General features: G+C 63.8%; 49 protein-coding genes and 1 pseudogene (1 of these 50 cut by a window edge). 30 read left to right on the top strand and 20 right to left on the bottom strand.

Going from position 1 to position 55,198, the window contains the following annotated elements:
• Positions 1-27: 27 nt before the first annotated feature.
• Positions 28-678, bottom strand: coding sequence for a Vgb family protein (locus tag AC3G2C_RS13180; protein WP_488385071.1), 651 nt, complete (start codon positions 676-678; stop codon positions 28-30).
• A 10-nt stretch (positions 679-688) separates the two neighbouring features.
• Positions 689-1,909: a helix-turn-helix domain-containing protein gene (locus tag AC3G2C_RS13175; protein WP_488385070.1), complete on the bottom strand. Its 1,221-nt coding sequence runs from the start codon at positions 1,907-1,909 to the stop codon at positions 689-691.
• 114 nt (positions 1,910-2,023) lie between these two features.
• Between AC3G2C_RS13175 and AC3G2C_RS13170 the strand changes: the two genes are divergently transcribed.
• The 6 genes from AC3G2C_RS13170 to AC3G2C_RS13145 all read left to right on the top strand — a co-directional run bounded on the left by AC3G2C_RS13170 (position 2,024) and on the right by AC3G2C_RS13145 (position 7,635).
• Positions 2,024-2,785, top strand: a complete 762-nt coding sequence (locus AC3G2C_RS13170; protein ID WP_488385069.1) for a DUF899 domain-containing protein — start codon at positions 2,024-2,026, stop codon at positions 2,783-2,785.
• Positions 2,766-3,581 (top strand): DUF2182 domain-containing protein, encoded by an 816-nt coding sequence (locus tag AC3G2C_RS13165; protein ID WP_488385068.1) that lies wholly within the window; start codon positions 2,766-2,768, stop codon positions 3,579-3,581. The genes AC3G2C_RS13170 and AC3G2C_RS13165 overlap by 20 nt, the downstream gene beginning before the upstream one ends.
• Positions 3,582-3,861: 280 nt before the next feature.
• Complete coding sequence (locus AC3G2C_RS13160) at positions 3,862-5,028, top strand: M23 family metallopeptidase (protein WP_488385067.1); 1,167 nt, start codon at positions 3,862-3,864, stop codon at positions 5,026-5,028.
• A gap of 447 nt (positions 5,029-5,475) precedes the next feature.
• The gene (locus AC3G2C_RS13155) at positions 5,476-6,558 is read left to right on the top strand and encodes a GGDEF domain-containing protein (RefSeq protein WP_488385066.1); all 1,083 of its coding nucleotides are present in this window, start codon (positions 5,476-5,478) and stop codon (positions 6,556-6,558) included.
• Positions 6,559-6,845: 287 nt separating this feature from the next.
• The gene (locus AC3G2C_RS13150) at positions 6,846-7,178 is read left to right on the top strand and encodes a hypothetical protein (RefSeq protein WP_488385065.1); all 333 of its coding nucleotides are present in this window, start codon (positions 6,846-6,848) and stop codon (positions 7,176-7,178) included.
• A 154-nt stretch (positions 7,179-7,332) separates the two neighbouring features.
• Positions 7,333-7,635, top strand: a complete 303-nt coding sequence (locus tag AC3G2C_RS13145) for a helix-turn-helix transcriptional regulator (protein WP_488385064.1) — start codon at positions 7,333-7,335, stop codon at positions 7,633-7,635.
• Between the two features lie 390 nt (positions 7,636-8,025).
• Here the strand turns inward: AC3G2C_RS13145 and AC3G2C_RS13140 are convergent, their stop codons facing one another.
• The 4 genes from AC3G2C_RS13140 to AC3G2C_RS13125 form a co-directional block, all read right to left on the bottom strand.
• Positions 8,026-8,898, bottom strand: coding sequence for a GNAT family N-acetyltransferase (locus AC3G2C_RS13140; RefSeq protein WP_488385063.1), 873 nt, complete (start codon positions 8,896-8,898; stop codon positions 8,026-8,028).
• Positions 8,899-9,657: 759 nt separating this feature from the next.
• Positions 9,658-12,243 (bottom strand): glycoside hydrolase family 3 C-terminal domain-containing protein, encoded by a 2,586-nt coding sequence (locus tag AC3G2C_RS13135; protein WP_488385062.1) that lies wholly within the window; start codon positions 12,241-12,243, stop codon positions 9,658-9,660.
• Positions 12,244-12,433: 190 nt separating this feature from the next.
• Entirely contained in the window at positions 12,434-13,462 is a 1,029-nt protein-coding gene (locus tag AC3G2C_RS13130; protein WP_488385061.1) for a polysaccharide deacetylase family protein, read from the bottom strand.
• An 11-nt stretch (positions 13,463-13,473) separates the two neighbouring features.
• Positions 13,474-14,043 (bottom strand): ester cyclase, encoded by a 570-nt coding sequence (locus AC3G2C_RS13125; protein WP_488385060.1) that lies wholly within the window; start codon positions 14,041-14,043, stop codon positions 13,474-13,476.
• A gap of 130 nt (positions 14,044-14,173) precedes the next feature.
• Here AC3G2C_RS13125 and AC3G2C_RS13120 point away from each other — a divergent pair, with 130 nt between their 5' ends.
• From AC3G2C_RS13120 to AC3G2C_RS13110, 3 genes are read left to right on the top strand one after another with little or no spacing between them, the layout of a single operon-like run.
• Positions 14,174-15,082: a LysR family transcriptional regulator gene (locus AC3G2C_RS13120; protein ID WP_488385059.1), complete on the top strand. Its 909-nt coding sequence runs from the start codon at positions 14,174-14,176 to the stop codon at positions 15,080-15,082.
• Between the two features lie 21 nt (positions 15,083-15,103).
• The gene (locus tag AC3G2C_RS13115; protein WP_488385058.1) at positions 15,104-15,745 is read left to right on the top strand and encodes a TetR/AcrR family transcriptional regulator; all 642 of its coding nucleotides are present in this window, start codon (positions 15,104-15,106) and stop codon (positions 15,743-15,745) included.
• Positions 15,729-17,141, top strand: coding sequence for a nitrilase-related carbon-nitrogen hydrolase (locus AC3G2C_RS13110; protein WP_488385057.1), 1,413 nt, complete (start codon positions 15,729-15,731; stop codon positions 17,139-17,141). The genes AC3G2C_RS13115 and AC3G2C_RS13110 overlap by 17 nt, the downstream gene beginning before the upstream one ends.
• 293 nt (positions 17,142-17,434) lie before the next feature.
• Here the strand turns inward: AC3G2C_RS13110 and AC3G2C_RS13105 are convergent, their stop codons facing one another.
• The gene (locus AC3G2C_RS13105) at positions 17,435-17,656 is read right to left on the bottom strand and encodes a hypothetical protein (RefSeq protein WP_488385056.1); all 222 of its coding nucleotides are present in this window, start codon (positions 17,654-17,656) and stop codon (positions 17,435-17,437) included.
• Positions 17,657-18,243: 587 nt separating this feature from the next.
• Between AC3G2C_RS13105 and AC3G2C_RS13100 the strand changes: the two genes are divergently transcribed.
• The 7 genes from AC3G2C_RS13100 to AC3G2C_RS13070 all read left to right on the top strand — a co-directional run bounded on the left by AC3G2C_RS13100 (position 18,244) and on the right by AC3G2C_RS13070 (position 23,287).
• A complete protein-coding gene (locus AC3G2C_RS13100) occupies positions 18,244-18,432 on the top strand; it encodes a hypothetical protein (RefSeq protein WP_488385055.1) in 189 nt (62 codons plus the stop codon).
• Between the two features lie 213 nt (positions 18,433-18,645).
• The gene (locus AC3G2C_RS13095) at positions 18,646-19,317 is read left to right on the top strand and encodes a class I SAM-dependent methyltransferase (RefSeq protein WP_488385054.1); all 672 of its coding nucleotides are present in this window, start codon (positions 18,646-18,648) and stop codon (positions 19,315-19,317) included.
• Positions 19,314-19,640: a YkgJ family cysteine cluster protein gene (locus tag AC3G2C_RS13090; RefSeq protein ID WP_488385053.1), complete on the top strand. Its 327-nt coding sequence runs from the start codon at positions 19,314-19,316 to the stop codon at positions 19,638-19,640. Before AC3G2C_RS13095 ends, AC3G2C_RS13090 begins: the two co-directional genes overlap by 4 nt.
• A gap of 556 nt (positions 19,641-20,196) precedes the next feature.
• Entirely contained in the window at positions 20,197-21,135 is a 939-nt protein-coding gene (locus AC3G2C_RS13085; RefSeq protein ID WP_488385052.1) for an acyl-CoA thioester hydrolase/BAAT C-terminal domain-containing protein, read from the top strand.
• 217 nt (positions 21,136-21,352) lie between these two features.
• Complete coding sequence (locus AC3G2C_RS13080) at positions 21,353-21,712, top strand: PadR family transcriptional regulator (RefSeq protein WP_488385051.1); 360 nt, start codon at positions 21,353-21,355, stop codon at positions 21,710-21,712.
• On the top strand, positions 21,712-22,632 hold the full coding sequence (locus AC3G2C_RS13075) for a sensor domain-containing protein (protein WP_488385050.1): 921 nt from the start codon (positions 21,712-21,714) through the stop codon (positions 22,630-22,632). Before AC3G2C_RS13080 ends, AC3G2C_RS13075 begins: the two co-directional genes overlap by 1 nt.
• A 214-nt stretch (positions 22,633-22,846) precedes the next feature.
• Positions 22,847-23,287 (top strand): DUF1579 family protein, encoded by a 441-nt coding sequence (locus AC3G2C_RS13070; protein ID WP_488385049.1) that lies wholly within the window; start codon positions 22,847-22,849, stop codon positions 23,285-23,287.
• 15 nt (positions 23,288-23,302) lie between these two features.
• Here AC3G2C_RS13070 and AC3G2C_RS13065 read toward each other — a convergent pair whose 3' ends face one another.
• The 3 genes from AC3G2C_RS13065 to AC3G2C_RS13055 form a co-directional block, all read right to left on the bottom strand.
• The gene (locus AC3G2C_RS13065; RefSeq protein ID WP_488385048.1) at positions 23,303-24,505 is read right to left on the bottom strand and encodes a DUF1501 domain-containing protein; all 1,203 of its coding nucleotides are present in this window, start codon (positions 24,503-24,505) and stop codon (positions 23,303-23,305) included.
• A 12-nt stretch (positions 24,506-24,517) separates the two neighbouring features.
• Positions 24,518-26,074: a DUF1800 domain-containing protein gene (locus AC3G2C_RS13060; protein ID WP_488385047.1), complete on the bottom strand. Its 1,557-nt coding sequence runs from the start codon at positions 26,072-26,074 to the stop codon at positions 24,518-24,520.
• A 244-nt stretch (positions 26,075-26,318) separates the two neighbouring features.
• Positions 26,319-26,606 (bottom strand): hypothetical protein, encoded by a 288-nt coding sequence (locus AC3G2C_RS13055; RefSeq protein WP_488385046.1) that lies wholly within the window; start codon positions 26,604-26,606, stop codon positions 26,319-26,321.
• Positions 26,607-26,712: 106 nt separating this feature from the next.
• Between AC3G2C_RS13055 and AC3G2C_RS13050 the strand changes: the two genes are divergently transcribed.
• Positions 26,713-27,330: a class I SAM-dependent DNA methyltransferase gene (locus AC3G2C_RS13050; protein WP_488385045.1), complete on the top strand. Its 618-nt coding sequence runs from the start codon at positions 26,713-26,715 to the stop codon at positions 27,328-27,330.
• A 4-nt stretch (positions 27,331-27,334) separates the two neighbouring features.
• On the opposite strand, the gene AC3G2C_RS13045 is transcribed toward AC3G2C_RS13050, so the two are convergent.
• The 3 genes from AC3G2C_RS13045 to AC3G2C_RS13035 all read right to left on the bottom strand — a co-directional run bounded on the left by AC3G2C_RS13045 (position 27,335) and on the right by AC3G2C_RS13035 (position 32,299).
• Positions 27,335-28,660, bottom strand: coding sequence for a carbohydrate porin (locus tag AC3G2C_RS13045; RefSeq protein WP_488385044.1), 1,326 nt, complete (start codon positions 28,658-28,660; stop codon positions 27,335-27,337).
• A 107-nt stretch (positions 28,661-28,767) separates the two neighbouring features.
• The gene (gene typA / locus AC3G2C_RS13040) at positions 28,768-30,600 is read right to left on the bottom strand and encodes a translational GTPase TypA (protein WP_488385043.1); all 1,833 of its coding nucleotides are present in this window, start codon (positions 30,598-30,600) and stop codon (positions 28,768-28,770) included.
• A gap of 301 nt (positions 30,601-30,901) precedes the next feature.
• A complete protein-coding gene (locus AC3G2C_RS13035; RefSeq protein WP_488385042.1) occupies positions 30,902-32,299 on the bottom strand; it encodes a GntP family permease in 1,398 nt (465 codons plus the stop codon).
• Between the two features lie 175 nt (positions 32,300-32,474).
• Between AC3G2C_RS13035 and AC3G2C_RS13030 the strand changes: the two genes are divergently transcribed.
• Genes AC3G2C_RS13030 through AC3G2C_RS13020 form a run of 3 tightly spaced genes read left to right on the top strand, consistent with a single transcriptional unit; the run spans position 32,475 to position 39,081 of the window.
• A complete protein-coding gene (locus AC3G2C_RS13030; RefSeq protein WP_488385041.1) occupies positions 32,475-34,694 on the top strand; it encodes a TonB-dependent receptor in 2,220 nt (739 codons plus the stop codon).
• 21 nt (positions 34,695-34,715) lie between these two features.
• Complete coding sequence (locus AC3G2C_RS13025; RefSeq protein WP_488385040.1) at positions 34,716-35,735, top strand: extracellular catalytic domain type 2 short-chain-length polyhydroxyalkanoate depolymerase; 1,020 nt, start codon at positions 34,716-34,718, stop codon at positions 35,733-35,735.
• A gap of 43 nt (positions 35,736-35,778) precedes the next feature.
• Positions 35,779-39,081 (top strand): hybrid sensor histidine kinase/response regulator, encoded by a 3,303-nt coding sequence (locus AC3G2C_RS13020; RefSeq protein WP_488385039.1) that lies wholly within the window; start codon positions 35,779-35,781, stop codon positions 39,079-39,081.
• Positions 39,082-39,175: 94 nt separating this feature from the next.
• Here AC3G2C_RS13020 and AC3G2C_RS13015 read toward each other — a convergent pair whose 3' ends face one another.
• On the bottom strand, positions 39,176-39,832 hold the full coding sequence (locus AC3G2C_RS13015; protein ID WP_488385038.1) for a response regulator: 657 nt from the start codon (positions 39,830-39,832) through the stop codon (positions 39,176-39,178).
• Between the two features lie 150 nt (positions 39,833-39,982).
• Here AC3G2C_RS13015 and AC3G2C_RS13010 point away from each other — a divergent pair, with 150 nt between their 5' ends.
• From AC3G2C_RS13010 to AC3G2C_RS13000, 3 genes and pseudogenes are all read left to right on the top strand, one after another.
• Positions 39,983-41,830, top strand: coding sequence for a 3-hydroxybutyrate oligomer hydrolase family protein (locus AC3G2C_RS13010; protein WP_488385037.1), 1,848 nt, complete (start codon positions 39,983-39,985; stop codon positions 41,828-41,830).
• Positions 41,831-41,988: 158 nt separating this feature from the next.
• Positions 41,989-42,498, top strand: coding sequence for a peptidylprolyl isomerase (locus AC3G2C_RS13005; RefSeq protein ID WP_488385036.1), 510 nt, complete (start codon positions 41,989-41,991; stop codon positions 42,496-42,498).
• A gap of 146 nt (positions 42,499-42,644) precedes the next feature.
• A pseudogene (locus AC3G2C_RS13000) lies at positions 42,645-43,091 on the top strand (YidB family protein); the annotation flags it as partial.
• 54 nt (positions 43,092-43,145) lie between these two features.
• On the opposite strand, the gene AC3G2C_RS12995 reads toward AC3G2C_RS13000, so the two are convergent.
• Complete coding sequence (locus AC3G2C_RS12995) at positions 43,146-43,403, bottom strand: GlsB/YeaQ/YmgE family stress response membrane protein (protein WP_488385035.1); 258 nt, start codon at positions 43,401-43,403, stop codon at positions 43,146-43,148.
• Between the two features lie 375 nt (positions 43,404-43,778).
• On the opposite strand from AC3G2C_RS12995, the gene AC3G2C_RS12990 reads away from it, so the two are divergent.
• The 3 genes from AC3G2C_RS12990 to AC3G2C_RS12980 all read left to right on the top strand — a co-directional run bounded on the left by AC3G2C_RS12990 (position 43,779) and on the right by AC3G2C_RS12980 (position 46,735).
• Positions 43,779-44,978 carry a pyridoxal phosphate-dependent aminotransferase gene (locus AC3G2C_RS12990; protein ID WP_488385034.1) on the top strand — a complete coding sequence of 400 codons (1,200 nt, stop codon included), beginning with the start codon at positions 43,779-43,781 and terminating at the stop codon, positions 44,976-44,978.
• Positions 44,979-45,052: 74 nt separating this feature from the next.
• Positions 45,053-46,039: a malate dehydrogenase gene (locus tag AC3G2C_RS12985; RefSeq protein WP_488385033.1), complete on the top strand. Its 987-nt coding sequence runs from the start codon at positions 45,053-45,055 to the stop codon at positions 46,037-46,039.
• 48 nt (positions 46,040-46,087) lie between these two features.
• Entirely contained in the window at positions 46,088-46,735 is a 648-nt protein-coding gene (locus AC3G2C_RS12980; RefSeq protein ID WP_488385032.1) for a response regulator transcription factor, read from the top strand.
• 63 nt (positions 46,736-46,798) lie between these two features.
• On the opposite strand, the gene AC3G2C_RS12975 is transcribed toward AC3G2C_RS12980, so the two are convergent.
• The 4 genes from AC3G2C_RS12975 to AC3G2C_RS12960 form a co-directional block, all read right to left on the bottom strand.
• Complete coding sequence (locus AC3G2C_RS12975) at positions 46,799-47,962, bottom strand: OprO/OprP family phosphate-selective porin (RefSeq protein ID WP_488385031.1); 1,164 nt, start codon at positions 47,960-47,962, stop codon at positions 46,799-46,801.
• A gap of 25 nt (positions 47,963-47,987) precedes the next feature.
• Positions 47,988-49,259 (bottom strand): dicarboxylate/amino acid:cation symporter, encoded by a 1,272-nt coding sequence (locus AC3G2C_RS12970; RefSeq protein WP_488385030.1) that lies wholly within the window; start codon positions 49,257-49,259, stop codon positions 47,988-47,990.
• 277 nt (positions 49,260-49,536) lie between these two features.
• Positions 49,537-49,824 carry a helix-turn-helix transcriptional regulator gene (locus tag AC3G2C_RS12965; RefSeq protein WP_488385029.1) on the bottom strand — a complete coding sequence of 96 codons (288 nt, stop codon included), beginning with the start codon at positions 49,822-49,824 and terminating at the stop codon, positions 49,537-49,539.
• 154 nt (positions 49,825-49,978) lie between these two features.
• The gene (locus tag AC3G2C_RS12960) at positions 49,979-50,311 is read right to left on the bottom strand and encodes a hypothetical protein (RefSeq protein WP_488385028.1); all 333 of its coding nucleotides are present in this window, start codon (positions 50,309-50,311) and stop codon (positions 49,979-49,981) included.
• A gap of 446 nt (positions 50,312-50,757) precedes the next feature.
• On the opposite strand from AC3G2C_RS12960, the gene AC3G2C_RS12955 reads away from it, so the two are divergent.
• From AC3G2C_RS12955 to prpE, 4 genes are all read left to right on the top strand, one after another.
• On the top strand, positions 50,758-51,024 hold the full coding sequence (locus tag AC3G2C_RS12955) for a hypothetical protein (protein ID WP_488385027.1): 267 nt from the start codon (positions 50,758-50,760) through the stop codon (positions 51,022-51,024).
• A 215-nt stretch (positions 51,025-51,239) separates the two neighbouring features.
• On the top strand, positions 51,240-51,512 hold the full coding sequence (locus AC3G2C_RS12950) for a hypothetical protein (protein ID WP_488385026.1): 273 nt from the start codon (positions 51,240-51,242) through the stop codon (positions 51,510-51,512).
• Between the two features lie 20 nt (positions 51,513-51,532).
• The gene (locus tag AC3G2C_RS12945) at positions 51,533-51,874 is read left to right on the top strand and encodes a hypothetical protein (RefSeq protein ID WP_488385025.1); all 342 of its coding nucleotides are present in this window, start codon (positions 51,533-51,535) and stop codon (positions 51,872-51,874) included.
• A 238-nt stretch (positions 51,875-52,112) separates the two neighbouring features.
• Positions 52,113-54,002 (top strand): propionate--CoA ligase, encoded by a 1,890-nt coding sequence (gene prpE / locus AC3G2C_RS12940; RefSeq protein WP_488385024.1) that lies wholly within the window; start codon positions 52,113-52,115, stop codon positions 54,000-54,002.
• Between the two features lie 9 nt (positions 54,003-54,011).
• Here prpE and AC3G2C_RS12935 read toward each other — a convergent pair whose 3' ends face one another.
• Positions 54,012-55,198: the 3' portion of a citrate synthase family protein gene (locus AC3G2C_RS12935; RefSeq protein WP_488385023.1), read on the bottom strand. Its footprint extends 28 nt past the window's final position; 1,187 of the gene's 1,215 nt are visible here — the last part of the coding sequence; the start codon falls outside the window, past its right edge — the gene reads right to left on this strand; it ends in the stop codon at positions 54,012-54,014.

Raw genomic sequence — 55,198 nt, 5'->3', positions numbered from 1 at the left:
GCAGCTAACTCGATAAAGTGCCCCTCGTTAGCGCCGTTTGACGCTTCCCCCAGGCCGTTGCACGACCCGCAGCTTTCCGCTGTTGCCGCCGCCGCAGAAGAAACGGTCGTTGCCGTCGGCTTCCAGGCCGGATACCACCAGGCCCGCCGGCATCTGCACGCTCTCCTGCACCTCGCCGGTGTTGGCATCCACGCGGCGAAGCTCGCTTTCGTCGTTCTCCCAGGTGCCGTGCCATAGCTCGCCATCGAGCCAGGTCACGCCGGTGACAAAGCGATTGGATTCGATGGTGCGCACAATGGCACCGGTCTCCGGGTCGATCTGATGAATCTTGCGCTCGCGGTATTGGCCTACCCACAGCGAACCTTCCGCCCATGCCATGCCCGAATCGCCACCACCACCCGGCGCGGGCAGCGTGTGCAGTACTTGCCCGCTCTGCGGATCGATCTTCTGGATGCGATCCTCCGCGATTTGATACAGGTAACGCCCGTCGAACGCCGTGCCGGCATGTGCCTGGGCGTGAATGGTGTGCGCGATGGCGCCGGTGTCCGGGTCTACGGCATGCAGCGTATCGCCCGTGGCGATCCAAACCGAGTGGCCGTCGTAGGACACGCCATGCACTTGGGATACGCCCGGAAAGGGCCCGTGTTCGCGAAGAATGTGAGCGGCTGATCGTTTCATGGCCTGCATGCTAGTGCGCGGTGGAAAAGCCGGGGAGTAACAAGGTTGTCGGGAATCCCACCGCCGGCGGCACCATCCATCGCCGCGCGCGCCCCTGGCCCACCGGCTGCACTTTGCCGGTGTCCGCCAGGGCATCGAGTGCGCGTTGCACGCTGCGCTGACTGGTTTCCAGGGCAAGCGCGAGTGCGGCGCTGGACCAGGCCTCGCCATCGGCCAGTAGCGCCAGCACAGGCGCATGCTTCTCCTCCACGGGCGGCGCCAGCACGGCCACGTCGCGATGCGCATGCGGCGCAAGCGCGAACCCATGCGCGGTCGCGTGCAAGCCCGCGACAGGGCGCAGCGCTTGGCGCAGCCGCCCCATTTCCACGCGCAGGCGTGCCCGGTGCGATTCGTCGGCGTGCCTGGCGCGAAACACCTGGAGTACCAGTTCATCTCGCGTGACATCGCCTGGCCACGCTTGTGCCAGCGCGCGCGCAATCGCAAACAGAACAGGGCGCCGTTCCAATGAAATGATCGCACCATCGACACGCACTGCATGGCGGCAAGCGTCCACCACCAAGGTTGGCGATGCCAAGAGCGCCTCCACCTCGGCAAGCTGCATCCATTGCTCCGTTGTGCCGCGCCACAGGCGCGCTACCGGTCGCTCCATATCGCGCGCGGCGGTGTCGATCTCCGCGATGAGGGCAGGTATGCCTGCTTGTCGTGCCGCATAGGCGGCGCGAGCGAGCGCGCTGCGGGCCTGCCTGGCGCGAATGCGTCGCGCGGCGACACCGGCAACCACCAGCTCGAACGCCGCGCGCGACGCCAGCGGCAAAGGCGCCGCGTCGAGTGCGGGCAACTCGTGCTCGGCCTCTTCAAGGCGTCCCACCAACAGCAGGTGTCGCACCTGCAAGTAATGGGCGTGTGCTGCGTTGGGTAGGTCGCCCTGTCGCTCCAGCACGGCGCGAGCGTCGCGAAGGGCCTTTGCGGGCCAAACGAGGTCACGCGATACAAGGGCGATTTCAGCCGCCGCTATCGCGCATCGCGCGCGGGCCACTTCCTCCCGTGGACCAAAACGGCGTGCGGCGCGGCGAAGAAGCGTGTTGGCCCGCTCAAGGTCACCCAACTGCGCCATGGCAATGCCGCGAAGCGCCAGGGCAGGGGCATCGTCACGCAACGCCACCCGATTCAGTGCGCCCAGCGGGTCGCCGGCCGCGAGCGAGAGAGCGGCGGCGGTGATCAGCGAATCCATCGAAAGCTCGTCACACTTGTTACTCCCACCCTTGCCGTGGCGTTCCTAATCTACCCCCTGCACGTCGAATCGAGAACGACTCGAACGTCGTTCATCGCATGGGAGGAACATCGAATGAACACGCACACCGTGGGTACCCGTGAGGAATGGCTAGCCGCAAGGCTACGCTTGCTGGAGGCCGAAAAGGCGCTCACCCGGCGCAGCGACGAACTGGTGCGCGAGCGCCAGGCGCTGCCCTGGGTGCGTATCGAAAAGCCGTACCGGTTTGATACCGACCAAGGCGAGGCCACCTTGGCCGAGCTGTTCCAGGGGCGCTCGCAACTCCTGGTGTATCACTTCATGTTTGGGCCGGACTACACAGCAGGTTGCCCCTCGTGCTCGGCCGTGGCCGATGGTTTCGATGGCTTCGCCGTGCACCTGGCGCATCACGATGTCACTTTGATGGCGGCGTCGCGAGCACCCCTGGCCAAACTCCGCGCATACAAAGAGCGCATGGGCTGGTCGTTTCCCTGGGTGTCATCGCAAAGCGGCGATTTCAATGCCGACTTCAACGTGTCCTTCACGGAAGAGCAGCAACGCGCAGGGCAGGTGGAATACAACTACCAACGCGGCGCCCACGCCATGGATGCCACACCCGCGCCCCAACCCGTGGTGGAGTTCGCCACCAGTTGCGGCGTGAATGCGCCCACGTATGCGCGCGATCGACCCGGCATGAGCGCCTTCGTGCGTGAAAACGGCGTGATCTATCACACGTACTCCACCTACGCCCGTGGGTTGGATGGCTTGTGGGGCATGTACCAATGGCTGGATCGCGCACCCAAGGGGCGCAACGAAACCGGCGTGTGGTGGCGACGCCATGACGAGTACGCCGGTTAACCCGGCGCGAGCCGGCCGGCGCGGCCAGCGCGTATTCGCGCTGGCCCTGGCGGCGCTTTTTGCCGCGAGCGCGGTGGTAACCATCGTGCAATCCAAGGCAATGGCCGATATGGGCGGCCTGCCCATGCGCGGTGGCTGGGCTATCGCCGCGCTCTGGCTCGACATGTGCGGGCAAACATGGCGACAAGGCCTGTGCATGTTCATGACCATGTGGGCCGCCATGATGACAGCGATGATGCTGCCCTCGTTCGCACCCGTGCTCTGGCGCTTGCGCAAGGCGTGCGTGACGAGCGGCGCGCCTCGCCCCACGTGGCTCAGCGTGTGTGCGGCAACGGGTTACTTGGGCGTGTGGATGGCCGTGGGCGTGCTCATCTATCCGCTTGGGCGCGCGCTGGCCTGGCTAGTGATCCAATGGCCGCTGGCGGCACGCATGGTGCCGGCCTGTACCGGTGTAGTGGTGCTGCTGGCGGCAATTTGGCAATTCTCGGCGGCCAAGGCGCGTTGGCTCATGTGCTGCCGGTGCCTGCTATTGAGCAGCCTGGCATCGCCCGCCACCGGCCGCGTGGCCTGGCGCTGCGGTACGCGGTGGGGTGTTCACTGCGTGCGTTGTAGTGCAGGTATGACCACGATGTTGTTGATCGCGGGTGCCATGGATCTGCGTGTCATGAGCTGCATTACCGCTGCCATGACCCTGGAGCGCATCGCGCCCACGGCGTGGCGCGTGTCCATGGTCATTGGCATGGTCGGCGTTGTGGCTGGCCTGGCGCTGACGGCCAGAAGCTTGGGCGCTCCGTGAGCGGGCGCAACGGCGCTTAAAGATAGTGCCGTACCGAGCGCGGATGGAATCGAAGGTAGCGCCAACAGCGAGATCATGGGTGTTAGCCAGCGCGCGCTGAGCGTCCGGCGTCATCTGCTCAACCGCCGAAGGTTTTTCCAAGTGCGAGAGAGCGGCAAGGTGCAATTGCGCACCGGCTTTCCTTACGGCAAGCTGGGGCGGCCGTGTCCGGCCCAGCTCGGTTTGAGCGTATCGAACGATGACGCCCCCGCATCTATGCGTCTGCCAGGGAAGCTTTCGAATGAACCACAAAGTGGCAGTGATTTTCCTGCTGGTGCTGATATCGAGCCTCACATCCCTACGAGCCGAAGAGAACTTCGCACCGGTGGAGGCTCGTGTGCCGTTCGCACCCAGCCCATTTGTCGGCACCGATGGCCTGAAGCATCTCGCCTACGAACTGCATGTCACCAACTTTTACGGAGATACCGGCTCGTTGACGCCACGTGGTCTCAGTGTGTTCGCCGATGCTTCCGATGCACCTTTGCTTGTGCTTACAGCGAAGGACTTGTCGAACACGGTCAAGCCGGCGGCACCCGAGGGCAAGATGGCATCGATAGCGTCGGGCAAACGCGCCGTTATCTTTGTCTGGATCACGTTGCCGCCAAGCGCGGCAGTGCCGCGCGTGCTGCGTCATCACATCGAGTTCGCCACTGAGAAGGGGGCGGTGTCCGTGCTTGACGGTGCCATCGTGCCGATCCGTGACGAGCCGGCCATCGTAATTGGGCCTCCGCTGCTTGGTGGCCGCTGGCTGGCGCACGAAGGGCCCGGCGCGGCTCAATCTCATCATTGGGGAAGCCTGGTGGCCGTCAACGGGCAGCTCACCATTCCACAACGTTATGCGCTGGATCTGGTGGGGGTCGATACCGCGGGCCACGTCATGCGTGATGGCGTGCACGACATCCAGAAGTCCACCTATGCCGACTGGGTCGGCTATGGAGCCGACGTCCTCGCTGTGGCTGGCGGAGTCGTGCGCAGCACGCGCGACCACGAGGCGGAACATCGGCCACTCAGTGCCCAGCCTGAGCCAACATCGCTGACGGCGAACGGACTCTTCGGGAACTACGTCGTGTTGGAGATCGCTCCCGGCGTGTTTGCGAGCTACGCGCACCTGCAGCGCGGCAGTATCAGGGTCAAACCCGGTGACCGGGTTCGTCGCGGACAAGTCCTTGCACGTCTTGGTCAGTCCGGAAACTCTGCGGCCCCGCACCTGCATTTTCAGCTATCCAATGCACCGACGTTCGAGGGATCGGAAGGCATTCCTTATGTTTTTGACCACTTCGCCTTTCTTGGACCCGAATCCGAGGCGCAGCTATTTGGTCAAGGCGAGCCATGGACACATCCCCCTGCCGATACACGGCATGCCGAGATGCCGCTTAACGATGTGGTGATTGAGTTTCCTGATCGGTGACAGCCTAGATCCTCAGTCTTTACGGGTGCGGCATATCGCGAACCCGACGCAGATAGATGGCTGGCCTCATGGCAAAGGTGCAGCAGGATGGCTCGTATCCGCTCTTTTTAACTGCGGATTCGGCCGGTCGGCGCAACCCACTGATGACTATGCGAGCAGCAGGAGCCTTGCACCGAACGACTGAATCCGCGACCCATGGTGGATATCGCTGGGGAGCGGGGTTCCCGGAGGGCGCTCGACGGTTGCGGCCCAGCGGCCAATTTCCCATTTCCACCCCCGGCAAACACTGCCGCCTGACGTCGCTGGCTGCCCTTTTGCGTAAGCCCTGAGCCAGCTTCTATGTGGGGGTAAAACCCGTGATCGGCATCAGGGCTCGCCCTGCCGGGCATGGCACCTCTTTTGCTAAGAAGTGGGTGTCCGGTTGAATTTCGCGCCCCTGGGGCCCGCATGCATAAGCCGTTACCCAAATCGCAGCGAGCCCTCGACCCGGGTGATCGGCGGGAATACACCCAGTACTTGGCACAGCGCATGGCGCCGGCCATCCAGGCGATTACGCTGCTGGCCGTGCTGGCGTATGTCGTTGCATCGTGTGGCCGTGCGCTGGTGGGTGCCTCGCCGGTGCCGTTGGCGTTGCGCTTGTTGCCGGTGATACCGCTGGCCGTGCTGGCCCTTGCCACGCGGCGCGAAAAGCGCGCCGTGCCGCTCAGCCTGTTGGCGCTGGGCTGCGTGATGGTGCTGGAGGTGGGCATTAACCTCAACGGCATTGGGCAAACGCCGGGGCAGCGGTTGGTGTTGCCTGGACTGCTGTTGCCCGTGGCGTCGTCGGTTATTTGGATAGCGCGGTGGGATTTCATCACCGCCATGGTGCTGTGCGCGTTTGGTCCATTGCCCATGCTGGCGATTGGCGCCGTGAACCGGGTGCCGCTGTTTCAGTATGCCGTGTACATGATGATCGCCTTGTCGGTGGCCACGGTGTTGCGCGCTTTTATGACGCGCACGTTGTTCGAGCAGTTTCGATTGGAAAAGCAGTTGCGCGAGCAGGCGCATACCGATGGCCTCACCGGCTTGCTGCGTCGCAACCGCTTTCTGGAGTTGGCGCGCTTTACCTTGAGCGATATCTACCAGCGGCGCCTGCCCGCCGCCGTGTTCTATCTGGATGTGGATCACTTCAAGCTGATCAACGATGACTACGGCCACGCGGCCGGCGACGAGGTGCTGGTGAAACTGGCCCAGGCATTGCGCACGCAAATGCGAGAAGCCGACCTTATCGGGCGTGTGGGTGGCGAGGAATTCGTTGCGTTGTTGCCGGGTGTATCGCTTCAACATGCGCAGGCGCGGGCGGAGCAGTTGCGCGAGGCCATGCGTTTTGTGCACCACCCCGATCGCGTGCTTACCATCAGCATTGGCATTGCCCAGTGCGATCGCCCTGGCGAGGCGATTGAAAGCCTGATTTCGCGCGCCGATATGGCCATGCGCCAAGCCAAGCTCAACGGTCGCAATCAAGTGGTGATCGATCACTCAGCGGCTTAGCCCAGGTCGCCAGCGTAGGTGGCCGGCGTGTGGCTGCCTGTGAATTGCGGTGGCGTCGTGGCGCGCTGACAGCGCATGCCGCCGTGCTTGCGCGCCAGGGCCGTATGGGTTGGCGGGCTATCGCCTGACAATGCGCGCGGTGGGCCTCTGCTACTTTGCCTCTCGTTGCGCGTGGAGTGTCTGAATCCACTTGGCGTGCAACCGTGACCCCCGGGTCATGAGGCGCGGGCCGTGAGTGGTGACACACTCACGACCCGCTAACCATCACCAACTATCTGGAGTTGATCATGGCTACCCACGATCATACGGCACGCGCACGCCCGTCTTTCCCACCAGAGGCTACGCACGCGACCTCCGCCGACACGCTGGCTCCCCCAGCTGAGGTTGGGGACGCAGAGCAGCGGTTGTTAACGCTGATCGGTATTGCCCGCTCCGCAGACGCCTTGTTGGGTCTGCTGATGGATAGCGAGGAGGCTTTCCTCGCCCCGCCGCGCCGAGGTTACCGCCCGTTACGCAAGCTTGCCCTAACCCCGTTGGAATCCGCGGGGTTATCGGCGGCTGTGCATTACCTGCACACCTACGCGCGCTTGTTGGGCCAAAAACCCGCCGCCAGCACCTGACCCGTCCGTTGATCGCCCCCGCGGCGCACCGGGCGTGTTGCCGGTGTGCCGCACCTTGGTGATCACTTACGACCAAGCCGGGCATTTGCCTACATCTATCGCTGCGCTCGCGCCGGCGTGTTTAAGCGTGCGCGCACATCAACTAAGGACAGTGATGAGTCGGATTCCCCTCTCACCGCGCATGTACGTCAGCCGTGTGCTGGCCGTGCGCTCACCCGCGCAGGTGCTGCTGCACGATTACATGCTGCCGGATGACCTCACCTTTGCGCAGACGGCGCGGCGCATTGGCATCACCAGCGCGCAGCTAAAGGATTGGATGATGAACGGCAAGCCGATGACACTCGACTTGGCGAAGATGTTTGCGCGCGCGTTCAATACCACGGCGTTGTACTGGATGGTGTTGCAGGCGCGCCTGGAGTTGGAAGAGGGGGACGAGGGCGCAGGCATGCTGCGGTGATTTAAGGAAGGTCTGATTAAACGACATCTTGCTCGTCCTTCCTGCGAACCCCCAAAAGGGGGCGAGAGCAGGAGGGGCTTTTCAACAGCCGAAGGCTGGTCATCCAGTGCCTTTACGCTCAGGTGCCTGCAGGCGCTGGATGACCAGCCCTTCGGCTGTTGAAAGGCGCTTCCAGCATTCGCTGGGATGACGATCGAGATCGGAGGATCCCAATGGAAGGTGCGATTAAGCGACATTTTGCTCGTCATTCCTGCGAACCCCAAAAAGGGGGCGAGAGCGGGAGGGGCTTTTCAACAGCCGAAGGCTGGTCATCCAGTGTCTTGACGCTCAGGTGCTTGCAGGCGCTGGATCCCAGCATTCGCTGGGATGACGACAAAAATCAGAGCATGCTTAAAGGGCTTTTTCGAAAAAGCTGTCCGCGTAGGGGTCGTCGTTGAAGCGCTCGATCTCTTTCCAGCCGGTTTTCAAGTAAAGCTGCTTCGCCTCGTTCAACGCGCGATGGGTATCCAGCCGCAGAACCGTGATGGATAGCTCGCGCGCCAAGCGTTCCGCCTCGGCCATCAGGCGGCGCGACAGGCCAAGCCCGCGCGCGCACGGGGCCACCCAAAGCCGCTTGATTTCGGCAACGCTGCCTGCGCCACCTTTTACACCGACGCAGCCAACGGGCAGCGTGTCGGACATGGCAACGAGAAACACGCCACGCGGTCGGGTCATTTGTTCGGCCGAGGGGTCGCGTGAGCGTGATACTTCAAAGCCTTGTTCAAAGCGTTGCGCAAGCTCGGCGTAGTACGTATTCAGACAGTGTCTGGCGGCGTCGCTACGTGGGTCGGTTTCCTCGATGTGGATGCGCTCGCGCCCCAGCGCAGATGCCACCATGTCCATGGCAGCGAGCAATTGGTCGGGCTGTGCGTGATGGGCCAGCATGCCCTTCGCTTGGGCGTTGGAGAGCCGCTCGTACGCGCGAAATTCGGCCTTGCCGGTTGAGGTAAGCCGCACCACGCGCCGACGTGCGTCGAGCGTGCTTGGCACGGTTTCCACCAAGCCTTCGTCTTCCAGGCCGCGCAGCAAGCGGCTCATCAGGCTGGTTTCCACGCCCAGGTATTCCCTGAGTGCGGCGACGTCTGTTAGGCCTTGCCCAATGGCGTTGATCACCCGAGCGGAACCCAAGGGTCTGCCGCGACCGAGAAAGGATTCGTCCAGCGCACCTACCGCTGCGGTAACGGCGCGGTTGAAGCGGCGAACACGTTGGATGGCGGTTTCCATAATTACCTAACTTAAGTTAGGTAATTGGGGGCGTCAAGCGTGCGGTGTTCAAGGGGGGGCTTGGGGCAGTATGCGGGCTGGCGGCGGGGCGGTATTGATTGGCGCGGTGTGTTGGCGTTGATGGCTGCGAGCCCCAAAAAGAGGGTAAGAGCTGGCGGAGGTTTTCGGTGGTCGACGATTGGCTAAGGAAGGTCTGATTAAGCGACATTTTGCTCGTCATTCCTGCGAACCCCAAAGAAGGGGGCGAAAGCAGGAGGGGCTTTTCAACAGCCGAAGGCTGGTCATCCAGTGCCTTTACGCTCAGGTGGTTGCAGGCGCTGGATCCCAGCGTTCGCTGGGATGACGAGCAGAGCCGGAGCTTTGTTAGGGAGGTTTGATCAAGCGACATGGTGCTCGTCATTCCTGCGAAAGCAGGAATCCAGTGCCTTTACGCTCAGGTGGTTGCAGTCGCTGGATCCCAGCGTTCGCTGGGATGACGAGCAGAGCCGGAGCATTGTTAGGGAGGTTTGATCAAGCGACTTGGTGCTCGTCATTCCTGCGAACCCCAAAAAGGGGGCGAGAGCAGGAGGGGCTTTTCAACAGCCGAAGGCTGGTCATCCAGCGCCTTTACGCTCAGGCGCTTGCAGGCGCTGGATCCCAGCATTCGCTGGGATGACGCTCAAGATCATTGCATCCTTAACTGGCGCCTCGGCGGTCACGCCGATGGCGCTGAATATCCCGGTGTCTTAAAGGGCAGATTGATCGCTCGCCACTCCCAACTCAGCGCGGTACGTTGGCCTGCCCAGCAATCGTGAACCATGCGGGCGTTTGCTGCGTCTCCGGTTGGTGGCCGCCCACGTAGAGCGCGTAGCGGCCCGCTCTGACGGCGCGCACGCCATCCGCATCCACCAGGCTCAGCGCGCGTGCATCGAGATGAAACGGCACGCTGCGCTTTTCACCGGCCGCCAGCGTTACGCGACGAAACGCCACCAGTGCGCGGCGTGGTGCATCGCTGGCGTCGGGGTAGGTGAGGTAAACCTGCACCACTTCGTCACCTGTGCGTGTGCCGGTGTTGCTTACATCCACCGATAAGTCGAGCGGCTCGCCCGCCTTTAGGCGCGAGGTGGATAGGGTCGGCGCACCGTAGGCGAAGGTGGTGTAGCTGAGCCCATCGCCAAACGCATACAACGGTTGGCCTTGAAAGTAGCGATAGGTGCGGCCTTTCATGCCGTAGTCGATAAAGGGTGGCAGGTCGCGTGCGTCGCGATAGAACGTAACCGGCAGGCGCCCGCCAGGGTTCATGGTGCCAGCCAAGGTTTGGGCGATGGCGCGGCCACCTTGTTCGCCCGGATACCACGCAGCCAGTATCGCGTCGGCGTGCTCTTTGGCCCAGGTGGTTGCCACGGCGCTGCCACTCATCAACACCACGACCAGCGGCTTGCCGCTGGCTGCCACGGTTTCCAGCAGTGCTTGTTGCGTGGCGGGCAGGCCGATGTCGGTGCGGTCGCCGCCGGCAAAACCGGGCACGTCGATTTTCAGCTCTTCGCCTTCCACCTCCGGCGACAGGCCCACAAAGGCGATGACCGCGTCGGCCTGGTTGGCGACACGTTCCGCTTCGGCAAGCTGCGCGTTTGCCGGTGCGATCCATTGCAGGTGTATGCCTTGGTCTTCGCCGCTGTGTTGCCACTCCAGGCGCAGGTCGCGCGGGCGTGTGTCGTCGATATGCACCTTGGCGGCGGGCACCTGGTCGTCACCGTTGGTGGCGGTGATCAGGTGGCCATCCAGGTACAGGCGCACGGGGTCGTGCCCCTTGCAGTCAAAGCAGCGATCCACGGTAACGGCGAGTGTGTAATCGCCCGGGCCGGGTGGCAGCAGTTGGCCGGTCCAACGCACGGCGTAGCCGGAGGGATCCAGCGCGCTCATTGGCGGTTGGTGATCGGTGTCCATATCGATCTTGCGGTCGATACGCGTGGCGGCGGGCGTGCCGGCCAGTTGCGTGCCACGAAAGTACTCGCCCTTTAAACCGGCTTCGCTTGCGCCAGGCCCGCTGCGCAACGCGGTGAATGGAATGGGTACGGGCACGCCCAGGGCGAGTGTGGCGCCTTGGGCGTAGCGCACGTGTTGTTCGCCGAGCTGCTCGCGCAGGCCATCCAGCGGCGTGATGGGGTTGCGCGCGGTGCCGTGGTAGTTGGCCTCCAGCACGGCGAGCGAATCCGCGTTGGGGCCAATAACGGCAACGGTGCTGCCGGCTTTGAGTGGCAAGGTATTGGCGCGGTTCTTGAGCAACACCAGCGATTCGCCCGCTGCACGCAGTGCCAACGCGCGTTCGGCAGCAGGGTCGGCGCGCGGTGAGGGCATGGCGGTGTCGAACATGCCAAGGCGGTAGCGCGCGGCAAACAGGCGCGTGGCTGCGGTGTCGAGGTCGCGTTCGCTGATCAGTTTCTGATCCAGTGCGGCGCGAAGGTCGCCATAGGCCACGCCGCAGTTGAGGTCGGTGCCGGCGCGCAAGGCGCTGGCGGATGAGCCAGCGTTGTCGTTGCGATAGTGGTGAAAGGCGGTCATGTCGTCGACCGCGTCGCAGTCGGAAACGACAAAGCCCTTAAAGCCCCAATCGGTGCGAAGCCGCTCGCCGAGCAGCCAGGGCAGGGCGCAGGCGGGTACGCCATGAATGGCGTTGTAGGCACACATGATGGAGCCGGCATGCGCTTCGACGATGGCCGCGCGAAAAGCGGGCAGGTAGGTGTCTTCCAGGTCGTGCGGGGATACGTCCACGTCAAACCCGTGGCGCCCAAGCTCCGGGCCGCTGTGCACGGCGAAGTGCTTGGGCGTGGCGATAACGGTGGGGTGGGCCGGGTCATCACCCTGCAAACCCTCGATGAAAGCCACGCCCAATGTAGCGGTCAGGTGCGGGTCTTCGCCGTAGGTTTCCTGGCCGCGCCCCCAGCGCGGGTCGCGAAAGATATTGATGTTGGGCGACCAGATGGTGAGGCCGTTGTAACGGCCGTGATCGGCGTGGAGCCCCGTGGCGATGTACTTGCTACGCGCTTGCGTTGCCACCACGCGACCCACGGCGTGGAGCAAGGCGGGGTCCCAACTGGCGGCCAGCCCAATGGCCTGCGGAAAAACCGTGGCTTCGCCAAAGCGGGCGTAGCCATGCAGCCCTTCGCTCCACCAGTCGTACGCGGGTATGCCCAGGCGGGGGATGGCCGGCGCGGCGCTTTGCAATTGCGCCACTTTTTCGGCGGTGGTCATTGTTGCCACGATCTGGCGAGCCTGTTCTGTCGCATCGCCCGGCGCCGCCGTGGCGGCCCATGCCGTGGCCCATAGGCATGCCCCAAGCCACAGTCGATTCTTGATCTTTCGCATCAAATCATGGGCCCTTGTGCGTTTAGGCAGATCCATGGCGTAGCGCAGGGCGGCCAGGAGCGAACCACCGTGGCAGGAGGGCGCGGTGGTGCTTTGATGCTCGGCGCCTTCCCCCTCGGTGCATCACGGACTTTAGCAATAACCGATGGGTGCTCGCTGGATGCGGGGCACGTACGTTGCCGCGTGGGTACTAGATGGTTTCGTGCTCCCGCAGGGTGAGCGGGCTCTGCAGGGCGAATGTCGCAATCTCGTCCTTGCGCATGAATGCTACGCCGGGCTTGCGTTTGGCGTAACGGATGAACTCGTCCCATACGCTGACCATTTGCGGCGAGCCGCTGATGCGGTCGTGAGCGCTGATGGACATCATGCGGCGACGCGTGCCGGCTTCGCGGTATAGCTCGTCAAAGTCGCGCTTGATCTGCGCGAGGAACTTGTCTGGCGAATAGTTGCGCCCTTCGATCAGGAGGATGTCGTTATTGCGCAGGGTGTAGGGCACCACTACGAAGTCCTTGCCGTTGACCTGTTCGATAAAGGGTTCGTCGCGACTGATGTCATCAATGTGATACGCGTAGCCCAGTTCTTGCAGCAGCGAAAGGGTGTTCGGGCCGCGTCGGAGCCAGTTGGCGTTGTAGCCGGTGGGGCGCTGGCCGGTGATCTCTTGGACCATGCTCGTGGCTTCCTGGATGAATTGCTTTTCCTCCAGGCGGGACATGGCGTATTGCGAACGCCATTGGGGGCCGTGCGCCGCTGCTTCGTGACCGCGCGCCACGATCTCGCGCGCCAGATCGGGGTGCTTGCGGGCGGCTTCGCCAATCATGTGCGAAGTTACTTTGATGCCATGGCGATCCCACAAGTCGAGCATGCGCGGAATGCCTTCGCGGTAGCCGTAGGCAAACCAGGTGTTGGTGGCGGCATCGGAAGGGACACTGTCGGGAAAATCGACGCGGGGGAAGGGGCTGTCGGTTCCCTTGGGCGGCTGGCCGCCCGCTTCGAACTGCATGGAGATGGAGATGACCAAGCGCGTGTCGCCCGGCCAGAACGGCTTGCTGGGCCCGCTAGGTTCAGTAGGCAGGTGCCCCGCATGCGCGGCGTTTGCGTAAGCGCTACGAGAGGCGAGTGTCATGGCGGCCATGCCGCCCGCTGCCGCACTGGCCTGGAGCAGGAATTTCCGGCGGCTTGCCTGCAACTCAGTGGGTTCATCAGCATTGGTGATGTTCATGGCCAGTTTCCTTATTTGGCGATAAGGCCGGCTTGCTGGAGAAAGTTGAGGTTGTCTTCCAGATGCCAGTCTTCGGCGATGCGGCCATTGGCAATGCGATAGATGTCGGTGGCGATAAAGTCGATAACCTGCCCCTTACCCTGCGTGCCACCGAAGGTGCCGGTGAAATGGCCGGTGAAATGCAGGTGCGTCACCACGCGATCGCCGGCGACGATCATCTGGGTGACTTCGCTTCGCAGGTCAGGCACGGCGGCGCGAAAGCCTTTGGATGCGAAAAGCACACCCTCAAGACCCTGCGGCCGGCCGTTGGGCAGGGTGTTGTCGAAAAAGTCTGGCGACAGCGCGGCGCGCGCCATCGCTTCATCGCCGGTGTTCCAGAAGGTGTCGTAGCGACGCGCGGCGAGGATCTGCGCATCCAGGGTGTGCTTTGGCAGGCTGTGGTCGACGATCAATACCTTCGGTTGCACCAGGTCGTCCTTACTGGCCTGCGCATGGACAGCGGGTGAGAGCCCCGGCAGCACCAGCAGGGCGGCGAGCCAGCGGGCGGCGCGGTGGATGGTGTTTGGAGCGTTGGCGGTCATGGGCAAAGTCCTCAGGGCTGCGGGTTATCGGCCGGCATGGCCGGCATTAAGCGCATGGTGACTTGCGTAAAAGAGAGGAAATACCGGCAATGGGCTGATAGATTATTTCCTTTAGTTTAATAATCTGCCCATGATCGAGAACCTGCCCAACTTGCGCACCTTTGCCCACGTGGTGGCGGCTGGCAGCCTTTCGGCCGCGGCGCGCGACATGGATCTGTCATTGGCGGTGGTTAGCAAACGCTTGGCGCAACTCGAAAGGGAGCTGGGTGTTCGCCTGCTTCAGCGAACCACGCGCAGGCAGGTCCTTACCGAGGAAGGGGAGCTGTTTCATGTGGAGGTGCTGCGCATATTGGCGGCGGTGGAGCAGGCGGAAACGGTAATGTCCGGGCGCCAGCAGGCGATCAGTGGAACGATACGTTTGACTGCCCCGGGCGAATTTGGCCGGCAGTGGCTTGCGCCGGCCATAACGGCATTTCAGCAGAGGCATCCGGCGGTGGACATTCGGCTGACGCTTTCCGACGTGGTGATGTATCTGCTCGATACGGGGATGGATCTGGCCATCCGTTTCGGCAGCCTCGAAGACTCGTCGCTCATTGCGCGCCGGTTGGCACCCAACTATCGCGTGCTCTGTGCGTCACCCGACTACCTGCAACGCTTTAGCGTGCCACGCCACCCTGACGAACTGGTGCACCATCGCTGCATTTTGATTGGCGAGGGGCGCCGTGCCGTGTGGCGTTTCGAAGGAAAGGAGAGCCACGCGGTAGAGGTGACCGCTGCGTTGGTCACCAACGATGGCGGCGCGGCTCATGCGTTTGCGTTGGAAGGGGCGGGCATCGCACGCAAGTCGATCTGGGATGTGGGTGACGACATCCGCAGCGGGCGCTTGGTAAGGGTGCTTGCGGAATACGCGATTTCCGCCGCCCCATTAAGCGCGCTCTACCCGAACAGCCGCCATCTCCCGCCGCGTGTAAAGGCGTTGCTGGATTTCCTGGGCGAGCGTTTGGAGAAAGCGTGGCGGTGGGATATGCCCAGCGCATAGCCAAAGCCACCTGGGGCTGTCTTGGATCGGCCCCAACGGGTTGCATTGCCATTCTCGCGGGGTCATGTATACACTGTATACATGACCCCGCCATCGACCGTGGAAAAAATCCTCCAGACCGCTCACGAACTGTTCGACAGTGAGGGGGCTGACGCCGTCACCATGCGCCGCGTGGCCGATGCGGTGGGCATTACGCCGATGGCGATCTATCGCCATTTCCCCAGCCGTGATGCGCTGCTGAAACGTCTTTCGGATCAAAGCTTCAACGCGGAAGCGGGCCACTGGAAAGCGCGCGCAGCCAGCCGCGACCCGCTAAAGCGCCTGTTGTCCATCGCCGATGCGTATCTGGGCTACGCTTTGGCGCATCCACACCTGTTCGATCACGCGTTTTCCGTGCGCCGTGATGACGCCCGCAAGTATCCCGAGGATTTCCACGCTGGTCTGTCACCCACGTTCAATGTGGTGGTGGAGGCCGTTAAAGAGGGCGTCTCGAAGGGGCTTCTGAAGGACGAGAACCCACATGACGTAGCGATGACCTTATGGGCGCATCAGCATGGCTTGGTGGCGCTGTATCGCGCGGGGCGTTTCAGTTACGACGAGGCCCGCTTTCGCACGTTCTATAGAAAGTCACTGGGGAGATTGATCGATGGACTCAAAGCCTGATCGCGTGCGCTTGCCCGTCGCACTGCTCGCCGTAGCACTCTCCGCCGCGGCCTGGTGGCTGGGGAGCGGCACGCATCCGCTCTGGTGGGTAACGTGGCTCGCACCACTCCCCGTGCTATGGCTTGCGCCAAGAGTTCGGGCGCTATGGGCAGCGCTTGCGGCGCTGACTGCGTATGGCGTAGGTGGCTTCAATACGTGGAGCTACCTGCACGGGAACATCGGGTTGCCTGTATCGATCATTCTCTATTTTGTTCTCGCCGTTGGCCTTGTGATGATGGCCTGCGCGCTGCTGTATAGGCGCCTGCTTCTGCGCGGCCAAGCAGTTGCCGCCGCGGTGTCGGTGCCCTCGCTGTGGGTGGCCTACGAGTACATCAATAGCCTCGTTTCACCACACGCCACGTTCTTCAATATCAGCTACACGCAGGCATCCGTACTGCCGGTGATCCAGCTGGTGGCGGTTACGGGAATCTGGGGCCTGGGCTTTCTTATCGTGTTTGTTCCAACGGCGGTGAGCTTGCAGTTCTGGCCAAAAGCCATGCCCGCGCGTCGTCGCTTCATGGCGGTGATGGCGGGGGTGGCGATGGTGGCTTCCCTCGCGTACGGCACTTGGCGCCTGCAAGCGCCGCCAAGCTCCACCGTGCGGGTGGGGCTGGTGTCACTCAATGAGCGTGGTATGCCCCAGCTGACCAGCGAAGAAGGCAAGGCACGGGAAGCTGCTTATATAGATGCGCTGTCACACCTCGTCGACCAGGGCGCGCAGGTTGTGCTGATTCCCGAAACCCGCTTCGCAACGACCACGACCGACATGCCCGCCTTCGCGGCGATGGCAACCCAACGCAAGGTGACCGTTGGCGTGGGCATTGGCTACCTTGGTGCCAGCGGTGGCGACAGGAATATGTTGGCGGTGTTCGAGCCCGGCGCATCGTCGCCTGCCACGTACAGCAAGCATCACCTGCTTCTTGGCCTAGAGCAGTTCTCGCCCGGCAACACCTATACGCTGCTCAACGGAACGCCACGCATCGGCCTGGCGATCTGCAAGGACATGGACTTCCAGGATATCGGTCGCGGCTATGCCGACCTTCATGCGCAACTTTTGTTGGTTCCGGCATCTGATTTCGATGTGGATGGCTGGCTCCATAGCCGCATGGCCGTGGTTCGCGGCATTGAGAGTGGATTTGCCGTAGCCCGTGCCGCACGGGCAGGGCGCCTGACACTGAGCGACGATCGCGGACGCGTGATTGCCGAAGCTTCCAGCGAGCAGCGCTCCGCGAGTGTGATTGGTGATTTGCCGTTGCATGAAACGGTAACGCTCTACACGCGCTGGGGCGACTGGTTTGCGTGGCTGAACTTGGCAGCCTTGGCATGCGTGCTGGGCATGGCGTTTCGGCCGCGTTGAGTTTGGGCCCCTTGCCACGCAGGGTTGGTGGCAGGGTGTGCTATCGGCTGCGCGGCAAGGCAAGCGTTTCACAAGCCGGTGCCGATGCGCGTTTTGGCTGGGCGATGCGGCGTACTTGGCGATGGCTCGCGCAGCGTGAGCCAAGCATCTTTAGGCGGCGAGGTTTTGGTGTTGCCAACATGGACGCGTGGTTGTGACGAGAGCTGTTGCGCTCGACGCTTCGGTCGATCCGCCGTTGCCTGATTGGCTTGATGATTGCGTGGGATGCGAGCTTGCTGACAACGAGCCAGGATTCAATAGAGCCGGTAAGATTCGGCGTCCAAGACGTTGCGCTTATCGGACGACCCGCAAGCCAGTCCGGCGCAAATGGCGAGATCCTCGCTGCAAAAGCGTTCGCTGGTGACGCCAAAGCGTCCACGTATGGCCAGCCCGTCACGCAGCAAACGCCAACAACCGCGCCACTGTCCAATTGCATCTGGGCCGTCTGCCCAGGCATCGACAAAGATGATCGACACGGTGTTTTCCTCAGCAAGTGCACCGGACACTAGTCTCCTCGCATCATTAGTGCAACAGAGTGGCCTGTATCACACGTTTAAACTAACAACTTGGCGTCCATAAGGGCGTATGGTGGATGGGTCGCTCGTTTTTGGGCGCATCCGGATCCCTCCCGCTCAAGCAGAACCCATGGCGATCCATCCATTCAATGGCTTGAGTTGTAAGCAATGGGCTCTGCTGAGTGAGGTCGCAAAGCGGTGTCCGCTATCTGTGCGTTCCATCAGGCGCCTTGCGGATCTTCGGCGTCTTAGTGAGGAAGGTTTGGTCACCGTAGCGCAGATGCGGGTATGCGCCACGCGGCTCGGCATGGAAGCACTTTGGTATCACAACCTGCATTAGGGGCACGCTGATTTTGATCGTTATGCCAGCGATAGCTGGCGGTGCCTTTCGGCCATTGAGACGTGCCGCTTGCCATCGCAGGAATGACGATCAACGTGTCGCTTAATCGGGCGTTGCTTGGTCGATGTGCGTTCTTTCTTCCGCGTTGCTTTCTCGATTCCGAGGGATCGGCGTGGCCTCAGCGTTCGCCTGCTTTCTAGGAATCACTATGGTGCAACCCACCAAACCGCTTTCCCTTTCGCACATTCACGATGTCTATAGCGGTGCCACCAAGACGCGAGAGTCGGGTGATACCGAAAAGAGTTACAAGAAGACCGACCGTTTCACCCGAGAGCCGGGACACTCGGGCACGGCACCCAATCGCAGCACATTGCCACCGGGGCGCCGGCCGCGCTAAACGCTCATAGGCCAGGGTCGTCGCGTTGTTTGCGCGATCCTGGCCGGTGCGTGGCTTGGGTTTGGGCGCTTGAGGCGAACCATAGGCCCGGCATGGGTGTATGATGGCGGCGTAAGTACCGCCTCGCCTCGCGCGTCCTGTGTGACTACCTAACGTCATATGCTTCGCTCCCCCTCGCTTCGCCCTGTTCGCAGGGTCCCTCCGGGAGCATTCATGCCGGTCTATTCAACCCGTAACGAGCGGCTTTCCGTGGGCGGGCACACGTATCGCCTGCGAGTGCTGAGCGATAAGCAGCAATTTTCCGATGCCGACGGCCATCGCACGCGCATGGGCTTATCGACGGCGGAATGGGGGCTCTTTGGCCAGCTATGGCCGTCCGAGCGCCTGCTGGCCCAAGCCATGCACCGCTTCGCTGCCGATGGCAAGCGCGTACTCGAATTGGGTTGCGGTATTGGTTTGGCGAGTCTTGTGCTGCGGCGACGGGGCGTGGACATCGTCGCCACGGATGCACACCCGCTAGCCGAATCTTTTCTGGCGTATAACGCGGCGCTCAATGCGCTGCCGGTCGTCGACTATCGTCACCTGCCGTGGCGTGCCTCGCAGGCCTCCCTCGGCCATTTCGACGTCATTATCGCCAGTGACGTGCTGTACGAGCCTTCACAAGCGGTGCAGCTCGCGGATGTCGTCAAGCGACATGCTTACCCTTCCGCCGAGGTAGTCATTACCGATCCTGGTCAAAGCCATAGCGAGCATTTCAGCCAGCTATTGGCCGAACAAGGTTTCGTGCTTACCCAAGAGCGTTGTCCGATGGACGATCGCGATGCGCCGCCTTATCGGGGCCACCTTTTGCATTACCAACGAAGCTGGGAGGCTTCCAGCGTATGAACTCGCCAACCAAGCCGGCCAAGGGCGCCATCCATTGTTCAACTTGCGAGGCGGTGTGTTGTCGCCTCACGGTGGTGTTGCAACCAGAGGATCGCGTGCCCGATCACCTCACCACGTATTCGCCCGAAGGCCTGCACGTCATGAAGCGGGGCGAGGATGGCTGGTGTATCGCTTTGAACGGTGCGCGCATGAATTGCGGCATTTACGAAAGCCGACCATCGGTGTGCCGGCGGTTCGTCATGAAGGGGCCTTACTGCAAGGCCATCCGCGCCGAGTACAGTAAGCCCGCAGACTCCGACAAATCGTACGACCGGGCAGCCTAGTTTATTTCGCTTCACCCTCGCGCAGGCTCGTGCACTTCCAAGGGCCGGCCACTCACTACTACACGGAGCGCAACATTGGCAAAGACAAACTACACCTTCGAAAAGCGCCAGCGCGAGTTGGCGAAGAAGAAAAAGAAAGATGAAAAGCAAGCCAAGAAAGTGGCCTCGCGCGATGACGGCCACGTTGAAGTAAAGCCTGAAGTTTCCGGCAGCACGCGCGGGTAAGCGCGGGCTTCGCGCTTAGCGGTGGGGCAGACGCCGGCGCATGGCGATAAAAAGCCCGGTGCACGACCGGGCTTGCTTCCGAGGGTTGCCAGCCCTAAACCGCTTGCGTCTATCGACGTTAGCGGGGCCTTGAAGAACTAGGCACAGGCATCTTTCATGGCGCACCAAGCTCGCCAGACACATATTCGACTAGCTCGTTAGTGTTTTTGACAAAGGATGCGCGCGTATGTCGGCTCGAATAAGGTTTTTGGTTTACATGACCTAGCGCACATTGACGCTCGGTCTGCCCTCGGCTCTATTGCGTCACCACATCTTGAAACGGGGGAGACGCATGCAACGACGACTGAAGGGCTTCGTGGCGGCACTTGTCCTGTGCCTTGTCAGCACTAGCGGCGCGGCAAGCGCTTCGCCATCTGCACCCAATGGCACGCTGTCGCTTCAGGCGACCATGTTCTATCCCACGAGCGCTGCCCAGCGCCATCGGTTGCCCGGCGTCCTCGTGCTGGGCGGTGCCGAAGGAGGTGACGCGTGGGCGAAACAGGTGGCGAAGGGGCTATCGGAAAGCGGCTATGCGGCGCTGGCAGAAGCCTACTTCAGGGCGCCCGGGCTGGATGATCAGCTCATCGATATACCCGTGGAGCGTCTCCAGGCCGGCATCGAGCGACTGGTAAACGATCCGCGCGTGGATCCGATGCGCATTGCTGTTGTCGGCTTCTCAAAAGGCGCCGAGGCGGCGCTCGTGTTGGCGACGATGGATCCTCGCGTCAAGGCGGCTGTCGCGGCGTCGCCAACCGATGTTGTCTGGCAAGGTATCGACCGGAAGTCCGGGAAGGTCGCGTCGTCATGGACGTTGAGCGGCAAGCCGCTTACCTATGTCCCCTTCGTATCGTGCGGTGACTGTCATTCGCTTGGCGCGCTGTACACCGCAAGCCGAGAGCGCACGCACGAACTCAACACAGCCGCTATCCCAGTCGAGAAGATCCATGGCCCCATCATGTTGATCGCCAGTTCGAGCGATGCGGTGTGGCCATCCGCAACGATGGCCGATGCCATCATGAAGCGACTGCGGGACCACTCATTTCTTTACAACGTTACGCGAGCTGATTATCCGAATGCTGGTCATTTCAGTTTCGGTCCTCTCGCCGAGAAGGACGCTGCTGGAGACGCCGGCCTTGGTGGCGGGACCGCTGAGGGCGTGGTTGCCGCACGCCGAGACTCATGGGGTAAGGTCGTTGGGTTCTTGCGCGGAGCACTTTCCGAGAACCCCTAGCTCGCGAAGGCGTGGCAGCATGTCAGCAAGGCGCTAGGTGGGGTTGGGTCCCCGGGAACACCGAATCAATACGTTCAACGTCGGTGGTAGCAATGACTGCGCGGCTCATTGGCACGTCCAATGGGCCGCCACCCCCAAGCCATGACTTCATACCCATGCACTAGTGTTAACTGAACACTATGCTTCACTCCAAGCTAAGTAGCAGTGCGGGTGGGGCGTGGACGAGAACGGCCATCTGAAGAAGTTCCAGAAGGAGCTTTCGGCGGGCACGGTGTCGCTGGTGTTGCTGGCGGTGCTGGGGCAGTCGCGGCAGCCTATGTATGGCTACCAGATCGCCAAGCGTCTGGAAGAAGTGGGCGAGGGTGTGCTTGCGGGTAAGCAGAGTGCTTTGTACCCGGTGTTGCGCAACCTCGAAGGGGCAGGTTTGTTGGCGAGCGAGGTGGAGCCTTCCATCAGCGGGCCGCCGCGACGCTATTACCGCGTAACCAAGCAGGGTCGTGATGTGCTGCGTGACTGGGTGGATGCCTGGACGGCCACGCGCGACTCGGTCGATGCCGTTTTGCAAGGAGGGGTGTGATGAATACGCCACGTACGATTGCCGAGTATCTGCGGCAGTTGCGGGAAGCACTGCGCGGGGCCGATCCGGCCTTGATCCAGGATGCGCTGTACGACGCGGAGGAACACCTGCGCGCGGAGCTTGCCGAGAACCCGCAGCGCAGCGAGGCGGAGATGCTGGCCCATGTAGTGGGCACGTATGGCGCGCCGGAAGAGGTGGCGGATATCTACCGCGACCAGGAGATCAAGATTCAACGCGCCCTGCGGCCGCCACCGCCGCCCAAGCGCCGCTCTCTGCTTGGTCGTTTCTTTGGTGTGGCGGCTGATGCCCGCACGTATGGCGCCCTGTTCTATATGTTGTTGGCCCTGGCGACAGGCATTTTCTACTTCACCTGGGCAGTCACGGGTTTGTCGCTGTCGATGGGGCTTTCGGTGCTGATCATCGGCCTGCCTTTCATTGTGCTGTTTTTCGGCAGTGTGCGTGTGCTGTCGCTGGTGGAGGGGCGCATTGTGGAAACCATGTTGGGCATGCGCATGCCGCGTCGTCCGGTGTATCGGGCGGAGCCGCGTGGTTTGCTCAAGCGCATCGGCAGCATGTTCACCGATGTGCATACGTGGACCACGCTTTGCTATATGTGGTTGATGCTGCCGCTGGGCATCGTCTATTTCACGCTGGCGGTTACGCTGTTGTCCGTATCGGTAGCGTTTGTGGCTTCGCCGATTGCCTTTGCCTTGCGGAACGCCTCGGTGGGGCAGTTTCTCTTCGACGGCTCGCCGATGATCAACTGGGGCACGGGCTTTCACGAGATCAACTGGTTCGACGTGATTGGCCTTTGCATGATCGGCATTGTGTTGCTTTTCACCACGCTGCATCTGGCGCGCGCGCTTGGCATCATGCATGGGCATATCGCCAAGCACATGCTGGTGCCGCGCGAGGGTTGATGCTTGCTGCCTAAGGATGCTCTGATTTTGATCGTCATCCCAGCGAAAGCTGGGATCCATAGCCTGTAAATGCTTGAAGATAGAGGCACTGGATGACCAGCCTTCGGCTGTTGAAAAGCCCCTCCTGCTCTCGCCCCCTTTTTGGGGTTCGCAGGAATGACGAGCAAAATGTCGTTTAATCAGACCATCCCTAACGCCATGGGAGGCATAGGCCATGCGGTTGCTGGAAGCATTTGCCGGTGAGTGGGCTGGCGACGAGGACATCGCCACTACGCGCTGGGGCCAGGGCGGCCCGGCGCGGGGTTTTATCCAGGCGCGTTGCCAGTTGGGTGGTCGCGTGTTGGTACAGGATTATCGCGAGGAGCGCGATGGCAAGGCGGCGCTGCAGGCGCACGCGGTCATCGTGGCGGGCGATGAGCTCAACGAATACGCGCTGTATTGGTTCGACAGCTACGGCTTTACGCCCACGGCACCGGCGCCGGGCGTGTGGGATGGCCAGCGACTTACGTTTGTACGTAGCTCACCGCGCGGGCAGACGCGACATGTCTACGCGTTGCAGGGTGAGGATGTTTTCACCCTGCGCCTGGAAAGCTCGTTCGATGGTGGGCAGCATTGGGAGCCGGTGATGACCGGCTCGTACCGGCGCATGGCCTGAGCGCTTTCGCCTGACTCACACCAACTGCAAGTCGTGCGGCCGGGCGCCGGGGAACACGGTTTGCAGCTGGCTGCCGGAGAGACCCCACATGCGCCCCATCAACCCGCCGAGCATGTCGCGGTAGTTGGTGAGCACGGGGTAGTCGCGGTTTTGTAGCAGGCTCTGCGCGTTGACGGCCACTTGTGCGCCGGCGATGCGACCGCCATTCACCTTGCCGCCCAGCACCCAGTACACGGTGCCGTGGCCGTGGTCGGTGCCTTTGTTGCCGTTCTCGCGGAAGGTGCGGCCAAACTCCGATACAACCACCACCACGGTGTTGTTCCATTCGTCGCCCAGTGCGTCGGCATAGGCGGCGAGGCCCTTGCCGAGGTTGCTCAGGTTGTTGGCGAGCGGGCCGCTGGTGCTGCCTTGGTTGACGTGGGTGTCCCAACCGCCTACGTCGATAAAGCCCAGGCGATATTGGTCGCGCATCATGGTGGCGATGCGTTGGGTTTCATCGGCAAAGTTCTTGGCGTTGGCGGCGCCGCGATTGGCTTTCATCATTTCGTCTTCCAGTTCTTTGGAGACGCTCTGGCGCAGTTCCAGGCCATCGGCGGCGGCCGCTGCCAGCGTGGTCCCGCGATACATGCCGGCGAGAATGCCGGATTGGCGATCGTCGAACACCGGCTTGGTGTTGCCGCGCAACGAGATGTTGGGCACATCGCGGCCGCTGCCTTGGAAGCTCAGTGGCAAGGCATCGGTAAACGCAATGGCGGGCACGCTGCTCATCTGGCCGGAGAGGCGGCCGAGGAAGCCGGAGCGGAAGTTACTGCGCTCGCCGGTGGCTTCGCCCGATTCGATGTTGTCCTGGGTTTCGAAGTGGCTGCGCGAGAGGTCGTCGGTGCCGGCAAAGGGCACGAAGGCGATCTGGCGCTTTTGCCACAGCGGGTAGATGGAGTCGCGCAGCACCGGGTTAAGGCCCCAGTCGTTGGTGAGGCCGATGGCGCTGTTGGTGTTGTACGGATCAGGCTTGGCGATGGCCAAGGTGGGGCGCGACTCGTAGTAGAAGTCACTGCTGTAGGGAACCAGCAGGTTGTTGCAGTCATAGCCGCCGCGCAGGAACACGAACAGCAGGCGCGGGGAGTTGGCCGGTGCGGCAAACAGCTTGCCCGAGAACGACAGCGCGGGGGCGGCAACGGCGGCCGTGGCGGCGGCGAGCAGAAATTCGCGGCGATTCATGGCGTATGTGCCTCAGCGGTAGTTGAAGTCGGGCGAGGAGAGCAGGAAGGTGTTCCACTCCTGCTGCGAGGTGGCCTTGGCCAACGCATCGCGCGTGGAGGGGCTCAGGCGCGTGTCGAAGGTGTCGTAGTACAGGCGCGTGGTGAGCATCGGGAAGTCGCCGCCCGTCTTGGGCTGGCCTTCCGGCGTGAGCAGGCGGTTGTTGCCGGTGCCGATGGCATTGGCGATTTCAAAGCGCTTGGCCATCTGGCCTGAGCTGGACCAGCCGCTGCCGTCCAGCGGCCAGCCATCGGGCGTGAGTCGCCCGAACACGGGTTCGCCCAGTTGGTTCATCCAGTTGAGCAAGGGCTTGGCGTTGGCGATGGGTTTGCCGTCGTAGGCCATGCGCACGGAGGACGACACGAATTGCATGGGGTCTTTGAATTTTTTGCCGTAGCTGGCGGCGAGTTCCTTGGATTCGAACATGGTGCGCAGCACCTGGGCGATGTCGCCGTCGGTGTGCTGGAAGGTCTTGGCCATTTTGGCGACCAGCGCCGGCGGCGGGTTGTCGGCCACAAAGTACTCGGCGAGCTTGCGGGAGATGAACTGCGCGCACGCCGGCTGGCGGGTGATGAGGTCTACGGCCTTGGTCACTTCGTCAAAGCCGCTGCCTTTGATGGTTTGGCCCAGCAGTATTTTGTCGCTGTAGTCGTGGCGGTTGGGGTTGAATTCGAATAACCCCTTTTGCACGAACATCTGGGCATAGCGCGGGTGTTCGCGCAGGGCGGGGCGGTCGCGCAGCGGTGAGATGCCCGAGCCGGTAAGGATAAGCGCAAGCTGCTGCACATCCTGCTGGGTGTAGCCCGAGCCCACGCCCAGTGTGTGCAGCTCCATCAGTTCGCGCGCGTAGTTTTCGTTGACGTGGCCCTTGGCGTTCTGGGCGTTGTCCAGAAACTCCAGCATGGCCGGGCTTTCCAGCGTGGCCATCACCAGGTCGCGGAACTTGCCCAGCGCGTGCGGACGAATGGTGTTCTGCATGTAGTCGTTGACGACCCAGCGCACGCGGCCCTTGGCGCCATACACACTGAAGTGGTTCAGCCAGAACCACACCATTTGTTCCTTGAGTTGGTTTGGCCCGTAGATGGCGTGCAACATTTCGATCTGCTGGGCTTGTTGCAGCAGGTCGTTGGCGTGCTGCTGTTGCGCTTTCTTGGCGGCGGCCTTGTCGTCGCCGTCGGGCATGCTCTTGATCTTTTCCTGCTCGTCGCGAAGGTTGAGCAGCAGTTGTTCGGTGGGCGTGTTCGCCACTTCGTAGCTGTTGATCAACGCACTGATGGGCGCGGGGAGCGTGTCGCCGTCGCGGTCATCGAGCTGTTCGTCGAGAAAACGCGAGCGGCCCAGTTCGCGGTAGCGGGCTACGGTGGCACTGTCCAGGTCGAAGGTGTCGCGGCGCAGCCACTCAATGTCGTCCTGGCTGAGTGGGCGAGCATCGCGGGCCATGGCCGCCGCGGGGCCCAGCATCAACATCACGCCAAGGGCGACCCATGCAGGGCGGAAGCGGGCAGAGGGCTGTTTCGGCGTGTCGGGCATGCGTCAGGTTCCTGGTGACAGGGGTGAACGACGTCGTCGGCTCGGCAGTGTGAACGCGGCAGACGGCGCGAGGCTGACGCGCGGAATGTGAACTGCGGCGGTTGTTGGGCACCGATTCATGCGCCGAGGCCGCCAACGTGGTCATTTCGTCAACTCGGCGCAAGGAAGGTGTGCGCAGTGCCGTGGGAGCCTTCGTGCACGGCACGGCGTTACGGCGCGTGGCGCGGGGTGGCAGGCGTCACGCTCAGAATTCGTCGAGAAACTCGACGACGGCGCCGAGTAACGAGGCTTCCACCTCGGTCACGGCGCGTACCGCGTCCGCATGCAGTTCGTCGGCCGCCTGCACTTCGATCAGGAAGACATCGGTACCGTTGTCGTCGGTGAGGTCGGTGGAGCTGGTGTCGTCGCGGGCATAGGTTGCCTGATCGTCCAGTTCCTCCACGTGCTCGATACCGTCGATGCCGTGCAGGATGGCGATCAGCGTGTCCGCGTCGTCGCGGTTGGCGGTAAGTCGAATGCGGATCGTGGGCATGGTGGGCGGCTCCCAGGTTCCAGCGTACTCATGCTGCCGCGTGGCATGTTCAGATCAGGTGATCGGCTCGCCTGGGCTACCATGCACGTTTTGCCGGAGATGCCCCGTGGCCAAGATTTACGACCGCGCCTATTTCGACAAGTGGTATCGCCACCCCGACCATACGGTGGCGTCGCCGGCTGAACTCAAGCGCAAGGTGTCGCTGGCCCTTGCCCAGGCGGAGTATTACCTGGGGCGCCCGGTGCGCACCGTGTTGGACGTGGGTTGTGGCGAAGCGCCCTGGCGTGCGCCACTGCGCGCGTTGCGCCCCGGCATCGAGTACCAGGGACTGGATGCCAGCGAGTATGTGGTGGCGCGTTTTGGGCGTAGCCGAAACATTGGGCTGGCGCGTTTTGGGCAGTTGGAATACCTGCGCTTCGATCATCGTTTCGACCTGATCGTATGCACGGACGTGCTGCATTACCTCAAGCCCGCCGAGATTCGCGCGGGGCTCGGCGGCATCAGCGACATGCTGGAGGGCGTGGCGTTTCTGGAGGTATTCACCAACAAAGATGGCGTGGATGGCGACCTGGAGGGTTTCCATGCGCGTGCGCCGTCGTGGTATTTGCGAGCCTTTGGCGAGGCGGGGCTGCTGCCGTGCGGCTCGCACTGCTACCTGGGGCCGCGCCTGGAGCGTCGCGTGGCGGCGCTGGAGCGCGCGCAGTTGCCGACCAAGGTGCGTTGAGGTTTCAGAATTCCAGATGTGCGCGCAGCCCGACGAAGCGCGCGGGGCCACGGTCGCGGTTGTAGCCGGGGTTGTGCACCAGTTGCAGGTCGGGGCTGAGCGTGAGGTGCGCGAGCGGGGTGACGTTGTAATACGCCTCCAGGATCTGCTCGCGGCCGTAGCGCAGCGCGCCATCGCCCAGCACGAAGCCGTCGCCGCCCAGGGCCAGGTAGTCGCGATGATCGCGCGATAGCGCGTTGATGCTCACCGCCACGGCAAAGTGATCCTGCGGGCGGCCCCAGTGCGTGCCCGAGAGCTGGAAGCCGCCGCTGACGGTGCGATCCACTTCGGTGAACACGAAGGATTCGGTGCGGCCGTTGTTCCAGCCCGCGCGCATGAACAAGCCGGTATCGCCGTTGTCCGCGAGCGGCAGTTCGCCGTTGAGGCCGAAGCCATACTTGATGCGGCCGGGTTGGTCGTTCGCGCGTATGTCGGGCACCTGGCCGGTGGCCAGCGCCTGTGCGATTGCCTCGCGATAGATGCCCATGTTGGCGGTGTTGCGAAAGGCGAGAAGGCGCAGCGCCCAGCCCTGTGGGTCGGGTTGCACGGTTAGCTCCACCTGCTGGCCTTGCGCCTGGCTTAGCACGTGGATCAGCGTTTGCCCGTTGGCCGCGGTGGGCATGCGGTAGATGCCGTAGCGCAGGGTCCAGGTGGGATTGACCCAGGCGAGCATGAGGCCTTCGGTGTAGCCGCGCGTGTCGGCGGCGAAGTCCCATGCGGTATTGTTGAACAGCGCCCAGTTCATGAACTGCGTGCGTGTGCTGCCGGCGTAGCGGTTCTTGTCGAAGTCGTCGTTCACGGCCATCTTGCCGACCTTTACTTCAAGGCGGCGGGTGGCTTGCTGTTCGGGTAGTTGATCCTGCGCGCGTTCCACCGGGGCGGTGTCGTCGCCGAGCGGCAAGGTCCAGCGCAGGTAGCGACGCGCCACGTAGGCGCGTTTGCCCAGCGATACGGTGCCGGAGCGGATCACGTCGCCATTGGTGAGGCCGGCCAGGCCGGTGGCGCCGGATACGCCTTCGCCCTTGAACATTTCCATGTCCAGGTAGAACTGCAAGTGCGCAGGCAGCGCGACGCCAACGTAGGCGCCAAAGGTGTGGGAGCGCGCGGCGTCGCCTTGCGGGCGCAGGCTCATGTCGCCGGAGTAGGGCGCGTGCAGCGAGTCCTGGTGCTGGTCGACGAAGGTGTATTGCGCACCCAGCCATTGCGGCACCCAGAGGGCAGGTTCCTCCGCGTGCAGCGCCAGGGGCGCGAGCAGCAGGCAAAGCGCGGCGTGGAGTCGGGCTAGACGCATGCGAGGCAGGCCGTGGGTAAAGGTGGCGAACGATGGCGCCCGATGATGGCACGCCTCAAACAAAAGGCCGCCAAATGGCGGCCTTTTGTGGTGATGCGCTGAGAGGATCAGCCCGCGGAGCGGGAGGCCTTCTTGCGATCGTTTTCCGTCAGGTGCTTCTTGCGCAGACGGATTTCCTTCGGGGTGATTTCCACCAACTCGTCGTCGTCGATGAAGTCCAGGGCCTGCTCCAGCGAGAACTTGATCGCCGGGGTCAGCTGGATCGCGTCGTCCTTGCCCGAGGCGCGCATGTTGGTGAGCGGCTTGGGCTTGATGGCGTTGACGGTGAGGTCGTTGTCCTTGGCGTGGATGCCGACCAGCTGGCCTTCATACACCGAGTCGCCTTCGGCGGCGAACAGCTTGCCGCGCTCCTGCAGCGGGCCAAGCGAGTAGGCCGGGGTGGTGCCGCTGGCGTTGGCGATCATCACGCCGTTGGGGCGCTTGGCGATCTGGCCTTCTTCCTTCGGGCCGTAGTGGTCGAACACGTGGAACAGCAGGCCCGAACCCTGGGTGAGGGTCTTGAACTGGTTCTGGAAGCCGATCAGGCCACGCGCCGGGATCATGTACTCAAGGCGCACGCGGCCCTTGCCATCGGGCTCCATGTTCTTGAGCTGGCCCTTGCGCATGCCCAGGCGCTCCATCACGGGGCCCTGGTGGATTTCTTCCACGTCCACCACCAACTGCTCGATCGGCTCCATCTTCTGGCCGTCGATTTCCTTGATGATCACTTCCGGACGCGATACGGCCAGCTCGTAGCCTTCGCGACGCATGTTTTCGATCAGCACCGACAGGTGCAGTTCGCCACGGCCCGACACGAGGAACTTGTCGGCGTCCGAACCCTGCTCGACCTTCAGGGCCACGTTGTGCACCTGCTCGCGGTCCAGGCGGTCCTTGATCTGGCGGCTGGTGAGGAACTTGCCGCCGGAGAGGTCCTTGTTGCCGGCGAACGGGGAGTTGTTCACCTGGAAGGTCATGCTGATGGTCGGCTCGTCCACGGTCAGCGCCGGCAGCGCTTCGGGCGCGTCCAGGGCGGTGACGGTGTCGGAGATGGTCAGCTCCTGGATGCCCGAGATGGCGACGATGTCACCGGCCTCGGCGCTGTCCTGCTCGATGCGCTCCAGGCCGAGGAAGCCCAGCACCTGCAGCACCTTGCCCTGGCGCTTCTTGCCTTCGCGGTCGATCACGGCCACCGGCATGTTCTTCTTGAGCGTGCCGCGCTGGATGCGACCAATGCCGATCACGCCGACGAAGTTGTTGTAGTCCAGCTGGCTGATGCGCATCTGGAACGGGCCTTCCGGGTCCACGTCCGGCTTGGGCGCGTGGTCCATGATGGCCTGGTACAGCGGGGTCATGTCGCCTTCGCGCACTTCCGGGTCGAGGCTGGCGTAGCCGTTAAGGGCCGACGCGTAGACGATCGGGAATTCCATCTGCTCGGGCGTGGCGCCCAGGCGATCGAACAGATCCCACACCTGTTCCACCACCCACTCGGGGCGTGCGCCGGGGCGGTCGATCTTGTTCACCACCACGATGGGCTTGAAGCCCATGGCGAAGGCCTTCTGGGTCACGAAGCGCGTCTGCGGCATCGGGCCGTCCATCGCGTCCACCAGGATCAGCACGGTGTCCACCATCGACAGCACGCGCTCCACCTCGCCACCGAAGTCGGCGTGGCCTGGGGTGTCGACGATGTTGATGCGGTTGCCCTGCCAGGTGATGGCCGTGTTCTTGGCCAGGATGGTGATGCCGCGTTCCTTTTCCTGGTCGTTGCTGTCCATCACGCGCTCGGCCAGCACGGTGCGCTCGGAGAGCGTGCCGGACTGTTTCAGCAGCTGATCGACGAGCGTGGTCTTGCCGTGGTCGACGTGGGCGACGATGGCGATATTGCGCAGATTTTCGATGGACATGAGTTTGACTCGGGCGGCTCGTGGCCGTCGCGTAGGGTTTTGAAAGGCGAATCGGTCAATTATACGGGCTTATGTGACAGCTTGCTTGAAGTCACCTACGCATCCGTCAATGAGAATCCGCTGATTAGGCGATGGGTCGAAGGGCTTGGTTCAGCTTTTTGTGCATAGCTGTTTGATTATCAAGCCTATTTCTTTTCGGCCTGGCAGCCTGTGGTTCATTTGCTTCCGTTCAGGCAAAGAAAAACGGCCCGCTGGATCGAGCCAGCGGGCCGTGCGGGGAGGCAAGCGGTGGGTGGTCGGGTCAGACCAGGCCGGTGAAGCCGTAGACGGCGATCACCACGAACACGGCCACGGTCTTGATGACCGTAATGGCGAAAATGTCGCGGTAGGACTGGCGATGGGTCAGCCCCGTTACGGCCAGCAAGGTAATCACCGCGCCGTTGTGGGGCAGGGTGTCCATGCCACCGGAGGCCATGGCCGCCACACGGTGCAGCACTTCCATGGGAATGCCGGCGGCCTGCGCGTTGTGTATGAAGGTTTCGGCCATGGCGGCCAGCGCAATGCCCATGCCGCCCGAGGCGGAGCCGGTAGTGCCGGCCAGCGCGGTCACCGTCACCGCCTCGTTCACCAGCGGATGCGGGATGGCGTGCAGGGCGTTGGCGATGACGCGGAAGCCCGGCAGCGCGGCGATGACCGCGCCAAAGCCGTATTCGGACGCCGTGTTCATGGAGGCCAGCAGGGCGCCGGAAACCGCTACTTTGCTGCCCTCGGCGAAACGCTGCACCACCGGACGCCAGGCGAACAGCAGCACGCAGGCAATGCCGGCAAGCAGCGCGCCTTCCACCGCCCATATCGCGGCGACCTTGGTTACCTCTTGCACCACAGGCTTGGCCTCGCCGATCACCGCGGGCGCGAACGAGTGGCTGGCACCGTACAGCTTGGGAATGGCATCGCCCAGCAGCTTGTTGATCACGCCGACCACCACCAGCGGCAGCAGGGCCACCAGCGGGTGCGCCAGCTTGCCACCTTCGAACGGTGCCGGCTCATTGACCAGCGAGCCGCCATAACCTTCGCCAGCCGCTGCCGCCTTGCGGCGTCGCGATTCCAGGTAAGCCAGGCCTACGGCCAGAATGAAAACGCCACCCAGAACACCCAGCCACGGTGCGGCCCACGCGTTGGTACCGAAAAAGGCGGTGGGAATGATGTTCTGGATCTGCGGCGTGCCCGGCAGCGAATCCATGGTGAAGGTGAACGCGCCTAGCGCGATGGTGCCCGGGATAAGCCGCTTGGGGATGTTCGACTGGCGAAACAGCTCGGCCGCGAACGGATACACCGCAAACACCACCACGAACAGCGACACGCCGCCGTAGGTGAGCAGCGCGCACACCAACACGATGGACAACATGGCGCGGCTGCGCCCGACCAGGCCGATGGTGCCGGCCACGATGGCCTTGGAGAAGCCGGACAGTTCGATCAGCTTGCCGAACAGCGCGCCGAGCATGAACACGGGGAAATACAGCTTGAGAAAGCCCACCATCTTGTCCATGAACAAGCCGGTGAACATGGGCGCGACCAGCGATGGGTCGGTGAGCAGCACCGCGCCCAGCGCCGCGATGGGCGCGAACAGGATCACGCTGTAGCCGCGATACGCCGCCAACATCAGAAAACACAGTGCGGCCAGCACGATCAAAAATGCCATGAGTCGATTCCCGGGACGCCCATCATGGGCATCATTGGGCGGCGAGTATCCAAAGCTGCACCCGGCGGCGGCACTGTACCAAGGTACAAGTGTGGCCCGCGATGGGGCTGCCTAAGCTCCACGGCATTCGGCGTCCTGCGTCCGCGGGAGGCGACAAAACGAGGGGATGGGGGATATGAAGCGCACGCACCTGAGTCTGGCGATCGGTCTTGCTGTAGGTCTTTCCTGCTTTGCTGTGGCGCACGCGGATGACGCGCCGCAAAGCACCAGCACCACGGCCAAACCCTCAGAAGCCAAGCAACTGGAGGGCGTGAAGGTCACCGCACGCAAGCGCGAGGAAACCCTGCAGGACGTACCCATCGCCGTCAGCGCGTTCACCGCGCAAAGCCTGTACACCCAGAACGTGCAGAACCTCGGCGACCTGCAGGGCAAGGTGCCTTCGCTGCAGGTGTACGCGGCGCGCGGCTCCAACACCACGCTCACCGCCTACATTCGCGGCGTAGGCCAGGCCGACCCCACCTGGGGCTTCGATCCGGGGGTGGGCATTTACCTGGATGATGTCTACCTGGCGCGCCCGCAGGGCGCCTTGCTCGACGTGTTCGACACCAACCGCATCGAAGTGCTGCGCGGCCCGCAGGGTTCGCTGTACGGCAAGAACACCATCGGCGGCGCGATCAAGTACGTGTCCAACCCGCTGCCCACCCAGACCCAGGGCGCGGTGGAAGGCACGGTGGGCACGCACGGCGAAAAGGACATCAAGGCCAACGTGGCCGGCGCCACCAGCGACGGTGTGTGGCGCGGCCGTATCGCCTACGCCAGCGAACATAACGATGGCTTTGGTGAGGACGTGATCACTGGCAGCCGTAACGGCAACAAGAACACCAACGCCGCGCGCGCATCGCTGGGCTTCTTCCCGTCCAATGATTTCAACGCGCAGTTCACGGTGGATGGCCTGCGAGACAATTCCAACCCGCGCGGCGCCAAGATGCTCGTCGCCAACAAGTTCGACCCCACGTACGCGCCGCTCTCCAGCGATTTCGACACGCGCAGCGGCATGCCGGCACTGAACCAGACCAAGCTGTGGGGCACCGGGCTCACCCTCAACTGGATCGCCAGCCAGGAGTGGACGCTCAAGTCGGTGACCGCGTATCGCGGCTCCTCCACCAACACCGATATCGATTTCGATACCTTGCCGGAGAAGATCGCCGACGTGTCGGCGGTGTACAAGGATCACCAGTTCAGCCAGGAGCTGCAGGCCAACTACGACAGTGGCGGCAGCGTGCACGGCGTGTTCGGCCTGTACTACTTCGACGGCACCGCCAAGGGCGCCATCCACAACATCTTCCTCGGCTCGCCGCCGTACTACCCCCTGTATTCGCTCTACGGCAGCACTGGCGGCAGCATCGGCACCAAGAGTTATGCCGGCTACGGCGACTTCACCTGGGACATCAGCCCGCAGTGGAGCCTGGACGTGGGCCTGCGCTACACCAACGAGAAGAAGACCGCGCTGATCCAGAACTACGCGTTCGCCGATGCTACCTTCACCACGCCGGTGGCGACGCTCGCGAACTTCAATGGTTCGCACACCTCGCACAACCTGTCGCCCAAGGTGTCGCTGGATTACGCGGCCAGCGACCAGATCAAGCTCTACGCCAGCTACAGCGAAGGCTTTCACTCCGGTGGCTACAACATCCGCGCCAACTGCTCGGCCATTCCGCAGTCGTGCCGTCCGATCGCCGACGAAAAGGTGCAGTCGTACGAGCTGGGCAGCAAGATGTCGTTTTTCGACGATAGCCTGATGATGAATACGGCGTTGTTCCACAACGTGTATTCGGACATCCAGCTCTCGGTGTTCACCTCCTACACGCTGCCCAACGGCACGCAGGGCTTCTTCGGTGATTTCACCAATGCGGGCAAGGGCCATATCGACGGCCTGGAAGAGGAGTTCGCCTGGAAGCCGGCGGAGAACTGGACCTTCAGCGGCAATTTCGCCTACCTGCACACCAAGTACACGCAGTTCCTCAGCAGCGGCGTGAACATCGCCGACCAGCAACGCTTTACCAATGCGCCCAAGTGGTCCGGCGGCCTGAACCTCGAACACACCATTCCGCTGGACAACGGCGGCAGCATCAGCGGTCGCATCAACTACACGTACCAGACCAGCGTGTATCCGGAGACCACCTTGTCGCCGCTGATCATGCAGCCCTCGTACGGCTTGTGGAATGCGGGCTTGATCTGGCGCATCAACCAGCCGTGGACCCTGAACCTGCAGGGCACCAACCTGGCCAACAAGTCCTATCGCACCACCGGCTACAACATTGCCTCGCTCGGCATCGTCACGGGTTTCTACGGTGCGCCGCGCATGGTCACGCTGTCGGCTCGCTACACGTTCTAACCTCTACCGCAGGAGAAGCGCATGCGCCGTCTGGCCAGTCTGTTGTTCGTCATGGGTTGGCTGGCCGGCGTCGCGTGCGCCGACGAGGCGGCGCCGTTGCCCCGGCTCACGCTGGACCCCGCCCGCGTCGCGGTGGCGGGGCTGTCCTCCGGGGCCTATATGGCAACCCAGGTGCAGATGGCCTATCCGGAGTGGTTCCCCTCCGCCGCACTGGTGGCGGGTGGCCCGTTCGGTTGCGCGGCGGGGCGCCTGGATCTCGCGCTCAGTACGTGCATGAAGGGCGTGCCCGCGCCCGACGCCGCCGCGCTCGCCACGCGTGCCACGCAGCGAGCGGCCTCCGGTGAGATCGGTCCATTGAAAGACCTGGCACACGGCCGGGTCTACGTGCTGCACGGCAAGGACGACGCCGTCGTGTCGCCGGTGGTGGCCGGTGCCGCCGCGCAGTTCTACGAGCACCTGCGCGAGGACACGCCGGCGCTCAAGAGTCTTCAGGTGCATGAGGATGGCGCGCGAGCGTTCGCGCACAACCTGCCCATTGCCGCCGCAGGCGATGATTGCGACAAATCGGTATCGCCTTTTTTGGGACATTGCGGCTTTGATGCGGCCGGCGAAATCTTTGGGCAGATGTTCGGCAAGTCCGCGCGAGCGGCGGGTGCCGCCAAGGGCGAGCTGCGCCGCTTCAACCAGGATACGTATCGCCCGGATGGCGCCGATGCATTCATGGCGAGCGAGGGCTATATCTACCTGCCGCCCGACTGCGTGGCCGGCAAACGCTGCGGCCTGCTGGTGGCCTTTCATGGCTGCAAGCAGAACGCGGACACCGTGGGCGAGGCGTTCGTGAAGGATGCCGGCTTCAATCGCTGGGCCGACGTCTACGATGTGGCGGTCCTGTATCCTCAGACCCGCGCAAGTACCGCGCCTTTGAATCCGCAAGCATGCTGGGACTGGTGGGGATATTCCGGAGCCGATTACGACAGCCGCCAGGGCGTGCAGCTGCGCTGGCTGGTCACGGCCGTGAAGGCACTGGGTCTTTCGCACTGAGGCATGGCGTGCACGCCCGTAACGGCGTAGCGGGTGGGTTTTCGTGCTGACCGGCGCCACCATCACCACGGCGGGGCTGATCTGGCTGGGCTTGCTGTTCGGCGTGGCTCTGGTGGGCGAGCGCCGGCCGGCGTGGTTCGAACGACGCTGGGCGGTGGTGTATGCGCTGTCGCTGGCCATCCACTGCACCTCGTGGACGTTCTACGGCACGGTGACGCAGGCCAGCCGTTCTGGCTGGTGGCTACCACCGACCTTTGTCGGCGCGATCCTCATGTACATCTTCGCCATCGGCGTATTGCGGCGGCTGGTGCAACTGGCGCGCGACTACAACGCCGGCTCGCTGGCGGACTTGATCGCAGTGCGATTGGGCCGCCATAGCGGGCTCGCTGCGCTGGTGACGGTGGTGGTGCTGATCGGCATCGTGCCGTACATCGCACTGCAACTTAAGGCGGTGGCGATGAGCTACGGCATGCTCAGTCGCGGCCAGTTGTCCGAAGCCGACCCCTGGCAGGACAGCGCACTTTATGTGGCCCTGCTCATGGCCTTGTTCGCGATGCTGTTCGGTACGCGCCGTGCCTCGGCCATGGCGCATAACCGTGGCTTGGTGCTGGCCATGGCGTTCGAGTCGCTGTTCAAGCTGGGCGCGATGCTGGCGCTGGGCACCTTACTGCTGTCGCCGACCAGTCGCACGTTGATGGCGAGCGCGCCCGTACAGCACGACAGCAATGGATTTCCCGCGCTGATTCTGCTTGGCGCGTTGGCCATGTTCACGCTGCCGCATCAGTTCCATGCAGGTGTGGTGGAGTGCCGCGACAACAGTCATCTGCGCACGGCGCGCTGGTTGTTTCCGCTGTACATGCTGCTGATCTCGCTGCCGATCCTGCCGCTGGCCAAGCTGGGTGATGCGTGGCTTGGCCCGGGCGGCGTGCCGTCGGATCTGTACGTGTTGGCGTTGCCGCTGGCGCGCGGCGAACACGGGTTGGCGCTGGTGGCTTTCTTGGGTGGCCTCAGCGCCGCCACGAGCATGGTGGTGGTGGCGACGCTGGCACTGAGCTTGATGATCGTGAACCACTTCATCGCACCGCTGCGCGTGCGCGCGGGTTGGGGACGCGACGAGCAGGGCGACCTGCGCGGCGAGGTGCTCAACCAGCGTCGCGTGGCGATTCTCGCGGTGATCCTGCTGGCGTGGGGCTATAGCCGCGTGCTTGCGCGCAACGATGCGCTGGCCGACATCGGCGCGATTTCGTTCTCCGCGTTGGCTGGGCTGGCACCCGCGCTGCTGGTGGCGATCTATCGCCCGCAACTGGGGCCGCGCGCGGTCGCTGCCGGCCTGGCCGTGGGCACGCTGGTGTGGTTGTACGTGTTGCTGCCCACCATGCAGGCGCATCACACGGCGTGGTTGCGCGAAGGACCGCTGGGGGTGGCATGGCTGGCCCCGCAAGGTTTGCTTGGCCTGGGCGATTGGAGCACGTTGGGTCGTGCGGTGGTGCTCAGCTTGTTGGCGAACGTCGCCACCATGTTTCTGGTAGCGGGTTCGCGTTACGGCCATGCGCCGCACGCAGCCAGCGTGGGCGATCTGGGCGTGGCCGAGTTGCGCGCGCTCGCCATGCGCTTTCTGCCGGTGGATCGTGTCGCCCACTTGTTCGACGATGCACCGAGCGTCGGCGTGGCCGGACACACGCGCGTTGCGGCGGTGGAGCACGACCTGGCGGCGGTGATCGGTGCTTCGTCCGCACGCCTGTTGTTGGAGCTGGTGCGTCAACAAGGGCGCGCCGAGCTGGACACCGTGGCCGCCATCGTCGACGAGGCCGCGCAAGATCTTCGCTTCAACCAGCGCGTGCTGGAGGCGGCGCTGGAAAACATGAGCCAGGGCATCTGCGTGGTGGATGCGGACTTGCGCCTGGTCGCCTGGAATAGTCGCTACGCGAGCCTGTTCGGTTATCCGCGCGACTTGCTGCACGTGGGGCGGCCTGTGGCCGACCTTACGCGCTACAACATCGAGCGCGGCATGATCGGCCCCGGTGAGCTGGAGACGCGCGTGCAGCAGCGCCTAACGCACATGCGCGCCGGCACGCAGCATTTGTCCGAGCGGCGTTTTCCCGATGGCACGGTGGTGGAGATTCGCGGCAACCCGATGCCGGGCGGCGGGTTTGTCGCCACGTTTACCGATGTGACGGCGTTCCGGCGCGCCGAGGCGGCGCTCAAGGCGGCCAACGAAACCTTGGAGTTGCGCGTGGCCGAGCGCACGCGCGAACTGGCCGCCGCCACCGACGATGCGCAGCGCGCCAACGCGGCCAAGAGTCGTTTCCTGGCGGCCGTAAGCCATGACCTGATGCAGCCGCTGCACGCGGCGCAATTGTTCGCCCATACCTTGGTGGAGCGCGGCAGCGACCACGCCACCGGGCGACACCTGCACGGCGCCCTGGCCGCCACCGAAGGCCTGCTCGCGGGCCTGCTCGACATGGCGCGCCTGGAATCCGGGCGCTTGCAGGCGCAGCCGCGCGACTTTGCGCTAGCCGACGTGCTCGACCCGCTGGCGGCCGAGTTCAGGGCGCTGGCGGCCGATCGCGGCATTCGCTTCGACGTGGTGCGCACCCGCCTGTGGGTGCATTCGGATCCGCAGCTCTTGCGTCGCGTATTGCAGAACTTTCTTTCCAACGCCTTGCGCTATGCGGAGGGCGGACGCGTGCTGCTTGGCTTGCGTCGCCGCGGCACGCAGTTGCGGTTGGAGGTGTGGGACAACGGGCCGGGCATTGCGCCGGCAGAGCAGCATTTGATCTTCGAGGAATTCCGGCGCGGCAGCGCGGCGGGCGGTCAGGGGTTGGGTCTGGGCTTGTCCATTGCACAGCGCATGGCGGCGTTGCTCGATCATCCGTTGGGGCTGCGCTCCTGGAGCGGTCGCGGCAGCGTGTTCCAACTGAGCGTGCCGCTCGCCCAGGCGGCTGCCACGCCCATGCAGGAGGTGATGCAGCCGCAGCCGTTGCCGGCCGGGCGCGCGTTGGTGCTGGATAACGAGCCCGCGGCGCTTTCGGCGCTGAGCGTGTTGCTCACCGGTTGGGGTTGGCAGGTGCACGCTGCACGCACAGTGGAACAGGCGCAGGCGGCACCGTGGCCGGCGGATCTGCACATCTTCGACTATCACCTCGATGCGGGGCGCACCGGATTGGATGTGCTGCACGCGTTGGGCGAAGCCGCGCGTGACGTGCCCACCGTGATTCTCACGGCCGATCGCGATGGCGAATTACGCCAACGCCTGCTCGATCGCGGTATCGGCGTGCTCTACAAGCCGCTCAAGCCGCTGGCGCTGCGCCAAGTGTTGCAGCGTGTGGTGGTGGCGCGGCGATAAGCCTTGCGTTGGATCGGGCGGGTCATGGCCGCCCTTGCGGAATGACGGGCCAAACCAGCGCAACGCGGGCTACGTGCCAATCGAGAACAGGTGCTTAGGGGCGCGCGCTGTCGCCCAGGTCCAGCGAACGCAACAACACGCCAGCCTGCGTGCGGTTGCGCACGCCGAGCTTTTCGAAGATGGCGGTGACATGCGCCTTGACGGTGCGTTCCTGGATGGTCAGCCGGTCGGCGATCTGCTTGTTGAGCAGGCCTTCGCCGAGCAAGGCGAGCACGCGGTACTGCTGTTCGGTGAGGCGGGCAAGGCGGCCGGCCAGATCCACGTCGGCCGGGTCGGCGGGCAGTGCGGCCACGGCTTGCGCCAGTTCCTTGGGCAGCCAGCTGCCGCAGTCCAGCACCTGGCGGATCGCTTGGGCGATATCGCCGGGGCTCGCGCTCTTGGGGATATAGCCGGCGGCGCCATGATCCAGCGCGCGACGTACCGTACGCGGTTCCTCATGCGCCGATACCACCAGCACGGCCACGCCAGGGTGCTGTCCCCGCAGCGTGGCGAGCCCCGAGAGCCCTTGGCTGCCCGGCATGTGCAGATCGAGCAGCACCAGGTCGATATCGGCATCGTTGGCCAGTGCGTCGAGCACGCCGGCGAGGTCGGCCGCTTCCACCACGCTGCAATCGGCCACGCTCTCGCTGGCCGCTTGGCGCAGTGCAGCACGGAACAGGGGGTGGTCGTCGGCAATAAGCAGGCGTGTCATGGCCGACGACGTTAGCGGGGCGCGCGGTCGGCGTCGAGGTGCGAACGGCATATTCGCTGCAACGGCCCGCCTCCTCACCTCGCCGTGTCCTGCCTTGTGCTGGACTTTCGTACGATGGTGAGCTTGCTCCCGCTTGCTATGGTGGACGGCATGATCAATCGCATCCCCCGTTGGATAGTGCTGCTCGCGCCCTTGGTGGCGTCCTGTGCCGGCACGCCCGCGACCAAGGAGTCCGGCATGCACAACCCTGATTTCGTGCGCGGCGAGGTGCGTGTCACGGAGCACCGCGATGGCGACGACTTGCTCAGCGCGGGCTTGGGCCTGGCCGGGCTGGCCGGCGCGCCCGCGCCGTTTGCGCATCCCGCGCAGCCCACGCCGCAAGAGTTGCGGCGCCGGGCCATTCAAACCAGTTGGAAGGGCATCGCCGACCTGGGGCCGCAAGGGGGCTACGGGAAAGTGTATGGCGCGGTGCCCACGGTACCGGGGCGCGAATACCAGGCATTTGCCTGGATACCCGGCGCGCACTCGCCGCACCGCGTGTTGTTGCAGGTGCCGGATCAGTTCGATCGCACTCATCGCTGCCTGGTGGTGACGGCGTCCTCCGGGTCGCGCGGCATCTATGGCGCCATTGCGCTGGCCGGCGCCTGGGGCCTGCCGCGCGGCTGCGCCGTGGCCTATACCGACAAGGGCACCGGCGCTGGTTATTTCGACCTTGCCACCGACACTGGCGTAAAGCTGGACGGCACGCGCGCGCATCGCGGCGAGGCCATGCTGGAATTCGAGCCACAGGCGGGTGGCCCGCGCGAAGGCGTGGCCGTCAAGCACGTGCATTCGGGTGACAACCCCGAGGCCGACTGGGGCCGCCATGTATTGCAGGCTGCCCAGTTCGGCCTGGCCATGCTCGATCGCGCGTTCCCCGACCAGGCGCCGTTCACGGCAGAAAACACGCGCATCATCGCCACCGGTGTTTCCAATGGCGGTGGCGCCGTGCTGCAGGCGGCGGGGCTGGACGATACACACCTGCTCGCGGGCGTGGTGGCGTTGGAGCCCAACGTAAACGTGCCGGGGCAGGGCCGCACGCTGTACGACTACGCCACCGATGCTTCGATCTGGCTGCCTTGCGCCTTGATGGATGCGCGCTTCGATCATGCACCCATGGCGCGCACGCCCAAGGGCGAAACGCCGCCCGCGTGGGCGCAACGTTGTCACCAGTTGCATCAGCATGGCCTGGTCAGCGGCACCAAGGTAAGCGCGCAGGCCGCCCAAGCGTATGAGCACCTGCGTGCCGACGGCTGGACCGACGAGGCGATGGCCACCGCGGCATCCACCACCGCGCTGGATTTGTGGCGCGCCGTAACGGCCGGTTATGCCTCGGCCTATATGCGCAAAGGCCCGGGCGACATGCCCTGTGGTTTCCACTACGCGCTCACCGGCAAGCCCGATGAAGCCGCGCGCGCATCCTGGTGGGCCGATGCGTCCGGCATCCCGCCGGGCAATGGCGTGGCCCTGCTGGGCGGCACCGATCACTCGGAAGATCCCAGCTTGCCGGGCGCACTGTGCCTGCGCTCGCTTTGGGAGGACACCGATGCAAGCACCCAGGCGTTGCGTGACGGGGTGGCCGCCACCCAAGTGAAGCCGCCGCGTGCAAGCTTGCCGCTGTGGGTCGTGCATGGCGCAGCCGATGGCCTGCTGCCCACCAGCTTCACCTCCGAACCCTATGTCGCATGGGCTCGCGCCAAAGGTGCCCACCCGCTGTATTGGCGGGTGCCTTACGCGCAGCATTTCGATGCGTTCCTCGCCATCCCCGGCTTCGGTGACCAGCATGTGCCGCTGTTGCCCTACGGCTACGCAGCACTGGATCGCCTGTGGGTCCACCTGTTCCAGGGGGCGCCCTGGCCGGCACTGGTGCCCACGCCCAGCCCCAAGCCGCGCGGTGCGGGTGCGCTGACGGCGGAACAACTGGCGCTGCCAGCGCCGTGGGTGCCTGGCCCGGGGTAAGCGGCAGGCTCGGTAGGGGCCAAGCGCCTGCTTTCGGCCCCTATAGGCAGTGCCGAGAGATCGCGAACCGGCGCTGACATCGACGTGACCTGGGGTATCCTTGGCGGCCCGCAGGGCGCCTGTGGCGGCGTGCTGCTTTTGAAAAACAAGGATTTCCGATGACCATCAACGTCACCATGACCACCAACCGCGGTCCGATCCACCTGCGCCTGCACGATGACAAGACCCCGGTGACGGTGGCCAGCTTCGTCAACCTGGCGCGTCGCGGTTATTACGACGGCCTGCCGTTCCACCGCGTGATCGCCGACTTCATGATCCAGGGCGGTTGCCCGGAAGGCAGTGGTCGCGGTGGCCCGGGTTATCGTTTCGAGGACGAGTTCGACGCCTCGCTGCGTCATGACAAGCCGGGCGTGCTGTCGATGGCCAACGCCGGTCCGCGCACCAATGGCAGCCAGTTCTTCATCACCCATGGCGCCACGCCGTGGCTGGATGGCAAGCACAGCGTGTTCGGCGAAGTGGTGGGTGCGGCTGACCAGGCGGTGGTCGATGCCATTCGCCAGGGCGACACCATCGAAACGGTCACCGTGGAAGGCGACGTCGATGCACTGCTGGCCGCCCAGGCCGAGCGCGTGAAGGAATGGAACGACGTGCTGGATCAGCGCGCCTGAGCGCCAACGTCCACATGACGTGAACGAGGCCGTCGCTCCCCTGGGGCGGCGGCCTTTTTCTTTGGTGCGTTGTCATGGCTATGCGTGATCGAGCGGCCTAGAATCGAACGGCTCCACGCGATGCACGATCTGCGTCCTCCCACACTCAAGGAGATGTCGTCATGTCTTTCCTCAATGATCTGCTTGGCGCTGCCCAGGGCAACCAGGCCGGTGGTTCCTCGCTCGTCTCGGTAGCCGGCCAGCTGATTGAAAAGGCAGGCGGCGTGCAGGGCCTGGTGGCCATGTTGCAGCAGCATGGGCTGGGCGACGCTGTCCAGTCCTGGGTAGGCACGGGAGCCAACCAGGCGGTATCCGGCGATCAGCTGGGGCAGGCCCTGCAAAACGGCGGACTGGGTTCGCTGGTGCAGGAGGCAGCCGGCAAGCTGGGCGTAGACCAAAACCAGTTGCTAGGCCAGCTTTCGCAGGTGCTGCCGCACGCCGTGGATCACCTCACGCCAAACGGTGAAGTGCCAGCGCAGGGCGGTGGCTTTGACCTGGGTGCGCTTACCTCGCTGGCGGGCAAGCTGTTCGGCGGCGGCAGCAGCGCTGCCTGAGTGGATTCGACAAAGCGCCCGGCGGTGCGCAAGGCACCGCCAGGGCAGCCGGCGTCACGAGGTGGCGTTGCGGCGGAACACCGCGTGGTAGATCACCAGCAGGATCACGGCGCCGCCGATCGATCCCAGGAAATGCACGAACCCGGTTTCGCCCCACCACCCCAGCTTTTCGCCGATGAAGGTGGAAATAAACGAACCGGCAATACCGAGGATGGCGGTGATGATGAAGCCCATCGCCTCCTTGCCAGGCGTGAGCGCCTTGGCAATGATGCCGACGACCAGACCGACGATGATTACCCATAGCCAATGCATAAGCATTTGTCCTTGGTGAGTGTTCGGAAGGTTTCCTGTGCACCCCAGCCAGGCCCCGTCCCATAGGCCCGTTGCCGCCGCGCCCAGGGCACTCCCTGCCGGGCGGGTGGCGCGCTCATGATGCAACGACACGAAGGCGTCTGCACCTGCGACGGATGGACGATGCAGGCTGGCGTCACTTTCGCGAAAGCGTGCGCGTTCTTGCACCTGTAACTGGTTGAACTCACTCGATTCCTCCGCCTGCGGGCCGGTGGCAGCTCCAGGGCGGGCCAGGCGTCAATGCGCCGAACGTCGGGGGGAGGGTAGGCGGATGACGCGCCGCCGCATGCTAAAATTGCCGGGTTTGCTGTCTTCGTCCCCACTCACGAGGAAGTCATGCCCCAGCTTGCCCAGCGTGTCGGTCGCGCCAAGCCCAGCGCGATCATGGTCATCGCCGAAAAGGCCAAGCAGCTCAAGGCTGCCGGTCGCGACATCATCAGCTTCTCCATTGGCGTTCCCAACTTTCTGCCCGGCGAGCACGTCTACGCCGCCGCACGCGAGGCGCTTGCGCACGACTCCGGCCAGTACGGCAGCAACCGCGGTGCGGACGCGCTGCTGGATGCCTTCCTGGTGCACATCGAAAAGCTGGGCTTCGTGGGTTACGGCCGCAGCCATCTCTCGGTAGGCATCGGCGCCAAGCAGGTGCTGTACAACCTGGCCGAAGCGCTGCTCAACGAGGGCGAGGAAATCGCTTTTGCCGCACCGTACTGGACCACCTACCACGACATCGCCGACATCGTGGGCGCCAAGGCCAACGTGCTGCACTGCGGCCCGGAGCAGCACTACAAACTCACGCCGGCCCAGCTTGATGCCGCGCTGGCACGCAAGCCCAAGGTGTTCCTGTTCAACAACCCGTCCAACCCCACCGGCATGGTCTATACGCGCGACGAAATCGCGGCGCTGGCGGAGGTGCTGGTGAAGTATCCCGATACCTGGATCATCACCGACGACATCTACAACTCCATGGTGTTCGACGGCATCGGCTATCACAACTTCGTGCACGTGAAGCCGGAGCTGAAGGATCGCCTGATCTTCGTGGACTCGGTATCCAAAACCTACGGCATGCCCGGTTGGCGCGTGGGCCTGATTGCCGGCCCCGAAGCGGTGGCCAAGGCCATCACCACGCTCAACTCCAATCACATCACCAGCGTGCCGGAAGTGATCACGGCAGCGGCCGTGGCTGCGTTCAGCGGCCCGCAAGATGTGCCCGAAGCCAAGTGCAAGGAATTCGCCGGCAAGCGCGACCAGGTGGTCGCCGCGCTGCGTGCGATCCCCGGCGTGGTGTGCCCGACACCGCAGGGTGCGTTCTACGCGTTCCCCGATGTGTCCGTGGCCTTCGGCAAGAGCCACAACGGCGTGCGCATCAACAACGACGTGGAGTTCTGCGCCGCACTGCTGGAAGCCAAGGGCGTGGCCTGCGTGCCCGGCTCGGCCTTCGGCGAGCCGCGCGCCATGCGCATTTCCTATACCTGCCCGACCGCACAATTGCAGCCCGGGCTGGAACGTATCCAGGCGTTCTTTGCAGAACTCACCTGATGATCTTGGGGCCCGTGCCGTCCGGCGCGGGCCTTATTTTTTGTTAGATAGCCCAAGTTGAAGGAGTTTCCCCGATGAAAGCCCCCGTTCGTGTTGCCGTTACCGGCGCTGCCGGCCAGATCGGTTACGCCCTGCTGTTCCGCATTGCCGCGGGCGACATGCTGGGCCCGGACCAGCCGGTGATCCTGCACCTGCTGGAAATCACCCCGGCGCTGCCCGCGCTGCAGGGCGTGGTGATGGAACTCAACGACTGCGCGTTCCCGACGCTGGCTGGCGTGGTTGCCACCGACGACGTGAACGTTGCCTTCAAGGACGTGGACTACGCCCTGCTGGTCGGCGCGCGTCCGCGCGGCCCGGGCATGGAGCGCAAGGACCTGCTGGAAGCCAACGGCGCCATCTTCGGCCCGCAGGGCAAGGCCCTGAACGATCACGCCAAGCGTGACGTGAAGGTGCTGGTGGTGGGCAACCCGGCCAACACCAACGCGCTGATCGCTCAGCAGAACGCCCCGGACCTGGACCCCAAGTGCTTCACCGCCATGGTGCGCCTGGACCACAACCGCGCCCTGTCGCAGCTGGCCGAGAAGACCGGCAAGCACAGCACCGACATCAAGAAGATGACCATCTGGGGCAACCACAGCTCCACCCAGTACCCGGACCTGCACCACACCACCGTGGACGGCAAGGCTGCGCTGTCGCTGGTCGATCAGGCTTGGTACGAGAGCGACTTCATCCCGACCGTGCAGCAGCGCGGCGCGGCCATCATCAAGGCGCGTGGCGCCTCGTCGGCCGCATCGGCCGCGTCGGCTGCCATCGATCACATGCGCACCTGGGCGCAGGGCACCGCCGAAGGTGACTGGGCCTCGATGGGTATTCCGTCGGACGGCTCCTACGGCATCGCCCCGGGCGTGATCTACGGCTACCCGGTCACCGTGAAGGATGGCAAGTACGCCATCGTGCAGGGCCTGGAAATCAATGATTTCTCGCGCGCCCGCATGGATGCCACCGACAAGGAACTGCGCGAAGAGCGCGCCGGCGTCGAGCACCTGTTCGCCAAGAAGTAAGTTGACCCGCCCCCGCCTCGTGCGGGGGCGATGGTCGGCGGTCCGCACATGCACACCATTCTGATCGCCGACGATCACCCGATGTTTCGCGCAGCGCTGCAAGAGGCGCTGCGCGAAATCGCTCCCGACGCCCGCGTGTTGGAAGCAGCCAGCCAAGACGAACTCACGGCCATCGCGCAGCAGGAGTCGTCGCTTACCCTCGCCCTGCTTGACCTCGCCATGCCCGGAAGCACGGGCTGCTCCGCGCTCCATGCGCTGCGCCGCTTGCTCCCTGCGTTGCCCGTATTGGTCATCTCCGCGCAGGAGCAGCCGCTCGTCGTGCAACAGGTGTATCAAGCTGGCGCGGTTGGCTTTGTGTCCAAAGCGGCTTCCATCGACACCTACGTGCGAGCGATACGCGCCGTGCTGGCGGGTTCGCGTTGGTTCGTGGTCGCGCCCGACATGGCCGGGCCGAGCGAGGACGCCATGGCCGCGCGCGTACTGTGCTTGTCGCCGCCCCAACAACGGGTGCTGGCGCTGCTGGGCCAGGGCTTGTTCAACAAGCAGATCGCCGATCGCATGGGCCTGGCGGAGAACACGGTAAAAACGCACGTGGCCGCGGTGCTGCGCAAACTGGGCTGCCGTTCGCGCACCCAGGCGGCAGGGTTCGCACGCTGGCTCTCAGCATCCGACGAATCAAACGACGCGCTGGATTGAGCCAACGCAAAAGCGCCCCGCACAAGCGGGGCGCCATGGTCGCGATAACGCGCGACGAGTGAATCAGAAAGCGACTTGCGCGCGCAGTTCAACAATGTCCGGGGATTGCTGCACGCCCTGGCGCGATGCACGTGCCCACAGGTAGTTGCCCTCGAACTTGAAGTACTGCGTGAGGTACCAGTTGGCGCCCAAGGTAACGTTGTGCTGACGCCCGCCGCGGATGCTGCGGTCGTCCAGGTCCAGCGCACTGTAGCGAGCCAGCAGCTCAACGGCACCCCATGTGGAACGAGGTTTGAGGTTGGCCATGTTGCCCGCAGTGTATCCGCGCAATTCGCCGGTAAGCACGTAGCTGGCAAACGCGTAGTAGCCATCGATCGTGTAATTGGGCAAACCGTTACGGCGGGAGATGTGGGAGCGCATGTACTCACCCTGCACCGACCACGGCCCCTTGATCCGCAGACCTTCCACGCCGGAGCGTTGAATACTGCGGACTTGGCTCAACGCGCCTGAATCCACTAATCGCACATCAGTGAGGCCGTGCTCTGGGCGGGCTTGCCAGCGCGCACTCGGCGCTTTGTACACGTCGCGTCCATCGGTGGTGCCATGCGGATGCTCAATGGCGCCGGATGCGCCCAGGTGAAGTACATCGCCCGCCGCCTTGCGTGGCGTCCAGACGAAGCGCGCCGCCGTGGTGGTGCCGTCGTTGTCGCCCTGGAAATCCTGCCAGGGGTAGTAACCCGCCTGGATCAGATAAGTAGGGCGTTCCAGCGACCAATCCACGCCCGTGCGACGACTTTGCTGATGGGCAAGCACCGGCAGCGACAGCTCGATAAAGCTATGCGCGCGCGAGCCCGTGTTGCTTTCCAGCCCCACTGGGATCTTGGTGTGGCCAATGCGGAATTTGCCGTAATCCTCGCCGAACAGCCACGCGCTATCTATGCGCGCGTACACGTCCAGCCAGCGCTTGGACTGGAAGTCGAAATAGACCATGGCGTCCCATTCGCCGTTGCGGCGCACGGTGGCGCCCAGTTCCTTGCGGCGATGCGTGTGCGCATCGTCGATCAGGTCGGTGTGGCGGCTATGGGTAAAGTCGTACTGGTAGTTGCCGGTGACCTTCCACTCCGTGCCACCCTCGGTGGTGTAGCGGGTCGGCCAGTTGTTGAAGTCCGCGGCATGGGCGCCAGCGGCCAAGCACAGGCAAGCGGCGCCAAACAAATAGGTACGCATAGGGTTGTCCGTAAGTGGCGTGTGGTCAGGTCGTGGAGGTGCTGCCGGGGGCCGCGAGCTCTGCCTGGAGGCGCTCGTGATCCAGCTCGCCCTCCCAATGCGAAACCACCACGGTCGCCACGCCGTTGCCGATCAGGTTGGTGATGGCGCGCGCTTCGCTCATAAAGCGGTCGATGCCCAAGATCAGCGCCATGCCCGCCACCGGCACCGTGGGCACCACGGCCAAGGTAGCGGCCAGCGTGATGAAGCCTGCGCCCGTGACACCGGAGGCACCCTTGGACGTGAGCATGGCCACGGCGAGCAGGGTCAGCTCCTGCATCAACGTCAGCTCCACATTCAGGGCCTGCGCAATGAAGATCGCCGCCATGGTGAGGTAGATATTGGTGCCGTCCAGATTGAACGAGTAACCGCTGGGCACCACCAGGCCGACCACCGAGCGCGAGCAGCCCAGGCGTTCGAGCTTCTGCATCAACGGCACCAGCGCCGATTCGGAGGAGGACGTACCCAGCACCAGCAGCAGCTCGTCGCGGATGTAGCGCAAAAAGCCGAAAATGCTGAAACCCGTGGCGCGCGCGATGGCGCCCAGCACGATCACCACAAAGAGCACGCAGGACAGATAGAACCCGCCCATCAGCTTCATCAACGGGCCCAAACTCTGTACGCCGTACTTGCTGATGGTGAAGGCCATGGCGCCCATGGCACCCAGCGGGGCCAGCTTCATCACCAGGCTCATGATGCGGAAGAACACCTGCGACATCGCTTCCAGCAGGTTCATCACCGGCTTGGCGCGCTCGCCCAAGTGAATCATGGCGAAGCCGAACAACACGGCAAGCAGCAACACCTGCAACAAGTCGCCTTCATGGCTGAAAGCGTCGGTGAAGGTCTTGGGAATCAAATGCAGCAGAAACGGCACGATGCCTTGTTCTTGCGCCGCCTTGGTGTACTTGCTCACCGCGCTGGCGTCGAGCGATTCCACGGTCACGTTGAAGCCCTCGCCCGGTTTGAGCAGGTTCACCATGAACAGGCCGATTACCAGGGCAAAGGTGGACACCACCTCGAAATACAGGATGGCCTTGCCGCCGACACGGCCCACCTTTTTCACGTCGGACACACCGGCGATGCCCATCACCACGGTGAGGAAGATGATCGGGCCGATCAGCATTTTCACCAAAGCGATAAAGCCATCGCCCAGCGGTTTGAGCGCGACGCCGGTATCCGGCGCGTAGTGACCGATCAAGCCGCCTGCCAGGATGGCAAGCAACACCCAGAAATAGAAATGACGATGAATTGATCGCATGGCCAAGCCAAAAAAGCAGGGTCAAGGAGCTTCTCAGTGCCGGTGGAACTGGCAAATTGGACGTGCGGATTAGTCCAAAGCCATATTTGCGTGTAGGGAAATACCTATTCGCTGTGCTTCCGGCTCGGCCAAGGCGTTTCCAAATCATCGCCATCGTCTCTACGAAAGCGCAGATGGAGTGCCGTTGAACCTTTGACTGAAAAGACGTGGAACTCCCGCATGTGCCGCCATGTTTGGGGTTCGCGGGAGGGTGGGGCGGGCGAGATCGGCGCGTCACCTAAGGCCTCATATCCCCCTCCAGCAGCCAGCGCGCCTCCAGCACCATCCAATAAAACGCCGTGGTGCCAAACCCTCGCGCCAAGGCGCGCGCAAACTCCGGCGTGGTCCGCTCGCCCTCCATCATCCAACGCTGCAGCGCCAAGCTGGTAACGCCCATGCGCCGGGCTGCCTGCCCCCACGGCAACCGCTGTGGCAGCAGAAAATCGTGCAGCAGTACCTGCGCTGGCGAGCGCAGCGGTACCCGGTGGCCAACGTGCATGCGTGGGGTGAGAGAAATCCGACTCATCACTATCCTTGGTTGATGTGCGCGCACGCTTAAACACGCCGGCGCGAGCGCAGCGATACATGTAGGCAAAATGCCAATTCAGGCGTACGTCATCGCCAAGGTGCGGCACACCGGCAACACGCCCGGTGCGCCGCGGGGGCGATCAACGGACGGGTCAGGTGCTGGCGGCGGTTTTTTGGCCCAACAAGCGCGCATAGGAGTGCAGGTAATGCACAGCCAACGATAACCCCGTGGATTCCAACGGGGTTAGGGCAAGCTGGCGTACCGGCTGGGAACCTCGGCGCGACGGGGCGAGGAGAGCCTCCTCGCTATCCATCAGCAGACCCAATAAAGCGTCTGCCGAGCGGGCAATACCGATCAGCGTTAACAACCGCTGCTCTGCGTCCGCTGCCTCAGCTGGGGGAGCCAGCGTGTCGGCGGAGGTCGCGTGCGTAGCCTCTGGTGGGAAAGACGGGCGTGCGCGTGCCGTATGATCGTGGACAGCCATGATCAACTCTCACTTAGTTGGTGATGGTCAGCGGGTCGTGAGTGCTCGACACACTCGCGGCCCGCGCTTCATGACCCGAGGGTCATGTGTTGCGCGAGAGACACGTTGAGGAACCCCGCGCGCAACGAGACGAAAAGTAACAGAGCCCCACCGAACGCCTTGTCAGGCGAACACCCGTCGCACCATGCGGCCCCGGCGCGCCTCCACGGCGGCATGCGCTGTCAGTGCACCACGTGGGCATGCGCAGGCGTACGTATCCGCCAAGGCCGACAACGCACGTCCGCGCGCGCGGATACGCCGTGGAAGCCAGAGCGTGCAACGTAGGCGTCCCCTCGCTTGCCTCCAGGGACGCCCATGGCGCGCCAATCCGATGTGCATTTGAGCCAAGGCACAACACTCGATGTGGTGTCATTTCGGTATACCGAAGGCCTGTCGCGCCTGTTTGCTTGGAGTTGGAGCTGTCGAGCACCAACCCCGAACTCGACCTCGGGGCGTTGCTCGATCAACCGGGGGTACTCGCCATCCATCGTGGTGATCCAGTAGTGCGTTATGTACACGGCCTGGTATCCAGCCTCAGCCAAGGGCAGCGCGGCCTCAAGCGCACACCCGGTGATGTGGCGATTGATCAAGGCGCTTTGAGCGCCGCCACACTGCCACGCCTCAAGGAACACGCCATCAATGAAAAGCACCTCTTAGGCGCGTTCGAGGCCTAGGGATGCTCTAATTTTGATCGTCATCCCAGCGAACCCCAAAAAGGGGCGAGAGCTGGGATCCATAGCCTGTAAATGCTTGAAGATAGAGGCACTGGATGACCAGCCTTCGGCTGTTGAAAAGCCCCTCCTGCTCTCGCCCCCTTTTTGGGGTTCGCAGGAATGACGAGCAAAATGTCGTTTAATCAGACCATCCCTAGCGCTGGAACTTCACCTTTATGGACGAGGCGGATACCACCAAGCCTGTACAGAAGGTTGGGCTGGTGGCGGTGTTTTATCTGGTGGACGCCTATTTGCCCGTGCGGCGCAAGCACGTCGCTGAGGCCTGGGCGCTCTATGACATGCACTTCGGTGACAAGCTCAAGGTGGTGATCTGGGCATGGCTATGCAGCCCTGCGGTGTCCTCCTTGCGTGCCGGGCACGTTGGGGCTTCACACAACGTGGGGGTCAAGCCCTCCGCCAAGCCCCGCTTCATGGTTAAAATCACCTGATCCTCGACTGGAACCTGGACATGAAGCAACTAATTGCGATCGCTGCCTGTGGTGTGCTGCTGACGGCTTGTGGTGGGGTGCACGGCTTGCGTGATACCACGCCCAAGATGAGCAGCCGCACCAACAAGGACGTGCCGACCTACCTGGAGTGTGTGCGCGCCAAGTGGTCCGAGACCACGCAGGTGAGCCTGTCGGACAAGAAGGAAGAAGGCACTTTGTCGGCGACCGACAAGACGGGCGCGCGCGAACTGCTCAGCGTGACGCCAGATGGCACCGGTGCCCAGGTGATGATGTACGAAACCCAGGACGCCAAGAAGGCCTACAACTCGGCGTATCGCGACGCTGCGGTTTCCTGCCTCTAAAGAAGGTCTGATCGATCGACTTTTTGTTCGTCATTCCTGCGTACCCGAAGAAAAGGGGGCAGGAATCCAGTGTATTTGCGTTGAAGGATTGATCGGCGCTGGGTCCCAGCATTCGCTGGGATGACGATCAAAATCAGGGCATCCCTAACGATCGCGCACCGGGACTCGACCAAGGTCGCAAGGTGCCTGCGGTGCCGCTGGTCTAGGCTAGCCTCGATCAGCGGGCCGGAGGTGAGCGATGCGGTACGAGGAGTTCTATCAGCGTTCGATCGATGAGCCAGAGGCGTTCTGGGCCGAGCAGGCTCAGCGCATTCATTGGCACACGCCACCGCAGCAGATCCTCGATGTTTCCCGGCTGCCTTTTCGACGCTGGTTCGTGGGCGGCACCACCAACCTTTGCTACAACGCGTTGGATCGCCACCTCGCGGCGCGCGGCGAGCAGTTGGCGCTGGTGGCCATTTCCACCGAAACGGGCATTACCCGCGAGCTGAGTTATCGCGAGTTGCATCGCGAGGTGAATGCCTTTGCCGCCGTGCTGGTGGCGTTGGGCGTGGGCAAGGGCGATCGCGTGGTGATCTACCTGCCCAATATCGCCGAGGCCGTGTTCGCCATGCTTGCATGCGCGCGTATCGGCGCGATTCACTCGGTGGTGTTCGGCGGGTTCGCCGCGCACAACCTGGCCTTGCGCATCGATGATGCGCAACCGGCGCTGCTGATCGCCGCCGATGCGGGCATGCGCGGCGGCAAAGTGATTCCCTACAAGCCACTGGTCGATGCTGCGTTGGAGGAAGCCACGCATAAGCCGGCCCACGTGCTGCTGGTGGATCGCGGGCTGGACCCGCAGATGACGCGCATCGCCGGCCGCGATCTCGATTACGCCACGTTGCGCCAGCGGCATGAAGGCGCTGACGTGCCGGTGTGCTGGCTCGAATCCAATGAGCCCAGCTACCTGCTCTATACGTCGGGTACTACCGGCAAGCCCAAGGGCATCCAGCGCGATGTGGGCGGCTACGCGGTGGCGATGGCCTTGTCCATCACCACGGTGTTCGATATCCAGCCCGGGCAGGTGATGTTCTCCACGTCCGATGTGGGCTGGGCCGTGGGGCATTCGTACAACGTGTATGGGCCGCTGATCGGTGGCGCGACTTCGCTGCTCTACGAAGGCCTGCCCACCGGCCCCGACCCGGGCATCTGGTGGCGGCTGTGCGAGCGCTATGGCGTGCGCACCATGTTTTCCTCGCCCACCGGCATCCGGGTGCTGAAGAAGCAGGACGCCAGCTGGTTGAAGAAGTACGACCTTTCCCGCCTTAAATGGTTGTTCCTGGCGGGCGAGCCGCTGGATGAGCCCACCGCGCACTGGATCACCGACGGCCTGGGCGTACCGGTGATCGACAATTACTGGCAGACGGAAACCGGCTGGCCCGCCATCACCTTGATGCCGGGGCTGGACCTCAAGCCGGTCAAGTTCGGCTCGCCAGGTTTGCCCAGCCCCGGTTACCGCATGAAAGTGATCGACGAGGGCACCGGCGAGGAGTTGCCGCCCAACCAGAAGGGCGCGCTGGTGTTCGTGCCGCCGCTGCCGCCGGGCTGCCTTACCACGGTGTGGCGCAACGACGAGCGTTACATCAACAGTTACTTCAGCCACTTCAAGGAGCAGCTCTACAGCTCGCTGGATTGGGCCATTCGCGACGAGAACGGCTACACCACCATTCTTGGTCGCACCGATGACGTGATCAACGTGGCGGGGCATCGCCTGGGCACGCGCGAGATCGAGGAGTCGGTATCCACGCATCCAGCGTGTGCGGAAGCGGCGGTGGTGGGCGTGCATGACGAACTGAAGGGTCAGGTGCCGGTGGTGTTCGCCACGCTCAAGCAGGGCGTGGCGCAAGGGCCGGGCGAGGTGGCGCGCGCCATGCAACAGCGCGTGGTGGAGCAGTTGGGCGGCGTCGCCAAGCCGGCGCGCGTGTATGTAGTTGGCGCCTTGCCGAAAACACGCTCGGGCAAGCTGCTGCGGCGTTCGCTGCAGGCTTTGGTGCAGCATACCGATCCCGGTGACCTTTCCACGCTGGATGATCCCAACGCGCTGGAGGAGGTGCGTCGTGCCTTGGAGCGTGCGCCCGATAGCTGAGTGTCGTGCTCAAGCCTGCCGCGCGGGCAGGGCGCCGGCGTAGTTGGCGCGCGGCCGAATCAAGCCGCCGTAGTCTTGTTGTTCCAGCGCGTGCGCGAGCCAGCCGGCCATGCGACCCGCGGCGAATAGCGACAATGGCGCATCGCCGCCCAACTCGTAGAGATAGGCGACCGCCGCCAGGGCGAAATCCAGGCTGGGCTCGCGGCCGGTGGCGTCTTTTACGGCGGCGATCAATTGCCGGATGCGCGCCAGGCCGGCGAGGCGTGGGCGCAGGTCTTCCAGCATGCCGAGCAGCAGCGCCGCACGCGGATCGCCCTCCGGATACAGGGGGTGCCCGAACGCCGGCAACTCCTCGCCGCGGCGCAGACAATCGCGCACGTGCTCGGCCAGCCTCCGTTCGCGCAACGCCTGCACGATGAAGGCGTGTGCGCGCGGTGCTGCGCCACCGTGTTGCGGGCCGGAAAGCGTCGCCAGCCCTGCGCTCACTGCGGCATGCAGACTCGCACCCGTAGAAGCGGCCACGCGCGTGGCGAAGGCCGAGGCATTGAGTTCGTGATCGGCGCACAACACCAGCGTGCTGCGTACCAGGGCGGCGAAGGCGGTATCCGTACGCCGCCAGCTTTCCGCCATCACCAGGTGGATGGGGCGCCGCTCCGGACGCGTTGCGCACAGCAAGGCCGCCGTCTGTCGCAGCAGTTGCGCCGCCAGTACGCGTCGCTGGGCGGCATCGCTGCCATGGGCATGCGGATCGTAGTGGCCGAGCAAGGGCAGGGCGGCCGCCGTGCGTTCGAGCGGTGGCAATGGCCGTTGTCGCAGCAAGAGCGCAACGGGCGTCGGCCATGCCGCTGGCGGCCCGCTTGCAAAGGGGTCGCCATGGCCATCCCACAGCAGCCGGGCCACGTCTTCCAGCGTGGCGCCCGAGCGCGCCAGCGCAATCGCCGACTCGCCACGGTAATAGTGGCCATGGGGGCGTATGAGCGAAATGCGTGTTTCGAGTACAGGCAAGCCCCAGGTGAGGCTGTGGGCCGCGCCTTGTGCGGCGCCTCGCCCGGCTTGTCTGCGCTCGATCAGCCGCTCGATGTCATCGGCGCGATATTCGCGGCTGCGACCATCCGCGCCGGGGCGCGAGTCGATCTTGCCGCGGCTCACATAGGCATACAGCGTGGCCGCGCTGACGCCGAGGCGCCGTGCGGCTT

The organism is Frateuria sp. sgz306004, assembly GCF_057750885.1.
Note: the sequence above shows the minus strand (reverse complement) of the source record. Positions and strands in the feature narration are given on the sequence as shown.

What these genes read in the sequence shown, in the direction of transcription:
- AC3G2C_RS13155 (WP_488385066.1), top strand. Translation starts at nt 5,476, where the DNA reads ATGCATAAGCCGTTACCCAAATCGCAGCGAGCCCTCGACCCGGGTGAT.
- prpE (WP_488385024.1), top strand. Translation starts at nt 52,113, where the DNA reads ATGCGGTACGAGGAGTTCTATCAGCGTTCGATCGATGAGCCAGAGGCG.
- AC3G2C_RS13090 (WP_488385053.1), top strand. Translation starts at nt 19,314, where the DNA reads ATGAACTCGCCAACCAAGCCGGCCAAGGGCGCCATCCATTGTTCAACT.
- AC3G2C_RS13075 (WP_488385050.1), top strand. Translation starts at nt 21,712, where the DNA reads ATGAATACGCCACGTACGATTGCCGAGTATCTGCGGCAGTTGCGGGAA.
- AC3G2C_RS13025 (WP_488385040.1), top strand. Translation starts at nt 34,716, where the DNA reads ATGCGCCGTCTGGCCAGTCTGTTGTTCGTCATGGGTTGGCTGGCCGGC.
- AC3G2C_RS13030 (WP_488385041.1), top strand. Translation starts at nt 32,475, where the DNA reads ATGAAGCGCACGCACCTGAGTCTGGCGATCGGTCTTGCTGTAGGTCTT.
- AC3G2C_RS13060 (WP_488385047.1), bottom strand. Translation starts at nt 26,074, where the DNA reads ATGCCCGACACGCCGAAACAGCCCTCTGCCCGCTTCCGCCCTGCATGG.
- AC3G2C_RS13175 (WP_488385070.1), bottom strand. Translation starts at nt 1,909, where the DNA reads ATGGATTCGCTGATCACCGCCGCCGCTCTCTCGCTCGCGGCCGGCGAC.
- AC3G2C_RS12950 (WP_488385026.1), top strand. Translation starts at nt 51,240, where the DNA reads ATGGACGAGGCGGATACCACCAAGCCTGTACAGAAGGTTGGGCTGGTG.
- AC3G2C_RS13165 (WP_488385068.1), top strand. Translation starts at nt 2,766, where the DNA reads ATGACGAGTACGCCGGTTAACCCGGCGCGAGCCGGCCGGCGCGGCCAG.
- AC3G2C_RS13135 (WP_488385062.1), bottom strand. Translation starts at nt 12,243, where the DNA reads ATGCGAAAGATCAAGAATCGACTGTGGCTTGGGGCATGCCTATGGGCC.
- AC3G2C_RS12985 (WP_488385033.1), top strand. Translation starts at nt 45,053, where the DNA reads ATGAAAGCCCCCGTTCGTGTTGCCGTTACCGGCGCTGCCGGCCAGATC.
- AC3G2C_RS12995 (WP_488385035.1), bottom strand. Translation starts at nt 43,403, where the DNA reads ATGCATTGGCTATGGGTAATCATCGTCGGTCTGGTCGTCGGCATCATT.
- AC3G2C_RS13140 (WP_488385063.1), bottom strand. Translation starts at nt 8,898, where the DNA reads ATGGAAACCGCCATCCAACGTGTTCGCCGCTTCAACCGCGCCGTTACC.
- AC3G2C_RS13100 (WP_488385055.1), top strand. Translation starts at nt 18,244, where the DNA reads ATGGTGCAACCCACCAAACCGCTTTCCCTTTCGCACATTCACGATGTC.
- AC3G2C_RS13170 (WP_488385069.1), top strand. Translation starts at nt 2,024, where the DNA reads ATGAACACGCACACCGTGGGTACCCGTGAGGAATGGCTAGCCGCAAGG.
- AC3G2C_RS13150 (WP_488385065.1), top strand. Translation starts at nt 6,846, where the DNA reads ATGGCTACCCACGATCATACGGCACGCGCACGCCCGTCTTTCCCACCA.
- AC3G2C_RS12980 (WP_488385032.1), top strand. Translation starts at nt 46,088, where the DNA reads ATGCACACCATTCTGATCGCCGACGATCACCCGATGTTTCGCGCAGCG.
- AC3G2C_RS13130 (WP_488385061.1), bottom strand. Translation starts at nt 13,462, where the DNA reads ATGAACATCACCAATGCTGATGAACCCACTGAGTTGCAGGCAAGCCGC.
- AC3G2C_RS13120 (WP_488385059.1), top strand. Translation starts at nt 14,174, where the DNA reads ATGATCGAGAACCTGCCCAACTTGCGCACCTTTGCCCACGTGGTGGCG.
- AC3G2C_RS13055 (WP_488385046.1), bottom strand. Translation starts at nt 26,606, where the DNA reads ATGCCCACGATCCGCATTCGACTTACCGCCAACCGCGACGACGCGGAC.
- AC3G2C_RS13065 (WP_488385048.1), bottom strand. Translation starts at nt 24,505, where the DNA reads ATGAATCGCCGCGAATTTCTGCTCGCCGCCGCCACGGCCGCCGTTGCC.
- AC3G2C_RS13125 (WP_488385060.1), bottom strand. Translation starts at nt 14,043, where the DNA reads ATGACCGCCAACGCTCCAAACACCATCCACCGCGCCGCCCGCTGGCTC.
- AC3G2C_RS12990 (WP_488385034.1), top strand. Translation starts at nt 43,779, where the DNA reads ATGCCCCAGCTTGCCCAGCGTGTCGGTCGCGCCAAGCCCAGCGCGATC.
- AC3G2C_RS12965 (WP_488385029.1), bottom strand. Translation starts at nt 49,824, where the DNA reads ATGAGTCGGATTTCTCTCACCCCACGCATGCACGTTGGCCACCGGGTA.
- AC3G2C_RS13010 (WP_488385037.1), top strand. Translation starts at nt 39,983, where the DNA reads ATGATCAATCGCATCCCCCGTTGGATAGTGCTGCTCGCGCCCTTGGTG.
- AC3G2C_RS13145 (WP_488385064.1), top strand. Translation starts at nt 7,333, where the DNA reads ATGAGTCGGATTCCCCTCTCACCGCGCATGTACGTCAGCCGTGTGCTG.
- AC3G2C_RS13110 (WP_488385057.1), top strand. Translation starts at nt 15,729, where the DNA reads ATGGACTCAAAGCCTGATCGCGTGCGCTTGCCCGTCGCACTGCTCGCC.
- AC3G2C_RS12975 (WP_488385031.1), bottom strand. Translation starts at nt 47,962, where the DNA reads ATGCGTACCTATTTGTTTGGCGCCGCTTGCCTGTGCTTGGCCGCTGGC.
- AC3G2C_RS12960 (WP_488385028.1), bottom strand. Translation starts at nt 50,311, where the DNA reads ATGGCTGTCCACGATCATACGGCACGCGCACGCCCGTCTTTCCCACCA.
- AC3G2C_RS13180 (WP_488385071.1), bottom strand. Translation starts at nt 678, where the DNA reads ATGAAACGATCAGCCGCTCACATTCTTCGCGAACACGGGCCCTTTCCG.
- AC3G2C_RS13015 (WP_488385038.1), bottom strand. Translation starts at nt 39,832, where the DNA reads ATGACACGCCTGCTTATTGCCGACGACCACCCCCTGTTCCGTGCTGCA.
- AC3G2C_RS13160 (WP_488385067.1), top strand. Translation starts at nt 3,862, where the DNA reads ATGAACCACAAAGTGGCAGTGATTTTCCTGCTGGTGCTGATATCGAGC.
- AC3G2C_RS13045 (WP_488385044.1), bottom strand. Translation starts at nt 28,660, where the DNA reads ATGCGTCTAGCCCGACTCCACGCCGCGCTTTGCCTGCTGCTCGCGCCC.
- AC3G2C_RS13085 (WP_488385052.1), top strand. Translation starts at nt 20,197, where the DNA reads ATGCAACGACGACTGAAGGGCTTCGTGGCGGCACTTGTCCTGTGCCTT.
- AC3G2C_RS13095 (WP_488385054.1), top strand. Translation starts at nt 18,646, where the DNA reads ATGCCGGTCTATTCAACCCGTAACGAGCGGCTTTCCGTGGGCGGGCAC.
- AC3G2C_RS13035 (WP_488385042.1), bottom strand. Translation starts at nt 32,299, where the DNA reads ATGGCATTTTTGATCGTGCTGGCCGCACTGTGTTTTCTGATGTTGGCG.
- AC3G2C_RS12970 (WP_488385030.1), bottom strand. Translation starts at nt 49,259, where the DNA reads ATGCGATCAATTCATCGTCATTTCTATTTCTGGGTGTTGCTTGCCATC.
- typA (WP_488385043.1), bottom strand. Translation starts at nt 30,600, where the DNA reads ATGTCCATCGAAAATCTGCGCAATATCGCCATCGTCGCCCACGTCGAC.
- AC3G2C_RS12945 (WP_488385025.1), top strand. Translation starts at nt 51,533, where the DNA reads ATGAAGCAACTAATTGCGATCGCTGCCTGTGGTGTGCTGCTGACGGCT.
- AC3G2C_RS13070 (WP_488385049.1), top strand. Translation starts at nt 22,847, where the DNA reads ATGCGGTTGCTGGAAGCATTTGCCGGTGAGTGGGCTGGCGACGAGGAC.
- AC3G2C_RS13005 (WP_488385036.1), top strand. Translation starts at nt 41,989, where the DNA reads ATGACCATCAACGTCACCATGACCACCAACCGCGGTCCGATCCACCTG.